At 37.1% G+C, this 57,671-nt stretch carries 40 protein-coding genes, 2 tRNA genes and 1 pseudogene (1 of these 43 cut by a window edge); 18 read left to right on the forward strand and 25 right to left on the reverse strand.

Features of this window, described 5'->3' with window-relative positions:
• Positions 1-151: 151 nt before the first annotated feature.
• From AC00Y6_RS01255 to AC00Y6_RS01270, 4 genes are all read left to right on the forward strand, one after another.
• Complete coding sequence (locus AC00Y6_RS01255; RefSeq protein WP_474488803.1) at positions 152-976, forward strand: SDR family oxidoreductase; 825 nt, start codon at positions 152-154, stop codon at positions 974-976.
• Between the two features lie 110 nt (positions 977-1,086).
• A complete protein-coding gene (locus AC00Y6_RS01260) occupies positions 1,087-2,058 on the forward strand; it encodes a Gfo/Idh/MocA family protein (protein WP_474488804.1) in 972 nt (323 codons plus the stop codon).
• Positions 2,059-2,096: 38 nt separating this feature from the next.
• Positions 2,097-2,990: a 3-hydroxyacyl-CoA dehydrogenase family protein gene (locus tag AC00Y6_RS01265; RefSeq protein WP_474488805.1), complete on the forward strand. Its 894-nt coding sequence runs from the start codon at positions 2,097-2,099 to the stop codon at positions 2,988-2,990.
• Positions 2,991-3,113: 123 nt separating this feature from the next.
• A complete protein-coding gene (locus AC00Y6_RS01270) occupies positions 3,114-3,356 on the forward strand; it encodes a hypothetical protein (protein ID WP_074236598.1) in 243 nt (80 codons plus the stop codon).
• Positions 3,357-3,515: 159 nt separating this feature from the next.
• Here AC00Y6_RS01270 and AC00Y6_RS01275 read toward each other — a convergent pair whose 3' ends face one another.
• Positions 3,516-5,075 (reverse strand): SusD/RagB family nutrient-binding outer membrane lipoprotein, encoded by a 1,560-nt coding sequence (locus tag AC00Y6_RS01275; protein ID WP_474488806.1) that lies wholly within the window; start codon positions 5,073-5,075, stop codon positions 3,516-3,518.
• 5 nt (positions 5,076-5,080) lie between these two features.
• Positions 5,081-8,008, reverse strand: a complete 2,928-nt coding sequence (locus AC00Y6_RS01280) for a SusC/RagA family TonB-linked outer membrane protein (protein WP_474488807.1) — start codon at positions 8,006-8,008, stop codon at positions 5,081-5,083.
• Between the two features lie 600 nt (positions 8,009-8,608).
• Here AC00Y6_RS01280 and AC00Y6_RS01285 point away from each other — a divergent pair.
• Genes AC00Y6_RS01285 through AC00Y6_RS01295 form a run of 3 tightly spaced genes read left to right on the forward strand, consistent with a single transcriptional unit; the run spans position 8,609 to position 13,077 of the window.
• A complete protein-coding gene (locus AC00Y6_RS01285; RefSeq protein ID WP_474488808.1) occupies positions 8,609-9,406 on the forward strand; it encodes a TonB-dependent receptor plug domain-containing protein in 798 nt (265 codons plus the stop codon).
• Between the two features lie 9 nt (positions 9,407-9,415).
• Positions 9,416-11,623 (forward strand): SusC/RagA family TonB-linked outer membrane protein, encoded by a 2,208-nt coding sequence (locus AC00Y6_RS01290; RefSeq protein WP_474488809.1) that lies wholly within the window; start codon positions 9,416-9,418, stop codon positions 11,621-11,623.
• 5 nt (positions 11,624-11,628) lie between these two features.
• On the forward strand, positions 11,629-13,077 hold the full coding sequence (locus AC00Y6_RS01295) for a RagB/SusD family nutrient uptake outer membrane protein (RefSeq protein WP_474488810.1): 1,449 nt from the start codon (positions 11,629-11,631) through the stop codon (positions 13,075-13,077).
• Between the two features lie 111 nt (positions 13,078-13,188).
• On the opposite strand, the gene AC00Y6_RS01300 is transcribed toward AC00Y6_RS01295, so the two are convergent.
• The 3 genes from AC00Y6_RS01300 to AC00Y6_RS01310 form a co-directional block, all read right to left on the reverse strand.
• Complete coding sequence (locus AC00Y6_RS01300; RefSeq protein ID WP_474488811.1) at positions 13,189-13,419, reverse strand: hypothetical protein; 231 nt, start codon at positions 13,417-13,419, stop codon at positions 13,189-13,191.
• Positions 13,420-14,065: 646 nt separating this feature from the next.
• On the reverse strand, positions 14,066-15,580 hold the full coding sequence (locus tag AC00Y6_RS01305; RefSeq protein WP_474488813.1) for a RagB/SusD family nutrient uptake outer membrane protein: 1,515 nt from the start codon (positions 15,578-15,580) through the stop codon (positions 14,066-14,068).
• A 10-nt stretch (positions 15,581-15,590) separates the two neighbouring features.
• Positions 15,591-18,581 carry a SusC/RagA family TonB-linked outer membrane protein gene (locus AC00Y6_RS01310; RefSeq protein WP_474488814.1) on the reverse strand — a complete coding sequence of 997 codons (2,991 nt, stop codon included), beginning with the start codon at positions 18,579-18,581 and terminating at the stop codon, positions 15,591-15,593.
• A 191-nt stretch (positions 18,582-18,772) separates the two neighbouring features.
• Between AC00Y6_RS01310 and AC00Y6_RS01315 the strand changes: the two genes are divergently transcribed.
• Positions 18,773-19,381 carry a ribonuclease HII gene (locus tag AC00Y6_RS01315; RefSeq protein WP_474488815.1) on the forward strand — a complete coding sequence of 203 codons (609 nt, stop codon included), beginning with the start codon at positions 18,773-18,775 and terminating at the stop codon, positions 19,379-19,381.
• Between the two features lie 92 nt (positions 19,382-19,473).
• Positions 19,474-19,875 (forward strand): annotated as a pseudogene (locus AC00Y6_RS01320) (UvrD-helicase domain-containing protein); the annotation flags it as partial.
• 1,219 nt (positions 19,876-21,094) lie between these two features.
• Here the strand turns inward: AC00Y6_RS01320 and AC00Y6_RS01325 are convergent.
• Both AC00Y6_RS01325 and AC00Y6_RS01330 read right to left on the reverse strand, forming a co-directional pair.
• A complete protein-coding gene (locus AC00Y6_RS01325; RefSeq protein ID WP_474488816.1) occupies positions 21,095-22,537 on the reverse strand; it encodes a SusD/RagB family nutrient-binding outer membrane lipoprotein in 1,443 nt (480 codons plus the stop codon).
• Between the two features lie 10 nt (positions 22,538-22,547).
• Positions 22,548-25,592, reverse strand: a complete 3,045-nt coding sequence (locus AC00Y6_RS01330) for a SusC/RagA family TonB-linked outer membrane protein (RefSeq protein WP_474488817.1) — start codon at positions 25,590-25,592, stop codon at positions 22,548-22,550.
• Positions 25,593-25,829: 237 nt separating this feature from the next.
• Between AC00Y6_RS01330 and AC00Y6_RS01335 the strand changes: the two genes are divergently transcribed.
• Positions 25,830-26,423, forward strand: a complete 594-nt coding sequence (locus AC00Y6_RS01335) for a ribonuclease HII (protein ID WP_474488818.1) — start codon at positions 25,830-25,832, stop codon at positions 26,421-26,423.
• 104 nt (positions 26,424-26,527) lie between these two features.
• Positions 26,528-29,677, forward strand: a complete 3,150-nt coding sequence (locus tag AC00Y6_RS01340) for a UvrD-helicase domain-containing protein (RefSeq protein WP_474488819.1) — start codon at positions 26,528-26,530, stop codon at positions 29,675-29,677.
• 64 nt (positions 29,678-29,741) lie between these two features.
• Here the strand turns inward: AC00Y6_RS01340 and AC00Y6_RS01345 are convergent, their stop codons facing one another.
• Together AC00Y6_RS01345 and AC00Y6_RS01350 are read right to left on the reverse strand one after the other, a co-directional pair.
• Complete coding sequence (locus tag AC00Y6_RS01345) at positions 29,742-30,251, reverse strand: ferritin (protein ID WP_474488820.1); 510 nt, start codon at positions 30,249-30,251, stop codon at positions 29,742-29,744.
• Between the two features lie 75 nt (positions 30,252-30,326).
• Positions 30,327-31,298, reverse strand: coding sequence for a deoxyhypusine synthase family protein (locus AC00Y6_RS01350; protein WP_474488821.1), 972 nt, complete (start codon positions 31,296-31,298; stop codon positions 30,327-30,329).
• A gap of 167 nt (positions 31,299-31,465) precedes the next feature.
• On the opposite strand from AC00Y6_RS01350, the gene AC00Y6_RS01355 reads away from it, so the two are divergent.
• Positions 31,466-33,403: an ABC-F family ATP-binding cassette domain-containing protein gene (locus tag AC00Y6_RS01355; RefSeq protein ID WP_474488822.1), complete on the forward strand. Its 1,938-nt coding sequence runs from the start codon at positions 31,466-31,468 to the stop codon at positions 33,401-33,403.
• A gap of 455 nt (positions 33,404-33,858) precedes the next feature.
• On the opposite strand, the gene dnaE is transcribed toward AC00Y6_RS01355, so the two are convergent.
• From dnaE to AC00Y6_RS01385, 6 genes are all read right to left on the reverse strand, one after another.
• On the reverse strand, positions 33,859-38,511 hold the full coding sequence (gene dnaE / locus AC00Y6_RS01360; RefSeq protein WP_474488823.1) for a DNA polymerase III subunit alpha: 4,653 nt from the start codon (positions 38,509-38,511) through the stop codon (positions 33,859-33,861).
• A 163-nt stretch (positions 38,512-38,674) separates the two neighbouring features.
• On the reverse strand, positions 38,675-40,120 hold the full coding sequence (pyk, locus tag AC00Y6_RS01365) for a pyruvate kinase (protein WP_474488824.1): 1,446 nt from the start codon (positions 40,118-40,120) through the stop codon (positions 38,675-38,677).
• Positions 40,113-40,586: an IPExxxVDY family protein gene (locus AC00Y6_RS01370; RefSeq protein WP_474488825.1), complete on the reverse strand. Its 474-nt coding sequence runs from the start codon at positions 40,584-40,586 to the stop codon at positions 40,113-40,115. The genes pyk and AC00Y6_RS01370 overlap by 8 nt, the downstream gene beginning before the upstream one ends.
• The gene (rnc, locus tag AC00Y6_RS01375; protein ID WP_474488826.1) at positions 40,561-41,331 is read right to left on the reverse strand and encodes a ribonuclease III; all 771 of its coding nucleotides are present in this window, start codon (positions 41,329-41,331) and stop codon (positions 40,561-40,563) included. Before rnc ends, AC00Y6_RS01370 begins: the two co-directional genes overlap by 26 nt.
• Positions 41,332-41,343: 12 nt before the next feature.
• Positions 41,344-42,591: a beta-ketoacyl-ACP synthase II gene (gene fabF / locus AC00Y6_RS01380; RefSeq protein ID WP_474488827.1), complete on the reverse strand. Its 1,248-nt coding sequence runs from the start codon at positions 42,589-42,591 to the stop codon at positions 41,344-41,346.
• Positions 42,592-42,615: 24 nt separating this feature from the next.
• The gene (locus tag AC00Y6_RS01385) at positions 42,616-42,855 is read right to left on the reverse strand and encodes an acyl carrier protein (protein ID WP_002976354.1); all 240 of its coding nucleotides are present in this window, start codon (positions 42,853-42,855) and stop codon (positions 42,616-42,618) included.
• 179 nt (positions 42,856-43,034) lie between these two features.
• Between AC00Y6_RS01385 and folE the strand changes: the two genes are divergently transcribed.
• The 6 genes from folE (at position 43,035) to AC00Y6_RS01415 (ending at position 50,407) form a co-directional block, all read left to right on the forward strand.
• A complete protein-coding gene (folE, locus tag AC00Y6_RS01390; RefSeq protein WP_474488828.1) occupies positions 43,035-43,700 on the forward strand; it encodes a GTP cyclohydrolase I FolE in 666 nt (221 codons plus the stop codon).
• 118 nt (positions 43,701-43,818) lie between these two features.
• Positions 43,819-45,288: a cysteine--tRNA ligase gene (gene cysS, locus AC00Y6_RS01395; protein WP_474488829.1), complete on the forward strand. Its 1,470-nt coding sequence runs from the start codon at positions 43,819-43,821 to the stop codon at positions 45,286-45,288.
• 99 nt (positions 45,289-45,387) lie between these two features.
• On the forward strand, positions 45,388-46,116 hold the full coding sequence (locus AC00Y6_RS01400) for a hypothetical protein (protein ID WP_474488830.1): 729 nt from the start codon (positions 45,388-45,390) through the stop codon (positions 46,114-46,116).
• Between the two features lie 97 nt (positions 46,117-46,213).
• A complete protein-coding gene (locus AC00Y6_RS01405; RefSeq protein WP_474488831.1) occupies positions 46,214-48,868 on the forward strand; it encodes a 4-alpha-glucanotransferase in 2,655 nt (884 codons plus the stop codon).
• A 204-nt stretch (positions 48,869-49,072) separates the two neighbouring features.
• Positions 49,073-49,951 carry a hypothetical protein gene (locus AC00Y6_RS01410; RefSeq protein ID WP_474488832.1) on the forward strand — a complete coding sequence of 293 codons (879 nt, stop codon included), beginning with the start codon at positions 49,073-49,075 and terminating at the stop codon, positions 49,949-49,951.
• 87 nt (positions 49,952-50,038) lie between these two features.
• The gene (locus AC00Y6_RS01415) at positions 50,039-50,407 is read left to right on the forward strand and encodes a hypothetical protein (RefSeq protein WP_474488833.1); all 369 of its coding nucleotides are present in this window, start codon (positions 50,039-50,041) and stop codon (positions 50,405-50,407) included.
• A gap of 769 nt (positions 50,408-51,176) precedes the next feature.
• Here AC00Y6_RS01415 and AC00Y6_RS01420 read toward each other — a convergent pair.
• The 10 genes from AC00Y6_RS01420 to AC00Y6_RS01465 all read right to left on the reverse strand — a co-directional run.
• Positions 51,177-51,250 (reverse strand) — tRNA-Asp (locus tag AC00Y6_RS01420).
• Between the two features lie 33 nt (positions 51,251-51,283).
• Positions 51,284-51,357: transfer RNA gene (locus tag AC00Y6_RS01425), tRNA-Asp, on the reverse strand.
• 138 nt (positions 51,358-51,495) lie between these two features.
• Positions 51,496-51,813, reverse strand: coding sequence for a thioredoxin (gene trxA, locus AC00Y6_RS01430; RefSeq protein WP_123281215.1), 318 nt, complete (start codon positions 51,811-51,813; stop codon positions 51,496-51,498).
• A 69-nt stretch (positions 51,814-51,882) separates the two neighbouring features.
• Positions 51,883-53,055 carry a cysteine desulfurase family protein gene (locus AC00Y6_RS01435; protein WP_474488834.1) on the reverse strand — a complete coding sequence of 391 codons (1,173 nt, stop codon included), beginning with the start codon at positions 53,053-53,055 and terminating at the stop codon, positions 51,883-51,885.
• Positions 53,056-53,110: 55 nt separating this feature from the next.
• Complete coding sequence (locus AC00Y6_RS01440; RefSeq protein ID WP_474488835.1) at positions 53,111-53,698, reverse strand: HAD family hydrolase; 588 nt, start codon at positions 53,696-53,698, stop codon at positions 53,111-53,113.
• A 32-nt stretch (positions 53,699-53,730) separates the two neighbouring features.
• Positions 53,731-54,456, reverse strand: a complete 726-nt coding sequence (locus AC00Y6_RS01445) for an SDR family NAD(P)-dependent oxidoreductase (RefSeq protein WP_474488836.1) — start codon at positions 54,454-54,456, stop codon at positions 53,731-53,733.
• 71 nt (positions 54,457-54,527) lie between these two features.
• Positions 54,528-55,844, reverse strand: a complete 1,317-nt coding sequence (locus tag AC00Y6_RS01450) for an FAD-binding oxidoreductase (RefSeq protein WP_474488837.1) — start codon at positions 55,842-55,844, stop codon at positions 54,528-54,530.
• Positions 55,845-55,924: 80 nt separating this feature from the next.
• Positions 55,925-56,809, reverse strand: a complete 885-nt coding sequence (locus AC00Y6_RS01455; protein ID WP_474488838.1) for a decaprenyl-phosphate phosphoribosyltransferase — start codon at positions 56,807-56,809, stop codon at positions 55,925-55,927.
• A gap of 83 nt (positions 56,810-56,892) precedes the next feature.
• Positions 56,893-57,579, reverse strand: a complete 687-nt coding sequence (locus AC00Y6_RS01460; RefSeq protein ID WP_474488839.1) for a YiaD family glycine zipper/OmpA-like lipoprotein — start codon at positions 57,577-57,579, stop codon at positions 56,893-56,895.
• A 14-nt stretch (positions 57,580-57,593) separates the two neighbouring features.
• On the reverse strand, positions 57,594-57,671 hold the end of the coding sequence (locus tag AC00Y6_RS01465; protein ID WP_474488840.1) for a hypothetical protein. The gene runs 432 nt beyond the window's last position; the window shows 78 of its 510 coding nt (coding positions 433-510); its start codon lies beyond the right edge, outside the window; the stop codon is at positions 57,594-57,596.

Raw genomic sequence — 57,671 nt, forward strand, 5'->3', positions numbered from 1 at the left:
ATTGATAATTGATAATTGATAATTGATAATTGATAATTGATAATTGATAATTGATAATTGATTAATAAAAAACTAATTAAAAACAATTGGATTACAATCATTTAGGACAATAAGTTGTTAGCTATTGGTCCATAATTTAAAGTCAAAAACTATGTTAGACAACCAAACTTTCCTGATTACCGGTATTGCAGATGAAAACTCTCTGGCGATGAAAACAGCCGAAAAAATCCTCGAACACAACGGAAAAGTTGTTTGTACGGGATTGGGTGTTACGCCGTTTCATAAAAACCTTTCCGAAAAAGCAGCGTCTTTTCTCCATAAAAATTATGATGATTTTGAAAATGCCTGCAAAAAAGTATTAGGCAAAGATGTTTACACCGCACCGCTAGACGTGACTTTACCCGAAAGCCTCAATTATTTTGCCGATGACCTGAAATCAAAAAATATTGCGTTGAATGGCTTTTTACACGCTATCGCAATGGATAAAACCATCAGAAACAAAGCGGTAAAACCAATGTTGGAAGTAACGGCGGAAGAGTTTAATGACACGATGAATGTTTCCGCATTTTCTTTGGTTACCCTTTGCCACGCTTTGCTTGCCAATGGCGTTTTGCAAAACGGCGCATCGATTGTCTCATTAAGTTATATTGCGGCAGAAAAAGTGTCATTTTTCCCTTATATCAATATGAGTATTGCCAAAGCCGCACTGGAAAGGCTAACCATCGAAATGGCTTATGAACTCGGAAAAAAATATGGCATCCGCGCCAATGCCATCCGCTTCTCGCCTTATATGGGAAGCAAAGCCGGAAATGCCACTTTGAAAACTGAAGATGTGGAAAGAGCCGATAGAATCAGTCCCTTGGGGAATGCTTTGCCAGAAGATCTGGCACACGAAATTGTACACCTTTTCCGTCCTGAGACTAGGATTACCGGTGAAATCCGCCATGTAGACGGAGGTTTCCATATTATGGGATAACGATTGATCAATTCAAAAAATGACAAGACTCAGAAAGCTAAAAAAATTCTGAGTCTTTTTTTATGTTGATTTTGGATTATTCTTAAATTTACCCCTTTAAGAAAAAACCTATGATAAAAGCAGGACTTGTGGGAGCAGGCCACTTGGGAAAGATCCACCTTCGGCTATTGAATCAATCCGAAAAATACGAACTGGTAGGATTTCATGATAAAGACGCAGAAAACGGGAGAAAGCTGGAAGCGGAATTGGGCTACAAATATTTTGAGAGTTTTGAGGATTTGCTCGGCGAAATTGAAATGCTGGATATAGTTACGCCCACCATCTACCATTACGACTATGCAATGAAGGCGATTGAAAAAGGCATTCATTTTTTTATAGAAAAACCCGTTACCCAAACCCTGGAACAAGCCGAGGAATTACTGTCTAAGTGTAATCAATTTGGCATCAAGGCGCAGGTTGGCCATGTAGAACGTTACAATCCCGCCTTTATCGGAGCCAAAGATTACATCAAAAACCCGATGTTTATTGAGATTCACAGGCTTGCCGAATTTAATCCGCGCGGTACAGACGTTTCTGTGGTTCTGGATTTGATGATCCATGACTTGGACATATTGTTGAGCATTGTCAAATCAAAAGTTAAAGAAATCCATGCCAGCGGCGTATCTGTAGTGAGCAAAACGCCAGACATCTGCAACGCGCGGATCGAGTTTGAAAACGGCTGCGTCGCCAACCTTACCACTTCTAGAATATCAATGAAAGCAATGCGAAAATCACGGTTTTTCCAGCAGGACGCTTATGTTTCTGTAGATTTTCTAGAGAAAAAAGCGGAAGTTATTCGCATGAAACCGGCACCTGAACATCCGTCTGACTTTGATATGATTATAGAAAATGCAGAAGGTGAAAAAAATCAGATCTTATTTGAATATCCAAGCATCCATCCCAACAACGCGATACTGGATGAGCTGGAAAGTTTTGCCAACGCCATAGAAAATAATCTGCCTGTTCAGGTTTCTCTTCAGGACGGAACCGAAGCTTTGAAAGTGGCACTTGAGATTATGAGGCTGATCACAAAAATGAATTAAAATAAAATCACCCATCCCAAAATATTTAAAATAGCAATATGAAAAATATCGTCGTAATAGGTGCCGGAACCATGGGCAACGGCATTGCACATACTTTTGCACAGAGCGGATTCACTGTAAATCTGGTTGATGTAAAACCGGAAAACCTAGAAAAAGCACTGCAAACCATTGCTACCAATCTGGACAGGATTATCGCAAAAGGCAACTTGACAGAAGAAGAAAAAGCCGCCACGTTGGGAAATATTATTACCCATCAGGATCTTAAAAATGCTGTTCCTAATGCAGACCTGATTGTAGAAGCGGCCACAGAAAACCTGGAGCTTAAACTTAAAATATTCTCACAGATTGATGAACTTGCACCAGACAACTGTATCTTGGCAACCAACACCTCATCGATATCCATCACCCAGATTGCGGCAGCCACCAAACGGCCGGAGAAAGTGATTGGTATGCATTTTATGAATCCCGTGCCTATTATGAAACTTGTAGAAATCATCAAAGGCTACTCTACGTCTAAGGAAACATTTAATACTGTTTTTGAAATGTCCAAAAAACTAGGAAAAACGCCTGTAGAAGTCAATGATTATCCCGGATTTGTAGCCAACAGGATTCTGATGCCGATGATTAACGAAGCTATCGAAACACTGTACAATGGCGTAGCCGGCGTAGAAGAGATCGATACCGTGATGAAACTGGGAATGGCACACCCAATGGGACCACTGCAATTGGCTGATTTTATAGGATTAGATGTTTGCCTAGCCATCCTTAATGTAATGTATGATGGTTTTAAAAATCCTAAATATGCGCCCAACCCACTACTGGTAAACATGGTGATGGCTGGTAAAAAAGGCGTAAAATCGGGGGAAGGATTCTATGATTACAGCGCCGGTAAAAAAGCCGAAAAAGTCTCTGATATGTTTCAAAAAAAATAAAAAGAAGGCTTTATAAAAATCTGCCCTAAAAAAATAATTATCATCCTGGTTTATCAGGAAATTTTCTATCTTTGAACCATCAGAGTAACAAACAGCACTCTATTTATTTTAAATTTTTTTGTTATGAAATTACCTAAGTTTTTATTAGCCGACAATTCTGATTTTCCGGAAGATCTTTTTGTAGTACACACAGAGTATCCACGTTTTATCCTTAACGTAGAAGAAGAGGATGTAGAATGGTTGGATGACTTGGAAGGTGACGATGAAGAAACTGTAGCCACAGAAGCTACAAAAGTTGTGGAAGAAGCCTTTAAATGGTGTGATGAAGAACTTGCAAAATACGACGACGAGGAAGACGAAGAATAAAACAAAAAAAAGGGACTCAAAATTGAGTTCCTTTTTTTATTGATTAAATTATATGCTCAATATACAAAATTCAAAAAGCCTCGTCATTAGAAAATGACGAGGCTTTTTACTTTTTAGGAAAAAAACCGCATTACTGCGGTTTTTTAAACTAAGCTGATTTTAGTTTTTATCCCAAATAAGTTTGGAACTCATCTTATCACCGCCAATATTAGCAGATGCAGCTTCATAATTTACTCTATTTAGAGATTGAACTGAAGTTGGATAAAATAATCTTGTTGGTAAATCTGTCAAACCTGCTATCAAAGATGTGAAAGTGTAAGTACTAGAGCCTTCGTAAGGAACATTATATGTACCAGTTTGACCAGGTAACAATAATGTTTTTGGATAACCAGTTCTTCTATATTCAGCCCAAGCTTCATAAGGTTGCATATATAAAGCAATGTACTTTTGTGTTAAAACATTTTCTTTTGAAGCTGGAGGCAGTGCAGCAATATAGGCATTTGCGGCATCGTCATCAACTCCCCATCTACTAAGTGAAGCTTTAACACCATTGATATATTCGTTTTGTGACCAACCGTTATTTTCACTTAACAAAAATTCTACTTCAGAGAATTCCATTAGAATTTCAGTGTAATTCTTTTTATAAACATTTTTACTAAAGAAATTCCCAGACGATGCTTGACTAGGTGCCGCAGAACTGGAAACACCATATGGCATTCCGTTGAAATCATCAGGATTTGTTGACTCAGGAGATACTCCATCGAGAATTTGTTTCTTTACAATACCCTTAGGTGTAGCGTACTTAAATAATCTTGGATCTAAACCAAAATTGCCTTTCTTACCTTTTAATAAATCAACAAATGTTTTAGATATCGCCAAATCAGATCTAGTCCTAAAATCATTATACATTGGTGATGGATTAGTTAAATTATCTTCAAATGCAAGTCCAACAGTATCGTCTTCAGAAGTCATTACTCCTGAGGAGATGGCATCTGCGATATGACCTTCTGCCCCAGGGACTACTCCCTTAACCCTTGTAGCAATACGCAATCGTAAGGAGTTAGCAAATTTTTTCAATTTATCTGAAGATCCAAACAAATTATCGCCTGACGTAAATACATCTCCCGGCACAATCATAGCAGAAGCTTCTTTCAATTCTTTTAGAATATCTGCATAAACTTTTACTTGACTTGCAAACTTAGGCTGTAAGCTAGTATTTACAGATAATGCTTGAAAGTCAGCATCTTTATTTCCATAAGAATAGTATGGTATATCACCAAATGTATCAGCAAGATTTGAGAAAATGTACGATAACATAATTCTGGAAGCAGCAATTTGATTATTGTTTGGACCATACATACTCATTTTACTCTTAGTTGCTGGATCCGTATTTAAATCTATAATTTGCTTATAGTCCTGAGCTACTCGATAAGTAACAGACCATATTGCAACACCACTTGTCAAACGATATTGATATCTATCCTCCTCTGTATAAGTACGCTGTGCCGAATATTGGACCCAAGGTAAAGCAACCCTACCCGAAGAGAAAGAACCTCTCATTTCAGTCAAGTACTCCTTCATTGTATTATTAAAAATCCCATAGGTCAAAGGATTACTTGTTTGATTGGGATTTACATCAATCTCATCAAAATTGTCGGCACAATTAGTTATACTAAAAAGCATTGCTACTACCGAAACTATATATAATATCTTTTTCATTATTTTTAAAATTTAAAATTAACATTAAATCCGTAGATTCTAGTTGATGGTAGTGAACCACCTTCTAAACCTTGAATGTTTCCAGATCCATAAGATGTATTTTCTGGATCAATCCCTTTATTACTTAAATTCCAAGCAAAAAGATTACGCGCAAAAGCTGAAAGCCTAATGCCTTGGAATACATTACCAACAATAGTTTTTGGCAAATCGTAAGAAATGGTAACATCCCTCAGTTTAACATAGCTGGCATCAAAAACATTCAACGCATCAACTCCGCCATAATAAGATAGTCCCCAATCAACAGCTTTTATATTTATATCATTCTTAGCGCCATTCTCTTTAACACCATCTAGAACAACTCCAGCCTCACGATTCCCACCCAAACCGGTATCTTCTAACATACCAGAATAGTGTCCCCACATGTTTGTTGTTGAAAAATATTTTCCACCTTGCTGAATATCTAGTAAAGCCGAAAGAGTTATGCTCTTAAACTTCCAAGTTGATCTAATACCCAAATTATAATCTGGTAAAATAGAACCTAAATTTTTAAGCGCAGAAGCTTTATAGAATCCATTTTCGTCAACCACTTTATTTCCATTAGCATCATATACAAAATCAGTTCCCATAATTGCACCATATGCAGAACCAACATCGGCTGCCAATTGAGCTCTAAAAGGTGCATTAGTAATAACAAATCTCTCTAGATCTTGATATAAGGACACCAACTTGTTAACATTTTTAGCAAAGTTAGCATTAACAGTCCATGAGAAATTTTCAGACTTTAATGGTGTTACACTCAAAGATGCTTCAATACCTTTATTAGTCATTTCCCCTGCATTAATTCTTGTAAATAGGAATCCGGTAGATGGATCAACCGGTACAGGAAGTATAAGATCTTTTGAGCTAACATCATAATATGTAAAATCTAAGCCTACCCTACTTTTAAATAAGCTCAATTCTAACCCAATCTCTTTTGTATATTTTAACTCTGGTCTAATGTTCGGATCATTGTTAGTGTTAGGATTACTATATTGTGGTGCTCCGTTAAATGGTGCTGAACCCACATCTGTATAATTTTCTCTGATATACGCATCAGGTGAAGATTGTGCAATTTTAGACCATCCAGCTCTAATTTTACCAAAACTCAACCAGTCTGCATTAACTAGCCTTGTGAAAACAAAGCTACCCGTAACAGAAGGATAAAATTGGCTATTATTAAGGTTGGAGAACCAATCATTTCTACCAGTAGTTTCAACGAAGAAATAATCTTTATATCCTAAGGAAGCATAATAAAATAAACTTTTTACGGCCAAGTGGCTTGCATAGTTTGAAGTTTGTGCCGCACCTAAACTGTTGCTCAAATTATATAGCCCAGGTATAACAAGTCCTCCATTAGTTTGACCAGTTAAACGCTCACTCTTGTTATCTCTATAATTGAAACCAGCAGATCCTGTTAGGCTAAAATCTCCAAAAGTATTATCGTACTGAAGTCTACCTTCATAATTGTACTCGGAGATATTTCTTTTACTCAAGGCATAACCAGGAATAGCAGCTGATCCTACAGCAACTCTCGTAGAGCTTGTTAGGGAATAGGTGTCTGAATAAACTTTACCTGTTGCGGACAAATGTTTGTTAAATGAGTAAGTCAGGCCGGCAGAACCGAATGTTCTAACTCTCTTATCTAATGAAATATTCTCATTAATTGTCCAATATGGGTTATCAGAGAAGTTAGGAGTTGGATCATCCCAGGCTGTTCTATTCCAAGTTCTTTGGCTACCATCTGATAATTTATAATCTTTTAACTTTTGAAAATCCAAGTTTCTCTGTCCAAATTGATAAAATTTTTGAGCTACAGAATTATCACCATAACCGGTTTCAGGCCTATTAAATCCCCTTGTTACAATGTAATTAATATTAGCTTCTGCTTTTAATTTGTCAGATAATTTAGTATTTAGATTGATTGAAACATTATCTTTATTAACTTTAGAATTTGGAACTATACCATTTAGTTGAGTATTGGTATAGGATAAGCGGACACTTGTATCATTAAATGATTGAGAAACAGAGAAATTATTGGTATAATTTACTCCTGTATTCCAAAAACTATCAACATCCTTTCTAGGAGCCACAAAAGGAACAGGCTTCATATAGTCATTTGCAAATTCTTTGTCAAATGCATACCAAGGTAAATACATTAAATTAGGATTATATTTTGGACCCCAAGAAGCGTCAGTACCATAATCCATGACATTATAAACTTGTCCATTAATTGTCTCTGTAGGTAAGGTAGTACTAGAACCTCCACCGTAAAATTTTTGCAGTTTAGGTTTAATATATGCATTTTCAAAACTTACGCCAGTATTCAACTCTACTGAGGCACGCCCCTTTTTAGCTGATTTGGTAGTATAGAGAATCGCACCATTACCAGCTCTAGCACCGTACAAAGCAGCAGCCGGCCCTCCTTTCAGAACAGTTACAGTTTCAATATCATCAGGACTAATATCAAAAGAGGCATCACCATAATCTCTACCACCAGCACCTCTTTGTGTATCTGTGTTATTGATATTTGTATTATCGAGGGGAACACCATCTACAACAATGAGAGGTCTGTTTTCACCTGTAATAGAACTGATACCTCGCATTGTAATCCTTGTAGAACCACCAATTGATGATGTAGCAGTTACCTGAACACCTGCCACATTTCCAGACAAAGCACTTACCGCATTACTCTGCCCAGCATCAGAAATATTATCCCCTGAAATTTGTTGGGTTGCGTAACCCAAGGCTTTCTTCTCTCTTTTGATACCAAGAGCTGTTACTACAACACCCTCAATATCCTGTGTCTTGGCAGAATCTTTAACCTTTTGCGCAGAAACCATTGCAAAAGACGAAGAAAGCACAACTGCTAAAACACCTGCTGTTAATTTTTTCATATCAAATCAAATTTTTCTATGAACAAATATGCAAAACATTATTAACATATCCAATATCAATATCCAAAAATATGTTAAAAAAATACTTTTACGTGAATATAATAATAAACTAACATTTACATTTTTGTTAGTTAAAATTCTTAAATATCAATCATCTATACAGAATGTAGTAAGAGAAGTAATGAAAAATGAAATGTGTTTTGAAATATAAAAGAAAAAAAACTGCAAAGTTTTAACTTAAAATTGTTATTAATGTTTTGCATCATACAGGTTAAAAAAGTACTTTTTTCTGCACAAGAAAAAAGTGTCTGCATTTAAGATTTCTATACCAAATCAAAAAATTATATGAAGTAAATTTAATATTAATGAAAAATAATTAAACTGCTAGATAGTTATTATTGGAAATCAGACGTAATTAACCACAAACCACATAATAAATATTTAATAAAAAATTAACTAAAAAAACCACAAAAATCAAATCTCCCAAAGCTGAAAAAATGAAGAAATTCTAACGTATATCATACACCACCAATGTTTTAACTTTTTTTTTTAGATATTTTTTAACACCTTTGCATTCTTAAAATATTAAAAATTGTTAATATGAATGTTAAACTACGTGTATTATCAGCAGGAGTTTTGTTCTTTATTGGAGGGCAAGCATTGCAAGCACAAAAAAAAACTAACGATACAATTCCTCAAACAAGAGAAATTGATGAAGTTGTAATGGTGGCTTTTGGATCACAAAAAAAACAAGCAATAGCTGGATCTGTTGCAAAGGTTGATGCTAAAGATTTAGCAAATGCACAATCTAGTAATGTCATTACTTCTCTATCTGGAAAAGTTGGAGGTGTCCAGATTACTACCAACTCAGGACAGCCTGGTGATCCTCCCCAAGTTAGGTTTAGAGGGTTAGGATCATTATCATCATCTAATAATCCTTTGTATGTTGTGGATGGAATGCCTTTCGGAGGTAGTATAAATTCATTAAACAATAATGACATCGAAAGCATTACTTTCTTAAAAGATGCATCAGCTAATGCTTTGTACGGGAGTAGAGGAGCAAATGGTGTTGTCTTGATTACAACTAAAAAAGGTAAGAAAGGTAAGATGAATATTACTTTCGATACTAAATTTGGAGTTAACACCAGAGCGGTCAAAGAGTATGACTTAATTACAGATCCAGGAGAATTCTATCAAGCATATTTTGAGAGACTTAGAATAAGCAACGTTTTCTCTGGTATGAGCTATGCTGATGCATCTGCTGATGCCGCAGCTAACTTAATTAGTGGATCAGACGGATTGGCTTACAATAATTATAATGTAGCGGGCGATAAACTAATTGATCCATTAACAGGAAAGCTAAATCCAAATGCTAAGCTTCTTTATCATGATGATTGACAAAAAGAAATGTTTAAACCTAGTGTTAGACAAGAGTACAATATTGGCATTCAAGCTGGCTCAGAAAAATTAAATACTTATTTTTCTTTGGGATATCTTAATGATCAAGGGTTTTTGATGAACTCTGGATTTAAAAGATTTTCAGGGCGATCAAAAGTAGATTACCAAATATCAAATAATTTAAAGTTAAGTACAAGTTTAAACTACGCAAGAACAGACCAAGGAGCGCCAAACTCATTAACCGGAAATAATACATACTCTAACCTGATAGGATGGGGAAGAAATATAGCTCCTATTTATCCAATATGGGCAAGAAATGACGATGGAAGTATAAAATCTGCTAGTTATGGTAAAATGTATGACTTTGGAAGTTTAGGAAATCCTAGTGGAATGGGATTAGCTAGGCCATATGGTGGTGGATTAAATACTTACGCTAAAGCTCAATTGGATCAGATTAGAAACATTGAAGATAACGTAAGTGGCAGAGCTAGCTTGTCTTGGGATTTTTATGATGGCTTTAATTTTAGCTATAACTTTGGTTTGGATATAGTAAGTGGTAACTACAATTCTTATGGAAACAATATAGGTGGTGATTATTACGGTCAAACGAATGGTCAAGTTAGAACTTCAACTTCTACTGATCAAACATTTAATAACCAACAATTATTATCTTGGAAAAAAGTTATTGGAAATCATAATATTGACATAATGATTGGTCATGAAAATAATGATTTCACCTCTAGAATGCTTTCTGGAACAAGAACTAACATAGTAATTCCAGGGAAAACAAATGTTAGTAATGGATCTAGATATGTAGATTTAAATGGCTATAATGATAACTATACTACTGAAGGATATCTTTCTAGAATTAATTATGGATACGATAATAGATACTTTTTAAATGCTAGTTTCAGAAGAGATGCTTCTTCTGTTTTTAGCCCAGATAATAGATGGGGTAACTTCTTCGGTATTGGAGCTGCATGGATGGTATCAAATGAATCCTTCCTTAAAGGAAATAATGCAATTACAAGCTTAAAACTTAAAGGCAGTTATGGTGAGCAAGGAAATGACGCTCTCTTCTACCCGAGTTCAGTGAGCATGAACCACAGAAGTTATTTTGGTTGGGCTAGAAATTATAAAGCTTACCAATCCCAGTGGGAAAATATTCCCGACGCAAATGGTAACGTTTCTATTGTTCAAGTATATGAAGGAAATCCCGATATTAAATGGGAGACATCCAAAAACTTAAATACAGGTTTCGAATTGGAATTATTTAATAGAATTAATATTGATGCTGAATATTTCCAGAGAAAGGTTGATGATCTATTATTTAACTTTCCACTCGCTTCATCTACAGGAACATCATTTATTACCAGAAATATTGGTAATATGCAAAATACTGGATTAGAACTAAATATCTCTGCAGATATCATAAAGGGACAAAATTTCAATTGGACGGTTTATGGAAATGGTACTTATTATAAAAATAAAGTCACTTATTTACCAAACTCTTTTACTTCAGAAATTTTTAAGTTTGAAGAGGGTAAACAAGCATACACATATTTCATGAGGAAATTTGCTGGTGTAGATGCTACCAATGGGAATGGCAAATGGTATAAAGATGTAACTGATGCTAATGGGAATGTTACAGGACAAACAACAACTGAAGTTTATACGGATGCAACTTTATATTCTCTAGATAAAAGTGCTAACCCTAAATATTACGGAGGTTTCGGTACAAGATTAGGATATAAAGGCATTAACCTAACGATGAACTTTGCGTACCAGTTTGGAGGTTATATGTATGATGGAAGTTATGCTGACATGCTGCGCTCTAGAGATTCTGGAGATATAACAAACTTCCACAAGGATATCTACAAGACTTGGACTCCAACTAACACAACAGCAGAATTGCCTGCAGTAGACAGAGTTAGACCAAACAATATGGGAACTTCAGATTTATTTCTAATAAAGTCTGACTACATCAGTCTTGAAGATGTATCTCTAACGTATGATTTCAACAAAGGGTTATTACCAGAGGGAATTTCAGGGTTAAATTTCGGAGTATACGCAACAAATCTGGCTCTTTGGTCTAAAAGACAAGGTTTAGACCCTAGATTGAATTCCGTAGGTAATTCTCTAGGAACAAATGGTCAGTCATTAAATAGATATGGAGCGCAAAGATCAATATCTTTAGGTTTAACAGTTAAATTTTAATTACAATGAAAAAAATACTAGGAATATTATTTTGTTCCACTTTACTACTTACAGGATGTAATCAAGATTATCTAGATACAGACTTGAAATCGACTATTAATGAAGACCAATTATCAACATCTCCCTCAGCCCTACAAGGTTTACTAGATGGTGTTTATACTAGTCTTCATACTTATGGACTAGCTTATGATGGCAATCATGAAGATTTTGGACACAAGGCTGTTCTATCAGGAATGGATATGATGTCAAATGATCTAGTGCAAACCAAAGGAAGTTGGTTTGGCGGCTTTTACAATTATCAGGGAAGAATACAAACAGGTTATAGACCAATTACGATATGGAAAACTTATTATCAGCAAATAAAAGCAGTTAATAATGTTATTGCAGCTATTGATAAAGCTGGTGTAAATGCAGAGAATAAAGCTATGTATGGTCAGGCTTTGGCTCTAAGGGGCTATATGCATTTTATGTTAGCTCGTATTTTTGGACCCACATATGTAGGTCATACTTCTGAACTTTCAATTCCTGTATACACAACTGTTTCACTTGATGGAAAAAGCCGTTCTACAGTTGCTGACACTTACACTCAGATTGACAAGGATTTGACAGTAGGTATTACTAATCTAGAAGGATATACTAGAACTAATAAAGAAAAAGTTGATAAGAGCGTTGCTCAAGGTTTCCTAGCTGAAGTAGCCTTAGAGATGGGTAATTATGCTAAAGCAGCAGAGATGGCTCACAATGCCAGACAATCTTTTGCACAACCAACAAAAAAACAGTGGCTTGATGGTTTTTATGATTTGGATGGAGTGCCAGACGTTATGTGGGGTGGTATTATATCCGAGGCAACTACTTCTTTTGTAGCTAGTTTTTTTGCACATTTTGATAACACAGATGGTAACGGTTATGCAGGCGGACTATCTTTTATTAAGTCTATAGATAAGAGATTATATGATGCAATTCCTGATACTGATTACAGAAAAGAAGCATATTTGGCTTCTGATAGTATCGTAAATAATGTAAGCTTGCCAAAATATGCCAATCTTAAATTTAGAGATAAATCTGTGGGGAATGGAGGAGATTACATATACATGAGAGCCTCTGAAATGTATTATATCGAAGCTGAAGCTTTAGCAAAAACTGGTAATGAAGCTGGTGCGAAAGCTGTTTTAGCTGAAATTACTAAACTAAGAAACCCATCTTATACTGTAACAGCATCTGGTTCAGCACTAATTAATGAAATTATACTACAAAAAAGAATTGAATTGTGGGGTGAAGGATGTGCTTGGACTGATATGAAGAGATTAAATGTATCCTTAGTAAGAAATTATCCAGGATCCAACCATGTCCTATTATCAGGGAAAATCGACATACCTGCCGGAGATCCTAGATTCAAGTTTCAGATTCCGCAAGCAGAAATGTTGGCTAATCCAAACATGACGCAAAATCCATAGTTTAGTTGTTTGAAAATACCAGTTATTTTTAATTACATTGAGTAGCCTAAAATAGGTTCACAAGTTTTCAATTAATATAGTAATCCGGAAGATTTCATTTTTCCGGATTTTTTATGCTTTGCTTCCAGTGTTTTTAAACTCAATCTTTCTTCCTTTAGTTGCCTGAATCAGGATAAACTTTTTTCGAATCTGTGTGGCGTAATGCTTGTCGGAGATATCAATCATCATATTGAGAACTTTGGTTTTCAGTTTTTCATCAGCCAATTCTTTCTCTAATTTTTTTTTGTCTCGGCGGTTGTTACTTTGGATTTTGGCATCGTATGAATAATAGGTTTGATCCAATCAAAGTTACCACATTTCCGAAGCCAAATCAAAACGGAGCTTCTTGCTTGGATGCCATAATGCTTTTATGACTGCCTGTAAGTAAATTCGCCCTTTTCCTACCCGAGTGACAATGCCTAATTTAAAAGACATCATGTAATCCAATTGTGTCCGTTTTTCTCTTACATTTTCTCGATTTCCCATAATTAAGTCTTTTTGTGTCAATTTATTTTAGGAAGAGACACATTACATAAAAAAGGCAGTCTATTCAGACAACCTTTTTTATATGCGTAATATAAGGATTCCTTAGATTAATACTAGTAATCAATAATTTTTTCATTTTGCAATAGAGACATGCAATTATACTCTTGATAATGAATGAGATAGAACCTTCAAATCTGGCTACATATTAAATATTCTCATAACTGATACGAGCTTTATAACGACGACACAAAGAAATATAATCAGTTAAAAATAATTTTATAACACATTATTAAAGCGCTTAAAAAAACTCTTTTTGATGTCAGCTGATTAGACTATTTAGAAATAGATTTAAAAACTATATCTATAATAAAGTAATATACTAAGAATCCATTTACAATTCAAAATAAAAAAACAGTCGGCTCTATTTTGAGCCGACTGTTTTAAATTTTTAATTTTAAAAATTTTAAAGTGGGTTTTGTTCTATTAATGGATTTGCATTAATTTCGCTTCTAGGAATTAAATATTGCCACCTATTATCAGTACTTGGCACGCTCATCACATTATTAACTACTGTAGAACTATGATTAGCTCCGGTTCTATCAAGGTTCACGCCCAATCTTTTAAGATCTAAAAATCTAAAGCCTTCGCCCCATAATTCTAACCTTCTGCTTAATAAAATCTCGTTAACATATGCATCTCCAGTTGTTGTAGCTCCTGCATATGATGGATTTCTATTTTTAGCAAACTCATTGAAAACAGTTTTAGAATCAGCTTCTTTACCAGATTTTGCCAAAGCTTCTGCCTCAATTAAATACATTTCTGCAGATCTCATAAGAGGAACGTCACATCTACTATCAGATTGGCTAACTGCTAAAAACTTCTGGCTTGTATAAGGATATTTAGAATACGTTGATGGTAATCCTAGCGAAGTGTGTGCACCTGTTGGATCAAAATTCTTTAATCTTATATCAGTAGATGGAAATTTTGCATAAAGGGAACTATTAATAGCCTTTGGTGCTTGTCTAATGTTGGTAGAATTATAATTTCTGGACATATAAGCTCCAAAATTTCCAAAATATTCAGTTTGCTCAGAAATAATTGAGCTGCCCCACATCCATTCAGCATTACCCTCCAATGTATTAAATCCTGAGGTATAAGCTGTGTTAGACATAAGAGTAAAGCCTGCCCTTGCAGCCTTTGCCTGTGTTGCTGCTAAAGAGTAATTACCTTGTGTTAATGCAACCCTAGCAATCATACCTCTTACAACATTTTCATTAAAATGTGACTTAAAGGCTCTCGCATTTCCTGTAAGATAAGTTAGTGACGCATTTAAATCTTGATTGATTTGCTTATAAACTTCTTCAACTGTGTTTCTCTTCATCGGTATTTCATCTGCCGTCAATTTTAATGGCACCCCATTCTGAGAATTGGTAGTGCCTGCTACATATCTTTTCCCATATAATTGTACAAGCATAAAGTAAGAGAATGCACGAAATGCATAGGCTTCCCCTGTAGCTTTTTTAATTTTAAGAGCATCAGCTTCGGTTGGTGCAGGTACAGATGGAGCATTAGCTATAATTAAATTAGCATTTCTTATTAAAGCGTAATAAAACTGGTAAGGAAAAAAATCATTAGCTCCATTTTCATTAATTTGATCTTGCCATCTTACAGTACTTATGTACCATCCATTACCAGTAGATGGAAACACAAGATCTTCACCCAAAGCATCCATCATAACCATGATTCCACTTTGTCCAGACTGGCCTTGATTGCTATTTTGATTACGATACATATTTCTTATCATACCGTTTACTACAGCTGCCAAATTATCTGATGTTGAAAACGCATCTTTATCTGAGACTGCATCTGTAGGATTAGCATCAAAATAATCATTTGAGCAAGAGTTGATGGATGCTATAGTGACTATCGATAAAGCCCCAAGAAAGATATTTTTTAATTTATTTTTAGTTATTTTCATTTTTTAATTTTTAGAATGATACATTAAGTCCCATAGTAATAATTCTCGCAGGTGTATACCTGTTAGTTGTAGTTCCGTTGAAAGACTGAGTTGGCTCTAAACCTTTACGGGCTGTTTTACTCCACAAGTTTTCACCAGATACAAAAAGTTTAAATGCCGTAAAACCTAAATCATTTACAAAATCTTTGTTTAAATTGTAAGATACGGTAGCCTGTCTCCAACTAATAAAATCAGATTTAACCAACCATCTCGTACTTGCTACATCAGAACTTGTATAAGTAGAAGAGTTAAGTGCAGGAACATCTGTAATTTGACCAGGTGTTGTCCATCTGTTAAGTATATCCGTACTCAAAGCACCACCTTGAGTATAAGATGACATCAGAGAGGCATAGTTACTATCATAAGTCTTACCACCTATCTGATAAGTAAACAAAGTACTAAAACTTAGATTTTTAAAGCGTATTGTTGTTCCAAAAGAACCAAACAAATCAGGAATAGCAGTTCCAGAATAATCGTATTTTGCTTTTGAATAATTAGTTGTCACTAAAGTTCCATTAACGGTACGAATATCTGAAGCCGTTGTATTAGCATAAGCATCAGCAACAAGAAACAAAGGTGATCCATCAGCCGCATCCACACCATACCATTGTCTTAACCAATAATCATAGATAGAATGATCAACCATTATTTTCTTTGTACCATTGATGATTTCTGTTTGACCTTCAGGTAACTTTGTAAATCTATTCTTTAGTGTTGAAGCATTTGCATTTAGGCTCCATCCAAAATTAGCATTTCTCAAAACATCTACAGATAAAGAGAACTCGTAACCCTGATTATACATATTCCCTAAATTTTGAAGAATTGTATTATTAGGAACACCTGCTGATACTGGTAATGGTTTAGCAAATAATAATCCATCAGTATTTCGTTTGTAATATTCTGCTGTACCAGTTATTCTGTTATTCCAAAAACTAAAATCAACAGCAGCATCGTATTGTCTATTAGACTCCCATGTTACAAGTGGGTCAGACAATTTATTAAATAAGATACCCGCTTCTGTAGCATTATTATATCCTAATGCAAAGTTACTTTGATAAAGGTAGTAATTATTAGCTTGATCATTACCAACTTCACCATATGAACCTCGAAGTTTCAAATCGTTTATAAAGTTACTATCTTTCAAGAAATTTTCACCTTTGATTCTCCACCCTGCGCCGACAGACCAGAAAGAATGCCATCTTGTATCTGGTGCAAAACGTGAAGATGCATCCCACCTAATCGATGCAGAAAGCAAATACTTTTGATCAAAATCATAATTGAATCTACCAAACGCTCCTTCTTTTCTATAATTATCTGTTTGTGATGTTAATGATGTTGTTGTTACAAAGTTGGTTAAATCATAATTATTATCAGCAACTTGTCCCTGCTTATAACCATCCATGTATTCATAGATATACTTATAATTCTCATGTCCAACTAGAACATCAAAATTGTGACTTCCAAAACTTCTCTTATAATTTAACAATTGATTCCATGTAAGTGTTTGCTCCGTAAATGAGCTCAACTCAGCAGCACCTGCAGGTGCTGCATCTCCAATCAATTTGTTGGTATATTGACTTCTTCTGTTATTTCTGATATCATATCCAACATTAGTTGTTAATGTCAGATATTTATCGAATTTGATCTCAGCATATGCTCTTGAAATTACGTAGTAATTTTTAGAAATATCTCTATTCAGCAAGGTTTCCCAGATAACATTACGCCCAGCAGCAGCACTAGCTCCTCTATTACTTCCAGCATCATAAATAACATTTCCATTAGCATCATACAATGTTGCGTTAGTAATTGGATCGTGGGCATATGGAGAATAAATTGGCCCCATAGTTCTAGTCCAAGAATATGGATTAATATATGCAGAGTTATTATTAGCACCATCTACAGAGTTGTTTCCATTAGAGGAAGTTCCTGTTAGATTAACACCAACTTTTAACCAGTTTTTAACCTGCGAGTCAACTGCTAGTTTTGCATTAAACCTCTCAAAATCGGACTTTAAAATATATCCTGTTTCCTTTGTATAACCTACCGAAGCGTAATAAGTAGTCTTATCACTACCCCCACTATAATTCAAATCGTAGTTCTGTCTAAAACCACTTTTAATCAATGCTTTTTGCCAATCAAGATCTGTATACTTCAAGGAAGCATTTGGATTCAAAATGCCATTAGTTACTAGAAGATTGTTTGCAACATTAAAAATATTATTTTTAAGAACCCCTGATATCAGGTTGTTGCTTGCAAAAGTATTTGCATCAGCTACATTATTATTTGCTCCTGAAGTTAATCTTCCATTTCTAATAGCCTCCCATACCAAAGGATAATATTGATACGCATTCACACGATCATATTCAGGAATTGACCTTGAAACATACCCAGTTGACATCCCAAAATTTAAAGTATTAGAATTCCTTCTACCCTTTTTTGTTGTAATCAAAACAACACCATTAGCAGCACTAGAACCATATAAAGAAGTTGATGACGCATCTTTCAAAATATTCATCGTTGCAATATCATCTGGGTTGATAGCGTTTAGAGATCCTGTATAAATAACACCATCAACAATATACAACGGACCTGTTGAGATGTTATATGATCCAATACCTCTTATTTGAATAGATGGGGAGCTACCTGGCTGCCCTGTACTGCTACTAATTTTAACACCTGGACTTGCACCATCAATAGCTTGTAACACGTTTGAGATTGGTCTATCAGATATCTGACTAGCAGATATCTGGGTATTAGATCCTACCAACGTTTCCTTCTTCTGCGTTCCGTAAGCTACCACAACAACCTCCTCAATATTAGAAACCTTTGTGGTATCTGTTTTTTGAGCGAGAAGTGCTTGGCCTGTAAAAAAAAGCACGCCAGCACTTAAAACTTTTAAATTAACATTCATATCAAATTTTTTATTAATCAATGTCGCAAAAATGTTAAAATAATTTAACATTCACAAGTAATTTTTTTTAAAAAGTTATAAATTTTACTAAATATGTTAAATCTTTAAAATTTAAAATGCACTCTTGTGTTAAGTATGGACAAATTTCAGCCTAATAATATGAATATTACAATTCATAAAATATTTACCCAAAATATTTTAAACTTTATAAAATATATTTAATATGCTTCTGCACATATTTTATGACGCCCTTAAAAAAATCTTTTTCAAAACTCTACATAGAAGCCGGATGCGACGAGGTGGGCAGGGGATGTCTGGCGGGTCCCGTTGTGGTGGCGGCAGTAATTATCGATAAAAAATTTAAGCAAAATTTGGTTAACGATTCCAAAACGTTAAATTTTAAAACGCGCCAAAGCCTGGATCTCTACATTCGAGAAAATGCCGTTGATTTTGCCATTGCAGAGCTTTCGCCTGCTTTTATTGATGAGCATAATATTCTCAATGCGAGTATCCACGCCATGCATTTGGCATTGGATCAACTAAAAATTCAACCGGAACTGATTTTGGTAGACGGCAACCGGTTCCATCCCTACAATTTTATCCCGCACCAATGCATCATAAAAGGCGACAGCAAATTCCTTTCTATTGCCGCCGCATCCATTTTGGCAAAAAATTACCGGGACAACCTGATGATAAAACTCCACGCCGAGTTTCCGGATTATGGCTGGGATACCAATTTTGGCTATTGTACCAAAACACATCAGCGTGCGCTTAAAAAATTCGGTCCAAATATACATCACAGGAAATCCTTCCGACTGGATTATGATGTAGAAGATGAGATTATAGATTGATATATAATAAACTGGTATATAATATAGTCTCATTGTTTTTTGAAGTGCACTAAGCCCATCGCTATTCATTCTTTTCCGTTATATTTGTTATTATGCAAAATACCTATTCCGTCATCAATGCATCGGCCGGTTCTGGCAAGACTTACATGCTTGTACAGAGGCTGCTAATGATCTGCCTCAGGTTTCCCAATCAGCCAGATGACATCCGCAATATCTTGGCACTCACTTTTACCAACAAGGCTGCCAACGAGATGAAGGAAAGAATCCTCTTTTACCTTGGTGAGTTTGTGAAAGACAATTTTGCTAACAACATCGATCTCAAAAACATCCTCGAGGCACTGCAAGAAAAGTGCTACCGCGTCACATTGGAAGACCTCCACCTGCGCTTCCAAAAAGTTTTGAATTACATCCTGCACCACTACTCTAGGCTTAACATCGGAACCATAGACAAGTTCAACGCCCGGCTGGTGAATAGTTTCTCTTACGAACTGGGATGGTTCACAATGCTAGATAATCTTTTGCACAACCAACAGAAAAATAGTGGCTTAATGGTTTTTATAATTTGGATGGAATTCATATGTGAGGCAACCACTTCTTTTGTAGCTAGTTTTTTTGTACATTTTGATAACACATATGGTAAAGGTTATGCAGGCGGACTATCTTTTATTAAGTCTATAGATAAAAGATTATATGATGCAATTCCAGATACTGATTACAGAAAAGAAGCATATTTGGCTTCTGATAGCATCGTAAATAATGTAAGCTTACCAAAATATGCCAATTTTAAATTTAGAGATAAATCCGTGGGTAATGGAGGAGATTATATGTCTATGAGAGCTTTTGAAATATATTATATCGAAGCTGGTACAAAAGCTGTTTTAGCTGAAATTACTAAACTACGAAACCCTTCTCATACTGTAACAGCAGCATCTGGTTCAACACTAATTAATGAAATTATACTACAAAAAAGAATTGAGTTATGGGGTGAAGGATGTGCTTGGACTGATTTGAAGTGATTAAATTTCTCCTTAGTAAGAAATTATCCAGCATCCAACCAAGTCCAATTATCAGAGAAAATCGATATACCTGCCAAAGTCCCTAGATTCAAGTTTCAGATTCCGCTAGCAGAAATGTTGGCCAATCCAAACATGACGCAAAATCCATAATTTAGTCGTTTGAAAATACCAGTCATTTTCTATGCATTATATATATTCACTAGATTAAAAATAGTCATTAAAAATTTACACTTTTTTAAATGAACATATGTAAGTTGTGCTCTTGATAATAAATGAGGTAAAACTTTCAAATCTAGCCACATATTACACATTCTCATAACTAATACGAGCTTTATAACGACGACACAAAGAAATATAATCAATTAAAAAATAATTGTATAACCGATTATTAAAGCGTTTAAAAAACACTTTGTAATATATACATAGACCATCTCAAATAAGAGCAGCTGTTAAAAATTATCATTGAACGGAAACTTTTTACGTTAGTTTAAGGGACTTTGCACAGATGTAAATATCGTTTTAGAGTACTTGAGGTCTGGTCAAGTAAATCTATAATCTGAATAACAGATTAAACCAAAAACAGTTACTAAAATGTTGTACACTAATTTTAATAAAAAAAGCAGTACAAATTCTGACATTTGTACTGCTTAACATTTATAATTTTTCAAACCATTTAATAGATTTGAAAAAAAATCGGTTATTTCTTATCCCAAAATATTTTGGTATAAAGGTAATCACCACCAATTGCCGCTGAAGCCGCAGCATAATTTGTTGGATTAGTTGTTTGTTCAGTAACAGGATATTGTAATCTAACTGGAACTTTACCATTTGATTCAGGAACCGCCTGCACAGCAGGAGTTAAAACCGGATAATCTAATCTTCTCCAAAAATTCCAAGATTGCATAGGTTGATTATACATTGCTATCCAAGCCTGTGTGCCCAGAGATTTTTGCCAATTCGTGGCATCATAAGCATTAGATGTAAGATAACCGTTTGCATCTGCCGCAGTTTTTCCCCACTGCAAGAAAGAAGCCGTAACAGCGTTATTATATAATGTTTCTGCGCTTCCTCCAATGCCCCACCTTGCGGATGCTTCAGCCAGATAAAATGCCACTTCTGTATAATTGAGTAAAATACCCGGGGTTGTAGTTGTATAAGCAAAATCACCAGGAGAAGAAAAATTATCAAAAGAAGTCATTACTCCAATAGTTCCACCTACATAACTACCGTTTTTCAATCTAAAATAAGCGCTTCTTCTAGGGTCATTTGTAGCGTTCATTTGGTCTACGATTGGTTTACCGGCAACAAAGTCATTTCTACCACTATTAACTAGATTCGCATACATCTGGTTAAAATTGGGTGATGCTGACAAATATGCTAAATTACAATCGTCTGCGCTAGATGCAAAAACTCCACCAGAAATAGCCGCTTGACAAGTTGCTTTAGATAAATCAGGATCCGAGTCTGCAAGAGCTATTCCCAATTTGAGTAGCAGTGAATTACCAAATTTCTTCCATTTGGTCATATCACCATTGTAGAATTTTTCACCAGAAGAAAAACTTTTTCCAGTAGTGTCAATAGACGCCAAATCATTTTTAAGATTAGTGATCAATTGAGAATATATATCTTTTGCATTATCATACTTCGGCAATGGGTTTACATCTACATCGCCTGCCTGCGAAAAAGGTACATCACCGAATGTATCAACTGCAGTTTGATATGTATAGATCTGCAACATATCAAGGATAGCAAGCTGATTCTTTTTTACGGTCTCCCACGTTGGAACCTCAGCAGCTGTTGGGCTATAGGCTTGCACAAGTTGTTTTGCTTGAATCAAACTTTTATTTGATCTTACATATAGATATAAAAATACATTATCTGCAACATTTCTGGTTACAAAATTATAATTACTTTCATCAGAATAAGAAGTCTCATTCCAATATTGCATAGTCAATCTCAAATTGTTTGTATTGACACTTGGCGTGGTTAAATAATCTACCAATTGCTTTTCAGCATATGTTAATACTGTTGAAGGAACTGTTGTATAGTAACTGTTGGGATCTTTATTTAGATCCGTAAAATCCCCATTGCAAGCCTGCAGTAAGAAAACAGCTGTTAGTGATGCTAATATTTTTTTCATTTCGATTAAATTAGAAGTTAAGTTTTGCATTAAAGGATACTGTTCTTGTCGTAGGAAGTGGGCTGGTTTGATATCCTTGAACATTTCCAGCACTTAAACCAGATTCAGGATCTGCATAAGGTAGATTCTTTTTTATAATCCAAAGATTATTTCCTACCACACTTAGGGCTATACCTTTAACAAAAGTGGAAGCAAAAAGTTTTTTAGGCAAAACATAAGTTAACGCAACTTCTCTCAATTTAATATAAGTAGCATCATATACAAATTGTTTAGCTGGGTAAGCATCATAACCCATAGCACCTTTATTTGATGCATCAATTCTCACATTATTAGCTGTATATACTGGAGAAGCAGAAGTGCCAGTATTAACCACACCTGGAAGAATTAATCCACCACCATTTGCTAAGGTATTACGAACTGGATTACCTAAATCATTAAGATACACAGTTTCGGGATAGAGACCTGTAGCTTGTCCATAATATTGATCTAAAGAGAATATATCTCCACCTTGCTTCCAATCAATTTGGAAAGAAAGTTCAACACCTTTATATGAAAATCTATTTGTTAAACTACCAAACCAATCTGCCTGCATATTACCAAGAACAGAATTGGTATTTGTTTTAACATATTTACCAGTTTTTGCATCAACAATCTTATTACCATTTCCATCGTAAACAAAATTAGTACCTTTTATAGTTCCAAAATCGTCATTTAATGAAGCATTAATTGTTACCCCCCCTTGAAATGAACCTAATGTAATATTTTCCACACCTGAACTTAAAGCGGTTACCTTGGATTTAGGATTAGACCAATTGGCATTTAATTCCCAAGTAAAATCTTGTGATTTGATTGGTACCAAATTTAATGCAATTTCATATCCCTCAGACCTCATATTACCAACATTTTGAACTTTAAAAGCTACTCCCGTAGCATAACTTACTGGCAAAGCTAAAATCTGGTCAAATGTATCATTCCTGAACCAGCCTAAATCCAAGCCAATTCTATTTTTGAAAAATTTTAATTCAGCACCAGCTTCATATGATTTAGTTTGCTCCGATTTCAAATTTGGATTTTTAGCTGTAGTATTGTAAGCATAAACAGGTGTTCCAAAGGCTGTGGAAACAGTGTATTGATTGATCAATTGATCAGGCCCTGTATCGTTTCCTACCACAGCATAAGAAGCTCTTAATTTCCCAAAAGATAAAACATTAGAATCCTTAAGGAAATTCCAGTTAGAAATAACTGCACTTAGAGATGTTGAATAATACCAATAGGCATTATTATTGGTTGGAAGTGCTGACGAAACATCCCTTCTAACGGTTCCATCAATATAGTAGGTCTTTAAAATACCAAAATTGGCTTGTGCAAAAGTACCAAACAATTTTTTTGTCGTATCGGTAATCAATGGAGCTTGTGCTGCAGCAGCTGTATTAGTTACACTGTAAACACCAGGAACGAATAGTCCTCCTTGAGTTCCTTGCGAATTTGAATAAAATTTTTGAATATTGACAGTAGATCCTAACACTCCAAAGAAATCTACAGTATTATTCCAAAAATTATCTTTATATGTTCCTATAACGTCAAAATTATCTTCACTTCTCCTATCGTTTCTCACCGCATAACCAGAGGGTTGGCTACCGGAAGCGGGACCTATAGCCATTGCATCTGCTAAAGAACCAACAGCTTTTCTCTCATCTACCATATAAGTATAGCCGTCATGAGAAGCCCTTGCTAATACATTAATTTTTTTTGTTACATCCCAACTTAAACTGGCATTACCTGCAAATCTCTGACGGGAATCAGTAATATAATTTTCATAAAGTTTAAAATAAGGATTGTCCCAATATTGAGGGCCTGTATTAGTTGGAGATAATATATTCCAAGAATAATTTTTCCTATAATTCATATACATATCCCTCTGATCTTTCATATCAACATTGGTAGCCCACCACTGGCGAAAGTTTCCGGTTATACCGTGATAACCTGTTGGGTTTTTCCCAACCGTATTTTGAGTAACAAAAGTTGTATAAATGTTCGCAGTAAGATTATCTGCTAGTTTATATGAAGCTGTTCCTGTTAATGCATTTTTATTTAGATTAGTGTTTGGCAAAATATCGTTACCGTTAACATTCTGATAAGATAATCTTAAACTTGACACATCATTTCCTTTAGCTATTGAAAACGAGTTATTATATATCGCTCCCGTTTGAAACAAAAAGGAAGGATCATTTTTTGCAGCTACCCAAGGAGAAGCTTTTCCAAAATTAGAAGTTCCTGGAACAAATGATGTATATTGCCAAACCATCAAATTTGGATCAAAAGCTGCACCGTATGAAGCATCAACAGACATTGGGGCAAGTGGTTGCCCATTATAGACACTAAACTGCTGATTGCTGGCTGGACCATACAAATAACCTTCACCCTGTCCATAAGAAGTTTGGTATTTTGCAAATGTTTCTTTGTTAATAGAAGAAATAGAGATTGCAGAATTAACATCTAAGGAAAAACTAGAATTTGCTTTTCCCTTTTTGGTGGTAATAATTATAGCTCCATTCGCAGCTCTAGCTCCATACAATGCTGTTGCAGCAGCCCCCTTCAAAACATTCATTTCTGCAATATCATCAGGATTAATATCGGAAATAGTATTACCGGTATCAACTCTTAATGAAGAGGTATTGGTAGTAGGTGAGTTGTTGAGCATTGGTGTGCCATCAATCACAAAAAGAGGCTGATTATTACCAGTCATAGATCTATATCCTCTTAAAGTGATATCAATAGACCCTCCAACATTACCACTCTGCTTAATATTAAGACCAGCAACCTTACCTGATAAATTAGATGTAAAATTGGCTGTAGGAGATTTGGTAAGATCCTCAGCACTTATACTTTGTGTAGAATACCCTAGCGCTTTTTTTTCTCTTTTGATACCTAAAGCAGTGACAACTACTCCTTCGATATCACGTGTTTTGGAAGAGTCTTGTACCTTCTGCGCAGATAACATTGCAAAAGAAGAGGAAAGAACCACAACCAATACACTTGCTGTTAATTTTTTCATATCAAATCAAATTTTTAATAAAACAAAAATGTTAAATAAAATTAACACTCGCAAGTTATATTTTACAAAAAATAATAAAATATCATAAATGATTAAAAATTTTAAAGCAAAATTAATTATAAAATAGGGGATCTTAATGGACTATGATTTAACCTTAATAATATCATATTTTCAAAAAAAATGTTATCCCATTTTTAAATAGAAGATTTATCGGTATACCTTTGCAAAAAACTCCCTATGCCATTAAAAAAATCTTTTTCAAAACTCTACATAGAAGCCGGATGCGACGAGGTGGGCAGGGGATGTCTGGCGGGTCCCGTTGTGGTGGCGGCAGTAATTATCGATAAAAAATTTAAGCAAAATTTGGTTAACGATTCCAAAACGTTAAATTTTAAAACGCGCCAAAGCCTGGATCTCTACATTCGAGAAAATGCCGTTGATTTTGCCATTGCAGAGCTTTCGCCTGCTTTTATTGATGAGCATAATATTCTCAATGCGAGTATCCACGCCATGCATTTGGCATTGGATCAACTAAAAATTCAACCGGAACTGATTTTGGTAGACGGCAACCGGTTCCATCCCTACAATTTTATCCCGCACCAATGCATCATAAAAGGCGACAGCAAATTCCTTTCTATTGCCGCCGCATCCATTTTGGCAAAAAATTACCGGGACAACCTGATGATAAAACTCCACGCCGAGTTTCCGGATTATGGCTGGGATACCAATTTTGGCTATTGTACCAAAACACATCAGCGTGCGCTTAAAAAATTCGGTCCAAATATACATCACAGGAAATCCTTCCGACTGGATTATGATGTAGAAGATTAGATTATAGATTGATATATAATAAACTGGTATATAATATAGTATCATTGTTTTTTGAAGTGCTCTAAGCCTAGCAACATTCATTCTTTTCCGTTATATTTGTTATTATGCAAAACACATATTCCGTCATCAATGCATCAGCCGGTTCCGGCAAGACCTACACGCTGGTACAGAGGCTGCTAATGATCTGCCTCAGGTTTCCCAATCAGCCAGATGCCATCCGCAATATCCTGGCACTCACTTTTACCAACAAGGCTGCCAACGAGATGAAGGAAAGAATCCTCTTTTACCTTGGTGAGTTTGTGAAAGACAATTTTGCTAACAACAGCGATCTCAAAAACATCTGCGAAGCACTGCAAGAAAAGGGCTACTGCGTTACGTTGGAAGACCTCCACCTGCGCTCCCAAAAAGTTTTGGATTACATCCTGCACCACTACTCTACGCTTAACATCGGAACCATAGACAAGTTCAACGCCAGGCTGGTGAAGAGTTTCTCTTACGAACTGGGACTTGCTCAGAACTTCAACCTGGAAATTCAGGCCGAGCCTTACCTGATAGAAGCTGTAGACAAAATGTTGGATGAGATTGGTGACCAAAAAGCCGTTTCTGATGCCTTTATGGATTTTGTGAATTATAATTTAGACAATAACGAGCGCGTTAACCTCAACCAAACCCTTTATAACACGGCAAAAAAATTCGTTAATGACATCCATTACAAACCTTTGCAGGATAATAAAGATTTTGAATGGACCGCTTATGACCATAAAAAGAACGAACTTCGAAATCGTATTAATGACAACAAAAAACAATCCGACCAAATAGCAAGACAAGCTTTGGAGCTAATAAATTCCAGAGGCATCGAGATTGAGGATTTTGCACAGGGCAAAAACGGGTTGGGAGGATTTTTCGTTAAAGTCACAGATTTTCTGCAAAAGAAACGGGATGGCTTTCCTTTTCCCACTAATGAAGACTCTGCCTTAACAACTTTTCTGAAAGGTGCAGCTGCCAAAGCCAAACACAAACAAAACGACATCGAGGACATATTGCAACAATTGCTGGATTGGAGAAATCAACTGATCCAAATCCATATTGATTCCCGAAAAAAAGAAAAAATACTGGAAGCCATTCTCCCTTTGAAAGTGAATGCCGACATCCAGAAAAAATTACTGGAAATTGAGGAAGAAAATGATCTGGTTCTACTCTCCAAATTCAATATTATCATTAATGAAAATCTTAAAAATGAACCTTCGGCCTTTATCTATGAGAAGGTAGGAACACAGTTTCAGCATTATTTTTTTGATGAATTCCAGGATACATCGGCAATGCAGTGGCAGAACTTTTTACCGCTGCGCGACAACAGCATCACATCAGAAAATACCAGTTTCACTATTGTGGGCGACCCCAAACAGAGCATCTACAGGTTCCGAGGTGGCGAGAGCGAGCTAATGCTGGACATTATCAACAAAAAAGAAATCACACCCAAATTTGCAACCGCAGAAAACCTGAAATACAACTGGCGAAGTGCAAAAAACATCGTGAACTTTAACAATAAACTCTACGACTATATGTCAAAAGACCTCAGCGATGAACACCAGAAGATTTTTGGAGAAAATGCCATCCAGATGGCGCAGTCTTCTTTGGACGGTCGCGTGAAAATACATCTGCTGGAAAATACCGTAAAATCGGTTTTTTATGAAGAGTCGGCGAAGAAAATGCGGCAGGATATTCAGGAATGTGTGGACAACGGGTTTTCTTTTTCGGACATCACCATCCTTTGCCGTGGCAACACGGATATTTTCAATTATTCCCAACTGTTGGGCAGCCTGAAAGTGAATTATAAAAATAAAGAAACCCACATCAAAACCATATCTGAGAAAGGGCTGACTTTGGATTTATCATATACCATTAAAGCGCTGATTGAGTTCCTAAAATGGAATATCACACCAAAAAACCGCCAGTTTCTGGTCAAAATGATGTATTACCTGCAGGTTTCTGGACGGATCACAATGCCAGATTTTACATCGGAAATCAGGGTCATTTTGGATTTAAAGTCGGTAAAGGAAATTGAAGAACATATCGATGTTCATTATCAGGTTAAATTAATTCAGAATGATATTCCGCAGCTTAATCTCTATAATTTCATCGAATATTATGTCCAGCAATTTTCGGTAGACCATAAGGAAACGGATTTCCTGCTCAACTTTTTGGAAATGCTGTTTAACTACACCCAAAATGCCGGCGCAACGCTGAAAGAATTCCTGAAATACTGGGATGACGAGGCGTCAAAAATCAGTATTCAGGCGAGTGACAATATTGATGCGGTGCAGATTATGACCATTCATAAAGCGAAAGGGTTGGAATTTCCGGTGGTTTTTATCCCGATGGAAAACAAAAATAATGACAACAAATTCTCGGAATGGTACAACCTGGAAAGTAACGACGAACTGAAAACCGTTATCCTGACTCAGTTCTCCCCAGAGCTGGAAAATTATGATGAAGACTTGGCCCAATTCAATTCCAGCAATTCTTACCGCAATAGGATTGACCGGTTTTGTATCCAGTATGTAGCGACAACACGGCCTGTGGAGCAACTTTTCCTTTATCTGGAAAAACCGAGCAAATCTGCCAACCATCTGGAGTTATTTGATTTTGTGACCCAGTTTCAGCCTAGTGACAATGGCGAACAACAGGATTCTTTCGATATATTCCCTGTGATGGATCTTCGCAAACAAAAAACCAAAGATCAACCAGCTTATTTGTCCGAGAGTATCGAAACAATAGCGCAGAAGGCAGAGAAAGCCTCCAAAATAGAAATTGCCACCACATCAAAAAGTTACCAAAACCGGGTGGAGCACGTACGGATCGGGATTTTCACCCACGAGATCCTGTCAAAAATCAAAACGGAAAAAGATCTGGGTAAAGTACTCAACGCTTATTTTTTGGAAGGCATCATTACTGCAGATGAAAAAAAAGCGATCCTGCAAAGAATAGAAGCTGTACTCCATCAGGAAGAATACGCAGCTTATTTTGAAGACAATCTGAAAATCATCAATGAGCGGGAAATGCTGGTAACAGAAAGTGGAAATTCAAAAACTTACCGCCCGGACAGGCTGATAGAAACACCCGAAGGTTTTATCATTGTCGATTTCAAAACCGGTGAGCATAACGAAAAAGACCAGAAGCAGGTTGAACTTTACAAGGTCAAATTGGAACAATTTGGTAAACGAGTAGTGAAAACCGATGTGATTTATATTTAAAAATTAAAAAAGCCTCCTAAAAGTTATTGACTTGCAGAAGACTTTTTAATTTTCAGTAATCATTCTAATTTTCTGCAGCAGGGGTAAAAACACGCTGCGCCAACTCCTGGTCAAAAAGATAAAGTGCAGATGGATTATCCTTCACCATTTTGATTTTGGTAACCAATAATGATGCGCTAGACTCTTCTTCTACCTGCTCATTGATAAACCATTGTAGAAAACTGGTGGTTGCAAAATCGCCTTCGTCATTGGCTGCCTTCACAATATTGAAAATACTTTTGGTCACAAGTCTCTCATGCTCCAAGGCTTTTTCAAAAATATCTTGCGCTCCGGAAAATTCATGTGGCGGTTTTGCTACTTCATCCAGCATTACTTGTCCGCCAACATTATTGATATAATCAAACATTTTATCAGCATGCATCAGTTCTTCTTTAGACTGTACGCGGAAATAGTTTGCCACACCCTCCAGGTCCTGAGAATAGAACCACGCACTCATGGAAAGATAAAGCTGAGAGGCGTATTGCTCTTTTGTTATTTGTTCATTCATTAACCTGATAATTGTATCGCTTACCATAACTTTAATTTTTTTTCAAATATAAAAAAAGAGCCGTTAAAAAAACGGCTCTTCCTAAAAATATGTATAGAATTATTAATTCTCTAAAACATAGGTAAACATCAATGGTGCACAGATAGTTGCATCACTTTCTACCACAAATTTTGGTGTGTCAATATCCAATTTTCCCCAAGTGATTTTCTCATTAGGGACAGCACCGGAATAAGATCCGTAAGACGTTGTAGAGTCAGAAATCTGACAAAAGTATGACCAGAACGGCACATCTTCCCATTCCAGATCCTGATACATCATTGGAACTACACAAATAGGGAAATCCCCAGAGATCCCACCACCAATCTGGAAGAAACCAACACCTTTCCCATGAGAGTTAGCACGATACCATTCTGTAAGGAAGATCATATATTCGGTTCCGTTTTTCACGGTGTGTACATTCAAATTACCTTTAATAACATTGGATGCAAAAATATTACCCGTTGTAGAATCTTCCCAGCCGGGGCAGATGATAGGCAGGTTTTTTTCTGCCGCAGCTACCATCCAAGAATCTTTGGGATCAATTTCATAATACTGCTCCAAAACTCCGGAATTGATCACCTGATACAAAAATTCGTGTGGGAAATATCGCTCACCCTTATCTTCGGCAGCGTGCCAAACATCTTCAAGATGTTTTTGCAATCTTCGGAAAGCTTCCTCCTCGGGGATACAGGTATCTGTTACTCTGTTATAGTGATTATCCAACAACTCCCTCTCCTGCTCTGGTGTAAGATCTCTGTAATTAGGTACTCTTTTGTAATGCGAATGCGCTACAAGGTTCATCACATCTTCTTCCAAATTGGCTCCGGTACAAGAAATAATCTGAACTTTGTCCTTGCGGATCATTTCTGCAAGGATTTTACCAAGCTCTGCGGTAGACATAGCACCACCAAGAGAAATAAGCATGTTACCACCATCTTTTAGGTGTGCCACATAACCCTTGGAAGCATCTACCAAAGCCGCTGCATTGAAATGCAAATAATACTTTTCTATAAATTCCGAAATAGGCTTATTCATTATTATAAAAATTTTTGCAAAGTTAAGCTTTTTTGTTCGAGCAGATATTACTGCTCATCCACAAAATAAAGCCCATTTATCTAAAATCAATTAAACGGTGGAAACATCCAAAAAAACATCAATAATAATTCTGTACTTTTGCAAATTGAAATTTTAAACATATAATAATGATTTCGGCACAGGGATTAGGATTGCACCACGCGGGTAACTATCTTTTTAGAGATGTTAATTTTACGATAAAAAAGGACGACAAAATTGGTTTGGTTGGTAAAAACGGAGCCGGCAAATCAACACTTCTTAAAATCCTATCCGGAGAAATTAACTTCTATGAAGGCAATGTGATTCCAGAAGGTAATATCACTATTGGTTTTCTTAAGCAGGATCTTGATTTTGTAAAAGGCAGAACGGTTTGGGACGAAACGATGCAGGCTTATGAGCAGATCAATGCTTTCAAAAATGAGTTGGAAGATGTCAACCATCAACTAGCGACCCGGACCGATTACGAAAGTGATGCTTACTCAGATCTTATTGTAAGAATGACGGAACTGAATGATCTTTTGATGCATTATGACGCTTACAATCTAGAAGGTGATGTTGAAAAAGTACTATTCGGCTTAGGTTTCAAAGCGGATGATTTTCAAAAGATAACGGACGAATTTTCCGGAGGATGGCGAATGAGGATCGAACTGGCAAAATTGCTTTTACAGAAAAATGACCTGATGCTGTTGGATGAGCCTACCAACCACCTCGATATGGAATCCATCATTTGGCTGGAGAATTTCCTCAAAGATTATCCCGGCTCCATTGTATTGGTAAGCCACGATAAACAGTTTATGACCTCAATCTGCAATAGGACTTTTGATGTCAACAACAGGAAAATCGAAGATTATAAAGCCAACTATTCCAAATATCTGGAGCTGAGAAAAGAGCGTCGCGAAAAACTGGCTCAAGCCAAGAAAAATCAGGATGCGGAGATCAAACAGATGGAGGACAACATCAACAAGTTCCGGGCGAGTGCTACCAAAGCTTCTTTTGCGCAATCACTTATCAAAAAACTGGACAAGATCGAAAGAATCGAAATTGATAATGAAGATGTGTCCAAGTTCAATATCCGTTTCCAACCGTCTGTTACACCCGGAAAGGTGATTTTCGAAGCCAAAAACCTGGGTAAAGCTTATGGCAATAAACAAATTTTTGACAATGTAGACTTCTTTGTGGAGCGTGGCGACAGGATTTCCCTTTTGGGTCAAAACGGACAAGGAAAAACAACCTTGGCAAAAATCCTTGCCGGCGATATCAAAGACTATTCTGGCGAATGGAATCTCGGTCACAACGTGAGCATCGGATATTTTGCCCAAAATCAGGAAGAGGTTTTGACGCCTGACAAAACCGTTTTGCAGGAAGCAGAAGATTCGGCAACCGAAGAGACTAGGCCTAGAGTTCGTGATCTTCTAGGATCTTTTCTTTTCCAAGGGGAAGATGTCAATAAAAAAACCAAAGTTCTTTCCGGAGGCGAAAGAAACCGTCTGGCACTTTGTAAGTTATTGTTGCGCCCGTTCAATACGTTGATTATGGATGAGCCTACCAACCACTTGGATATTCAGTCAAAAGAAATTATCAAGTTGGCTCTTCAGAAGTATGAGGGCACTTTGATCGTCATTTCTCACGACCGTGAATTTTTGCAGGGCTTATCAGACAAAATCTTCGAATTCCGTGATGGGAAAATGAAAGAATTTCTTGGTAACATTGATGAATACTTAGAATACCGACAAAAGGAAAGCATCCGTGAAATCTCTGCCGAGAGATCAAAACTTCATAAGGAAGACGCTGAAGCACCTAAAAATAAAGAAGAAAAAATCCGAGAGCCACAGGCCGACAAGCAAGCAACATCGATTATAAGCAAAGAACAAAAAAACATCCAAAATAAACTTAAAAAGGTCGAAGAAAAAATCTCCGAATTGGAATCAAAAATAGCGGATTTTGAGTCATCTTTTACTAAGGAAAACCCATCAGAAGCGGTTTTGGAAAGCTATAATAAAACCAAAGAAGAATTGGATCTCACTTTGCAGGAATGGGAATACCTGGGCAGCCAACTGGAAAATTAAAATCTGGCAATTAACCTACTTAATTAAGTATTATTTGTTACCAACTTATAAAAATAATTTACTATAATTTATTACTTATAATAAAATAGAATTAAATGAGCTAATTTTTCATTCATTTTAAGACAGCTTCAGCATCATTTTTTTAATTTTTTTATAAGATAAGTAGTTCCCGATCCTTTTGTGCTATTAAAATTACACAATGTAAAAGAAGTTGCTACCCAGCTTGTGGCCCATGTAAAAAATTCCGATCCTCCTCCTTCTGCCCATTTAGATGCTCAGCAGTTATACCAGCAAAATTGTCAAATCCTTCTGATAAAAAAGTGAATTTGAACCTTTAGTAGAAATGATACTCAGAAGATAGTATTTTTTTAATAATTAATAAAATTTAAATAGTACTTAAATATAAATAATTCAAAAAAATATTTAAAACGAGTTTTAATTTGTATTTATTATGTTTAATTCAAAAAAACTTCATAATTATTAATCTGATGAATCACTTCCAGCAGGTTTTCATTGATATTGATATGATGCTGCATAGAAACCACTTCCAAGATGGAATCGTCTTCTGGGTTTTTGATGAAAAACTGCAGCTTTTGCTCGCCTTGGTTGGCAATGATATTCTCTTTGAAAAAACTAATGTCGCTTTCTCTCAACGTATCCAGCGGAACTACAATGGATAGACTTTTGGCAAACAGATCAAAGGCTTCTTTCAGTTCGAGAACGTCGTTAACGTTTACGAAAACACGGCCATCTTTCCCCTGAGAATATTTGATTTTCATAATCACAAAACGTTGCACTTCCAGTTTTTCCTTTAGTTTCATATAATCTCGGTCGCCCAGTCGGAAAGAGTAGGATCCCGTATAATCTTCCAGCATCACAAAAGCAACTTTTTCCCCACTGCGGAAGCCGTCTGCCACCCGGTATTCTGTTATCAGACCGGCCACTGTATATTCTTTGGTGTTGTCTTTATCGTGCTGGCGGTCTTTCCAACTCTTTTTCTCCTCAAACAATTCTGCAGGTTTATTGGGAAATGCCACATCTTTGTAAGCTTCCACTTCATCCAGATTCAGGAAGTTAAAATTCCCCTTGGCCTCAGCTTTTACAGTCACTTCTTCTATAATCTCATCTTCTAGTCCACCTTCATCGGAAATCACAATATCCGGTGTCTCTTCATCCGCCGGGCTGTCGTCTGCTTCTATGACGGGGACAATTTCATCCAAAACAGGAAGGTCTTCTTTTTTCTCTTCCAGCACTGCTTTTTTGGACAAAACACCTTGCATAAATTGGAATTGGTATTTGAATTCATCCAACGGATGCGCAGAAAGATAGAAGCCGATAATTTCTTTTTCTTTGTTAAGGGTATGCATATTCGGCCATTCTGCACAAGGGAGAAGTTTAGGCTGTTCAATCTGAACTTCTTCTGCAAAGTCTGCAAAAAGCGAATTATCCATCTCATTTTTACTATCCTGGAAACTTTGTCCATAGCGTAAAAGCCTTTCCAGATTGGTTCTTCCAGCTGCATCGATGTCAAAATACTGCCCTCTGTGGTAAGAATCAATTTCGTCAAATGCCCCGGCAATCACTAAACTTTCTGCCACTCTTTTATTCACCTGAGAAGATGGGACGCGCTCAAAAAAGTCATATATATTTTTGAATCTCCCATCTTTTCTAATAGCTGTGATGGCTTCACTCGGTCCTTCGCCAATCCCTTTGATAGCACCTAGCCCAAAACGGATCTGCCCCTTATCGTTTACTGAAAATTTATATTGAGATTCATTAACATCAGGACCCAAAACATCTACACCAATGGCTTTGCAATCTTCCATAAACATAGTGATAGAAGCCGTGTTGTTAATGTTATTACTCATCACACTCGCCATATATTCTGCCGGGTAATTGGCTTTGAGATAAGCGGTCTGGTAAGCAATCCAGGCATAACAGGTGGAGTGCGATTTGTTAAATGCGTACTCAGCAAAAGCCTTCCAGTCATTCCATATTTTTTCTAATTTCTCCTCATTCAGGTTGTTCTTCCTTCCGCCTTCAATGAATTTTGGATACATTTTGTTAAGAACATCAATCTGCTTTTTACCCATTGCTTTTCTCAGTGTATCAGCTTCACCTTTGGTAAAGTTGGCGAGTTTCTGAGACAGCAGCATTACCTGTTCCTGATATACGGTGATGCCATAAGTCTCTTCCAGATACTCCTGAGTCTCGGGTAAATCGTAGATGATCTCTTCGGTGCCGTGTTTTCTGTTGATGAAATTCGGGATGTATTTGATTGGCCCCGGGCGATATAATGCGTTCATCGCAATCAGGTCGGCAAAAACTGTTGGCTTCAGTTCGCGCATATATTTTTGCATCCCCGGACTTTCGTACTGGAAAATCCCAATCGTGCGGCCTTCCTTAAATAACTGATAGGTTTTTGCATCATCCAACGGAATATCATCGGGATTAATGTCTATACCGTGGCGCTCTTTCACAAGGTTGACGGCATCTTTGATAATTGTTAACGTCCTAAGGCCAAGAAAGTCCATTTTCAAAAGCCCGGCACTTTCTGCCACCGAGTTATCAAACTGAGAAACCAAAATATCCGCATCTTTGGCTGCGATGGTGATTGGTACCAAGTTGCTCACCGGCTCCGGCGTGATGATGACTCCACAAGCATGGATCCCAGTATTCCTGATGCAGCCTTCCATTTTCTTGGCGCTTTCTAGCACCGAGAACCGGGAATCATTGGGATTATCCAGGATATTCTTCATCTCATCTACCAATTGCTGCTCTTCCGGTTTCAGTTTATCATATTTGGAGAACGCTTTTGCAATGTTCATTCCGGGTGTAGAAGGGATGAGCTTGGCAATCATGTTGGTTTCGGGGATGGATACATCCAAAACGCGGCCTGCGTCTTTGATGGCAGATTTTCCACCGAGAACAGAGTAGGTGATGATCTGCGCTACCTGATCTTGCCCGTATTTTTCCACCACCCATTTGATGATTTTATCACGGCCTTCATCATCGAAATCAATATCGATATCGGGCATCGAAACCCTTTCTGGATTCAGGAAACGCTCAAACAGGAGATCGTATTTTATCGGGTCCACATTGGTGATTCCAATAGCATAAGCTACCGCCGAACCTGCCGCCGAACCACGGCCAGGGCCAACCCAAACGCCCATTTTTCTTGCCTCATTACAGAAATCCTGAACAATCAAAAAATAACCCGGATATCCTGTATTGGCAATGACGTCCAACTCAAAATCAAGGCGTTCCTTGATATCATCAGTGATTTCTAAGTATCGTTTTTTGGCACCTTCAAAAGTCAGATGCGTCAGGTAAGCCATCTCGCCACGTTTTCCACCGTCTATATCGTCTTCGGAATTGACAAAATCCTCAGGAATGTCGAATTTTGGCAGAAGCACGTCACGCTTCAATGTATAAGGTTTGAATTTGGCCAAAAATTCTTCATAAGCTTCAAAAGCATCCGGGTAAGCCAGAAATGTCTCTTTCAGCTCGTCTGTATTTTTGATATAATATTCGTCCGTTGTTAGACCTTTTCTTTTTCCAAATCCTTTTCCAATAGGCGTTGATAGTTTTTCGCCATCTTTTATACAGCCTAAAATATCCTGAATATTGGCATCACTTTTATTGGTGTAATACGTTTCGTTTTGTGCTAGGATTTTAACATTGTATTTGTCGGCCAACTGAAGAAGAACTTCGTTAAGGTGCTCTTCTTCCGGCAATTGATGATTCTGAATCTGAACATAAAAGTCATCCCCAAATTCTTTTTGCCACCATTGGAACAACTCTTCACCTTTTTGCTCCCCAATATTGAGGATCGTGCTTGGTATATCACCATTAATGCCGGATGTTAGGGCAATAACACCTTCTTTATATTGAGAAATCAATTCTCGGGAAATCCGTGGAACACCAAAATAAAAACCTTTTTGGAAACCTATACTCGAGAGTTTGACCAAGTTTTTGTAACCATCAAAATCTTTGGCCAGCAAAACCACCTGCGTCCTCCTATCGGGATCATCTTTGGTAAATTGTTTTTGCTCGTAACGTTCAGATATGTAGAACTCGCAGCCTACGATGGGAATCAGCGGCTCTTGGCTTGGTTCTGGATCACTAAATTCCTCACCTTTTTCTTCAGCTTCCTGCTTTTTTTCAAGATAAGCCTTGTGTTTTTTATTGATATCAGAATTCACACCTTCCACAGCTGTAACAAATTTGAAAGCACCCATCATGTTGCCGATGTCAACGATGCCCAATGCTTTAAAATGATCTTGCTTGGCCTTGTTGATAAGATCGCCAATGCTGGATGTAGCCGTAAGTGTAGAGAACACCGTGTGGTTGTTAAAATGAAAATATTTACCCAAATCAATCTCATCAATACTGCCAAAATCGCTTTGTTTTTTCTTTTTGTTAAAACTTGCAACCTGTCTTCTGATGACGATCCCAAATGGTTGTATTGGATTCGGATTTGCTGCTTGATATTCCTTTAGCTGCGCTTCTGTAGTTTTCAAAACTTCAGCTGGAATAACACCGATTCTCATCATTTCGAAAAAGACCTGAGCGGTGGCATTAACGTCTGCTGCGGCATTGTGCGCCTCGTCAAACTTGTGGCCGTAGAGTTTTTCAAAAAGCTCCTCCAGTTTTGGGGATTTGTACTTGCCGCCTCTTCCTCCTGGCAACTGGCAATAGTCCGTTCCCAGAATCATCGTGTCGGCACGCGGTTTCTCCTGAAGGTTGTCCTTGATGTTTTTTCGGTAAAATTCTGCCCCTACAATGTTGTAATCAAACTCCACATTATGACCGGAAACGACACGGATATTTTCCAATGCTTTAGAAAATTCTTCCAAAACTTCCTGTAGATCACGGCCTTCTTCCTGCGCAATTTTAGTAGTTATTCCGTGGATCCTGGCAGCATTAAAGGGAATATCATAACCTTCCGGCTTGATGATATAATCTTGGTTTTCTACCAGATTTCCATTGTCATCGTGGATTTGCCAAGCAATCTGAACCATTCTTGGCCAGTTGTCTGAATCGGAAAGCGGCGCGTTGAAATTTTTGGGTAAACCGGTGGTTTCTGTATCGAAAACTAAATACATCTACGTTAGAAATTTGCGTAAAGTTATGATTTTAATAAGAGAAAAAAAATACAGATTGACTTGGTTTAACATAGAAATAGTTTAATTAAACTAAACCAAAAATCAATAAAAAAGCCATTAGAAATGATTTCCAATGGCTTTGTAATTATAAAAACGATATTGATTAGATCGTAGAAAGTCTTAGTGTATTGGTTTTACCACCATTATGAACCGGCATAGCGTTGAGGTTTACAACATAATCACCTTGCTCAACAAATCCATAGTTATGCGTTAACATATTTACTTGGATTACTGTCTCGTCTGTTGATTTTTGCATATCATAATAGTAAGCCCTTACGCCCCAAAGCAGGTTTAGCATGGTAATAACTCGCTTGTTAGAACTGAAAACGATAATATGCGAAGACGGTCTGTGTGCAGAAATCTGGAAAGCCGTGTAGCCTGAAGTGGTTAACGTAATAATAGCTTCAGCACCAGTTGATTTCGCAATGTCAACTGCAGAACGACAAACTTTATCTGTAATGAATCGTTCATCCACACAATTGATTTTTTCCTCAATCACATGGTTCAGTTTGGAGTAAAGAGGTGTCTTCTCTATATTCTGAACAATTTTGGACATGTTTCTTACCACATCTACAGGATATTTTCCCACAGATGTTTCGCCAGAAAGCATTACAGCATCAGCGCCATCCAAAACCGAATTGGCTACGTCATTAACCTCCGCTCTTGTTGGAGTTAGACTGTTGATCATCGTTTCCATCATCTGTGTTGCAATAATCACTGGTTTCGCATATAGCCTTGCTTTATTTACTAGGTTTTTCTGGATCACAGGAACCTGCTCCATAGGAACTTCTACACCCAAGTCACCTCTGGCTACCATCAGGCAGTCACATTCCATCAGGATTTCGTCAATATTTTTAACACCTTCTGGTTTTTCTATTTTGGCGACAATTGGTGTTTTAACTTTGTTGGAAGGATGCTTTGCCATCAACTCTTTCAAGTCTATGATGTCCTGAGCATGACGAACGAATGATAATGCGATCCAGTCAAATTCATTATCTAGCATAAAGTTGGCATCTTGGATGTCTTTTTCTGTCAAAGCAGGCAGAGAAACCTCAGTATTAGGTAGGTTAACCCCCTTTTTAGAACTTAGTGGACCTCCTTGTATTGTTTTAGCACGTACAGTGTCCACATTGTTAGTTTCCATTACTTCCAAAACCAACTTACCATCATCGATAAGAATTCTTTCTCCAACTTTTACATCTTGCGGAAATTTTTCATAAGTCATGTACACTTTTGTAGCATCACCTTCTATTTTCTCGTTTGTAAAAGTCAATATATCGCCAGGATTAAGGAATGAACCTTCCTTTACAACGCCTACTCTTAATTTTGGACCCTGAAGGTCACCAAGGATAGAAACAGAGTAACCGTATTCTTTGTTGATTTCACGGATGGTATTTACGTTTCTCATAACCAGCTCGTAATCCGCGTGGGAAAAGTTGATTCTGAATACATCTACACCAGCCTGAATCATCTGGATCATCGTTTCCTTGTTGGAAGATGCCGGACCCAGCGTGGCAATTATTTTTGTCTTTTTTAGGTTTTTATTCATAATATTGGATTAATTGATAAAGTTCCTCATCAGAACTTAGAGAATATTCCTGAATTTGAAATATAAAATTTTCCGGGAGCAAAATTAACGAAAAATCTGCAAACATATCGGAATTTGTTAAGATGTAATCCGCGTCCTGATGCACATTTAGTAAAAATTTAATATTTGCTTCATCCAGAAAGAGTTCTTTTTGTGCTTTTTTTTCTACAGATGAGATTGATTTATTGGAAATAAAGCTGAAACAATTTTTGGAAAACTTATCGTAGGCCTGATATCTTGAGAAATAATAGTCAAAATACTCTCCCTCAACCTTGATATCGGCCGTTCTTTTGAATTGAAAATTATTAAGTTGGTTAATCATAAAAAACAATTCGTACTCCGGGATTGGTTTGATAAGGCGAACCAACCCGATGCTGATCTCTGTCAGATCTTCCTCTAGCTTAAGAAACTGTTTTTTGATTTTCAATAATATTTTCTTTTTTGCTTAATACGTAGAAAGCTCTCTGGGCTGCTTTTTCCTCAGCTTTTTTCTTACTGGCTTCTACGGCATTGGATATTTTCTCGTTATGTAACCAAACATAGCATCGGAAAACGGCTATTTTGTTCGGTTGCAATTCCTCGCAGGTTTCGTACTTGATAGGGATTTTCTTTTTCTGGCTCCACTCCAGCAAAAGCCCCTTGTAACTGATAATTTTATTTTCGAGCTTGTTAATGGTGGTTGGCGTCAAGATACGCTCCAATACAATTTTTTTACAAAACTCATAATCGATGTCCAGGTAAACTGCTCCTATCAGGGCTTCCAAAAGGTTTCCTGATATATTTTCACTCAAAACCGTATGGCTGATATCCACCTGCAAAAGGCTGCAAAGTTTGAGGTCATCACCCAGTTTGTTCAGGTTTTTCCTGTTGACAATTTTGGATTTCATCTGCGTGAGAAATCCTTCATTTTCATTAGGATAGATATGAAAAAGATGGCAGGAAATTATGGTTCCTAGAACAGAATCCCCTAAAAACTCAAGGCGCTCGTAATTTTTTTTATTCGTATTTTTAGAAGAAGTCTTCAGTGAGAAAGCCTCTTTATAAATTTCCAAATTGTGAACATTATATCCAACCAGTTCAGAAATTTTTTTGCGAAATAGATTATCTTTTTCCGAAAGTTTTTGTGTTCTGTTTTTAGGAAGGAATCTAGAAAAATAATTCTTCAACTCCATAAGAACATCATTTTATATTTTTTTGAAAAGTACGCAGGCATTGTGTCCTCCAAATCCAAAGGTGTTGCTCATCGCAATATCAACATTTTTCTCAACAGCCTTGTTAAAGGTAAAGTTAAGTCTGCTGTCAATCTTTTCGTCATCTGTAAAATGATTGATGGTTGGTGGAACAATACTGTTTACAATCGTGTTTAGCGCAGCAATTGCCTCAATGACTCCGGCAGCACCTAACAGGTGACCAGTCATGGACTTGGTTGAGTTGATCTGCAAGTCGAATGCATGTTCTCCAAACAATTTGGCAATGGCATTAGACTCGGCAATGTCACCCAATGGTGTAGATGTACCGTGCATATTGATGTGGTCTACTTCGTCTGCAGTTACATCGGCGTCCTGAAGACAGTTTTGCATCACCAGGTAAGCGCCAAGGCCTTCTGGGTGTGGTGCTGTCATGTGGTACGCATCTGCACTCATCCCTCCACCAGATAATTCTGCGTAGATTGTAGCACCTCTTTTTTTGGCATGTTCATACTCTTCTAAGATGATACATCCGGCACCTTCGCCCAAGACAAAACCGTCGCGGTCTTTATCAAATGGCCTTGATGCTGTTTTGGGATCATCATTCCTTGTAGAAAGGGCGTGCATTGCGTTGAAGCCACCCATTCCGCTGGCTGTTACCGCCGCTTCTGAGCCGCCACAAACAATTACATCTGCTTTGCCAAGTTGAAGGAGCATTTTTGCATCTATCAACGCATTGGCCGAGGATGCACATGCAGAAACTGTAGTGTAATTTGGCCCGTGAAAACCGTATTCTATAGAGATGTTGCCTGGCGTAATGTCGGCAATCATTTTAGGAATAAAAAATGGGTTAAACCTTGGGATGTTATTGGAAGCAGCCCAACCGAGAACTTCTGTTTCAAAAGTCTCGAGACCGCCAATACCGGATCCCCAGATGACACCCACGCGGTTTTTGTCCACGTTGTCTTCTATAAGTCTGCTGTGTGCAATGGCTTCTCTGGCCGCAATCTGTCCAAATTGAGAGTTGCGATCCATCTTTTTAGCCTCCTTTTTATCAAAATAATTAAGAGGGTTAAAGTCTTTGACCTCGCAAGCAAACTTAGTTTTGAAATTTGTGGAATCAAAAAGAGTAATAGGAGCAGCACCGCTCTCGCCCTTTATAAGGTTTTCCCAGTATTCTTTAGCATTATTTCCAATTGGTGTAATAGCGCCGAAGCCGGTTACAACTACTCTCTTCAATTCCATAAATTTTATTCTATCTTGATAATATTATTTGTTTACAACTTCCTCGATGTAAGCGATAGCGTGACCAACAGTTGTAATTTTTTCTGCTTGATCATCAGGGATCTGGATGTTGAATTCTTTTTCAAACTCCATGATAAGTTCTACAGTATCCAAAGAATCAGCTCCCAAATCGTTAGTGAAGCTTGCTTCTGGAGTTACTTCTGTTTCTTCAACGTCAAGCTTATCAGCGATGATAGCTTTCACTCTTGATGCAATGTCTGACATAGTATTTTATTTTAATTATGTTAATTTGGTGCAAATATATAAAATTTCAAATCATTACAATTTTTTTTTACTTTTTTAAAGCGCTTGGTTTTCTATCCTTTTTATAATCAAATCATTAAAATACTCCCGTAAGAGTCCGCAAATTTGTTTATTTTTGCCATGACTTATTAATGCAAATTATGGAAGATTTTCCGGATAATGATGACGATCTTTTTACGGGCAAAGATCATACCCCGATTAGAAAAGACGCTTTTGAGCTAACACCTGCTGAGAAAGTAGAGAAGATAGAAGCGCTGTTTGGCGAGATTATGCAGACCTTGGGATTGGATATGACGGATGATTCCCTTCGGGATTCTCCAAAGCGTGTGGCCAAGATGTACGTGAACGAAATTTTTGGAGGCTTATTGCCGGAAAATAAACCGGGGATTTCTACCTTCAAAAACCAGTATAAATACCGCCAGATGCTGGTGGAAAAAGATATTACGGTGTATTCTTTCTGTGAGCACCATTTTCTGCCCATCATTGGGAAAGCGCATGTGGCTTATATCTCGAATGGGGAGGTGATTGGCCTTTCAAAAATAAACAGGATTGTTGATTATTATGCGAAACGTCCACAGGTTCAGGAAAGATTGACGATGCAGATTGTAGAAGCTTTGAAGGAAGCTTTGGGAACCAAAAATGTAGCTTGCATCATTGATGCTAAGCACCTTTGTGTTAACTGCCGTGGGATCAAGGATACTGCCAGTTCTACCATCACCGCAGAACTCAGCGGAATTTTCAGAACCAATCCTATAACAAGACAAGAATTTCTGCATTATGTAGGAAGCCATGCGAAGTTTGATTGAAAATGATACAATACAGAAATAGTTCATACAAGATTTTCATCACAACAATTATCTGTTGTTGATTATTCTTTATGTCTAATTTTTTTAAATCATTTAATCTTTCAATTTTAAGTTAACAATGCAACTAAAAATATACAACTCACTATCCGGTGAAAAGGAAATATTCAAACCTATATTAGAAGGTAATATCGGGATGTATGTCTGCGGACCAACAGTTTACAGTAACGTGCATCTGGGAAATGTGCGGACTTTTTTATCGTTTGATTTCATTTACAGGACGCTTCAGTTCTTGGGTTACAAAGTCCGTTATGTACGTAATATTACCGATGCCGGGCATTTAACAGACGACGGCGATATTAATAATGACCGATTCATAAAGCAATCCAGATTGGAAAAGCTGGAGCCAATGGAGATTGTACAAAAATATACGGTTGATTTCCATGATGTTTTGAAAAGATTTAACCTCCTTCCGCCAACCATAGAACCAACCGCTACAGGACATATTATCGAGCAGTTGGAGCTTACCAAACTTCTTGTGGATAAAGGTTTTGCTTACGAAAGCAACGGTTCTGTCTATTTCGATGTTTTGGAATATAACAAGAGAGGCCTCAATTATGGGGAACTTTCCCGAAGGAATATTGAAGAGCTATTTGCCAACACACGGGACTTGGATGGGCAATTTGAGAAGAAAAACCCACAGGATTTTGCCCTTTGGAAAAAAGCGTCGCCAGAACATATTATGAAGTGGCCATCGCCTTGGGGAGAAGGTTTCCCCGGCTGGCACTTGGAATGTACCGCGATGAGTACCAAATATCTCGGCGACCAGTTCGATATCCACGGCGGAGGGATGGACTTGAAATTCCCGCATCACGAATGTGAAATCGCTCAGGGAAAAGCCTGCAACGGCGTAGAGCCTGTAAAATATTGGATGCACGCTAATATGCTAACGATGAATGGCCAGAGGATGAGCAAATCCACTGGAAACTATATCCTGCCGATGCAGTTGATTACGGGAAACAATGATTTTTTTGAAAAACCATTCCACCCGAGCGTTCTCCGGTTTTGCTTTTTGCAGGCCCATTACAGAAGTGTTTTGGATATTTCTAATGATGCGATGCTGGCCAGTGAAAAAGGATTTAACCGACTGATGGAAGCTGTGAAAATTCTCAATACGCAGGCGGCGGTGGAAGGCGTTGCTTTCTCAACTTTTGATTTCAAAACATGGAAAGAAAAATGTTACGAGGCATTGTTGGATGATTTTAATTCCCCGATTTTAATTTCGCATCTTTTTGAAGTGGTGAAGGTGATTATTGCCTCCAAACAAGGTAAGGAGAGCATCTCTACAGAAGATTTTGAAGATCTTAAGCAATTCTTGAATGCTTTGGTTTTCGATGTTTTGGGGCTTACAACCATTGATGAATCCAATAATGATAAGTTGGATCAAACGTTACAGGTTTTGATTGAACTTCGAAATCAGGCCAGGAAAGCCAAAAACTGGGAATTGTCAGACCAGATCCGTGACCAGCTTCTTGAAAAGGGAATAGAGCTGAAAGATGGCCGGGACGGAACCACATATCAACTAATGTAATAGATAAAAAATCATAAATATTGAGAAATACGGTTAACGAAAGTTAAACCGTATTTCTGTTTTAAGAAAGAGACTTATTTTTGAAAAAACTATCGCTGCTTGAAATCATTTTTACTACTTGTTTCCCTTATTTTATCAGGATTTGTACTCTCGCAAAACATTTCGGGGAAAGTGACATCCGAAGACGATGTTTTAATTCCCAGAGTTTTGATCGTTAATATGACGAGCAATGAGAGGGCTTATAGCGACCCGCAGGGAAATTTTACTATCAATGCCAAAATTGGTGACGAAATCCGTTTTGCCAAAGAACGTTACAAGTTGGCGAAGATTGTCATTAATAATTTTGAGAATAAAACGGTAAAACTGGAAAAGATCCCGCAGGAGATAGAAGAAGTAAAACTGGTAAACAAAAGTGTTTCCCATTCTCAAGAAGAGCAGTTGCGGCAATCCATCGGGTTGCCCAAATCTCCGGAAAAGCCGCGCGAGAAACCAGTTGGTGCAAGAGAAGTCCTAATGCCTTTATTGGGTGCTTCATTAAACATTGATAATCTATACAAATGGCTTTCAGGGAAATCCAGAAGATTGAAAAGGCTTTATAAATATGAAGACATGCAGGAAGGTCTGGCTTGGATGAGAAATAATATAGATTACCAATACTTTGCAGATGCGGGCATCAACAAAGAGAAGATTAATGATTTTTTGACCTATTGCCTGCGTGATGAAAAAGTGCTGATGTATATGAAAGCCAAAAATTTAGGAGGAATCACCGTAGAACTGGATAACCACATCGATTCTTATCTTCGGGTTTTGTCTAATAATCAGAAGTAGATTTTGCTCAATTCAAGAGCGTTAGTCGGAAATTTCAGATTTTTATCCAAATATCCAATAAATCATTAAATTGCGTCTATATTAACAGACCTTAATAATGAAACTATACTTTAGTGTTAATTTTGGAACCAAAGTTGGCCAAAGGCTTGTTTTGCGCCTGTATGACGGGAAAAATGAGCATCGGGACTACAATATGGATTATTCCGAAAATAATAACTGGATCACAGAACTGGATTATTTTTCTAAATCAATTCTATACAAATACCTTTTGGTGAATGATTTGGGCGAAATTCTAGAAGAGGAGATCCCGTTCCATAAGCTTGATTTCCCCAACAGTTTCAAAGAGTTTATGATCTTTGACCAATGGAATCTCAAAAATTTCCCCGAAAATTACCTTAATAACAAAGTGCTTAACAACCGTTTGCAGGGTTTTGTGCCTGCCAAATCTTCTGTTGTTAAAAAGCACAGCCACCTTTTCCGGATAGAAGCGCCGCTTTACCACCCCAACTGGCAACTGGTTTTGATAGGGAACGTTGATGCCTTGGGAAATTGGGACTATAACAGAGCCTTGCGTCTGAATGAAACTGATTATGGCATTTGGGAAGTTGGCGTTGACATAGACTCTCATCAGACCATTCTTTATAAGTATGCCATCAAAGACAAAAATACAGGGCAAATTATTTATATAGAACCGGGCGACAACCGCTGGGTTTTTGCTAATCCTAACAAAGATTTGTTGTATGTAAAAGCAGATCATTATTTCAAATTCAATAATGAAACACTTTGGCATGCTGCGGGCGTTGCAGTTCCTGTTTTTTCTTTAAGAACGGAAGGTGGGTTTGGTGTAGGCGAATTTTCTGATATTAAAAAACTGGGCGATTGGGCCAGCGAAACCAAACTTTCCGTTATTCAGATTTTGCCCATTAATGATACCACGGCCAATTATTCCTGGACAGATTCTTATCCTTATGCGGCCATTTCGGTTTATGCGCTTCATCCGCAATACCTTTCGGTTGAGAAATTAGAATATGTGCTGCCAGAAGATTTGGTTAAAGATTATCAGGCAAAAAAGGCCGAACTTAATTCTTTGTCTTTAATTGACTACGAGCAGATGATTGCCGGTAAATGGAAATTTGCCACCGCCGTTTTTGAAGAGAATAAAGAAAGCATTCTAAAAGATAAAAAATTCAAAAAATTCATCAAAGAAAATGAAGAATGGCTAATGCCTTACGCTGCTTTTTGTGTTTTGAGGGATAAGTATAAAACGCCCAATTTCAACGATTGGAAAACGCATAAAAAGTATGTCGCCGGAAAAGTGGCCACCTTGTATTCTCCAAAACATAAAGAATATTACAAAATAATGCTGCATGCTTGGATCCAGTACCAGTTACATCTCCAGCTGAAAAATGCGGTAGAATATCTGCATCATTTGGGCATCTCGGTGAAGGGTGATCTACCGATTGGTATTTACCGTTATTCTGTGGAAGCATGGACGGAACCGGAATTGTTCGGGATGGATTTTCAGGCCGGTGCACCGCCGGATCAGTTCTCAGATTTGGGCCAAAATTGGGAGTTCCCGACGTATAATTGGGAAGTGATGAAAGCGGATGGTTACCAATGGTGGAAGAAACGCTTCAAAGTCCTGGAGCAGTATTTTGATGCCATGAGGATTGATCATATCCTTGGCTTTTTCAGGATATGGAGAATGCCGATTTCTGCAACGCAAGGTTTGTTGGGTTATTTTTATCCTGCCGTCCCGGTGACTGAGCAAGAATTTGCGGAACGTCAGATTCCGTTTAGTTACGAACGCTATGTGAAGCCATTTGTGAATGATCCCATTCTTTGGGAAAACTTTGGCGAGTTCAAGGATAAGATCCAGAATCATTTCTTTGATAATCATCACAATGGCGTTTATACTTTTAAGCCAGAGTTTGATACACAAAGGAAATTAACCAATTATTTCAAAAAAGAAACCTGGGATTGGGCAGAAGAAAAATTAATTTCTTTAGCAGCCAATGTATTGTTTCTGACAGAAGAGACAGATTATGGAACTGTGTTTCATCCAAGGTTTAACATCGCTAAAACCACGTCTTACAAATACCTTCCCGACTGGGAAAAGGCCAAACTGCTGGATCTCTACAATGATTATTTCTTCAAGCGCCAGGATGGGCTTTGGTATCAGAAAGCGATGGAGAAACTGCCTGCTTTGCTCAACTCTACAAGTATGTTGATTTGTGGCGAAGATTTGGGATTGGTTCCCGATTCGGTGCCTGTGGTAATGGATAAACTGGCTATTACAGCGCTCAAAGTTCAACGGATGCCGTCTGATAATATCCCGTATTACGATCCCCGCAATGCCGGGTATCTTAACGTGGTAACAGCTTCTTCCCACGACAGTTCCACATTACGGCAATGGTGGCACGAGGATCGTAATTTGACTCAGGATTATTTTAATCATCAGTTAAACCAATATGGTACGGCTCCATGGGATCTATCCCCAGAATTGTCCGAAATTATAATGCAGCAGCACCTGTATACCAATGCGATGCTTGCTATTTTCCCAATTCAAGAGTTTTTGGCAACAGATCATCGCTTGATGAATGATAATATGGATGAAGAACGAATCAATAATCCGGCTGTTTTCCCGCACTATTGGCGTTATAGGATGCACCTGAAGTTGGAAGACCTCACAAACGAAAATGAGTTTAACCAAAAAATTGCCGGTTGGATAGAAAACAGTGATAGATACTAGATTATTAAAACGCTTCTCAGAAATGGGAAGTGTTTTTTTTGTTCATCCTATTTTGTAGTTATCATTTAACTTTTCTCCTTATTGAAAATCAAAGAATAGGAATGTGCCAAGATAATCTTTAACTATCCAATTATTAAAAAAATAAAAGTGATTAAACCATTAATTTATCAAAAGAAAAATATTATTTCAAAATTATTTTTGAGTATGTCCTTATTTTTTGGGACGATGACTTTTGCTCAAGATTATTATGATACTTATCCTCAGGATTATTATGGAGATGAGTATTATGATGATTCTTACAGTTACCCGGATAATTATTATTACAACTATCCAGCAGATTATTATCCAGATCAATATTATCAGGGTTACTATAACGATTACAGAAGAGCTATTTTCTCTGTCAACTGGGATCAGTTTTTTATCCAGTTTCGTTTGTCACCTTACCAGATCAATCAGATTATGATGCTTAACAATCGTTTTGCGTCTTATGCAGCGTGGAATAATTATTACCGTTGGAATCCCGATAGGTGGTATTATGACCGCTTCTTTGCCTTGCAAAACATCCTTGGCCCACGGGTTTTTGTAGTTTATCAAAATACTTATTTCCACGGTAGAAGCCCCATTGTTTTTTACCAAAACAGATTTAGTAATTTCTATGCGAGACGCTATCCTGTTCAGCCCATGTATAGGAATGTAAACATCGTTACTTACAGAGTTGACAGAAATAATTTTAGGAGCAGTTTTAGACAAGATGTGAGAGCTAATAATTATCCCAATAACAATACTTATAGAAATAATTCGGCAGGCACTTCACCAAGGAGTGGCAGCAGCGGCAATTTTGGTACTGGTAGGTCTGTAGATGTTAGCGGTACACGTTCTGGCAATGATGGTAGTTTTAGAAATTATTCAGGGAATTCTGATCGCCGGACGCCTTATGTTGCACCAGATAACACTGGTTTCAGAAATGCTGGTGGAATGAGGCAGAATACCGGTTTCGATCGCCCTGTATCTGACAGATCTCGTAATGATGCTGCTTCCTCTACATCTAGATCCGGTGGTTACAGAAATTCTGGAAGTAGATAAAAACATTAACAAAAAATTGGCAGTCGTATCTTTTAACATTAGTTTCCACTAAGAATCATAGAAGTATTAATTGTAAATGATCAAAAAATGAAAAAGTTAATATTAAGTATGGCATTTTTGGGACTTGGTGTCCTTGGATTTGCCCAACAGGTAGAACAGCCAAAACATCACAAAGGCGAGCATCTTGAAAAAATGAAGCAAGAACTCAATCTAACGGACAGTCAGGTAAGTCAAATTAAAGCGTTGCATGATAAAAAGGCAGAAGAAAGAAAGCAGGAAATGAATAACAAAAGCCAAGAAAGGATGAAAAAAATGAAAGAGAATGATGCAGAAATGCAAAAAATTCTTTCTCCTGAGCAATACAAACAATTTCAGGATATGAAGGCGCGAAAAATGGCAGAAAGGCAATCAAAGTTTAAAGACAGAAAAGCAGTAATGCCCAATGTAACCAAATAATCAAAACTAAAAAAAAGCGTTCTAAGATGAACGCTTTTTTATTGGGTTATTCTGACGATAATTCTGAAATAAAGATTTTGTTCTGGTATAATAATGATAGTGGTTTTTAACTTAATTTTTTTTAATTATTTGAATATTTTAGCAATGTTCTTTATCCAATTATCGGCTATGTCATGAAGATAATAGGAAAACCGCCGATAATTTATATCTCGTAAGTTAAATCAGTTTAAATGGTAAACACGTGTTTCTTTGAAATCATTAGTTAATAAAAGCCAAAATCGTAATTTTCTTCTTTTAGAACATAGGCTAACAAATACTTTAACTTAATAGTTAATATTTTTAAACGGATTGGGCTTGGTTCATCGGTTATAAATTTTTTGCACTACTCTATTTGGCGTTTATCGTCTTGCCAGTATAAACTTTACGCTGTTTTCTCTGTTTGTAGAAAAAAGACAGAAATTTGAGAGTTTCGGTTTTTAGTATAACCAAAAATGAACAGTTACGAGGATAGAAAATTTTGAATATATGATAGTCTCTTTTTCTCCACCGTTTTTTAGCAATTAAAATTCAGGAAAAACATCCATTTTGATCTTATTTATAATGTTTAAGTCCATTTTGACTAATTGTAAATATCAAATTTTGCCGATTATTCCCTTACAAACTCCCAAAACTCACTACTCAAAAAGATCAGAAACTATTTATCAATGGCTAAACACAAACAACAATTCCTAAAAGCAAAAAAGTCCTTAACTATCGTTAAAAACTTTTGCGATCCGGACGGGACTCGAACCCGCGACCTCCGCCGTGACAGGGCGGCATTCTAACCAGCTGAACTACCGGATCAATTTTTTCTAAGTTAAAATTGTAAAACTTTTGCGATCCGGACGGGACTCGAACCCGCGACCTCCGCCGTGACAGGGCGGCATTCTAACCAGCTGAACTACCGGATCTCTTGCCCAACAAACTAGAAAAACATTCCTTGTTTATTGTGGTTGCAAAAATACAACAATAATTTACATCTCCAAATTTTTTATAAAAAAAAACGCTTCTCAGAAGGAAAAGCGTTCATTATCAATATTGTTATTTTCTTAGAGGTAAGAATTTAATTTTTCTGCGATAACTTCTTTTGGTGCTACACCAACAATTTTATCAACAACTTCCCCATTTTTGAAAATTAAAACCGTAGGAATATTTCTGATACCGTAGTCAACAGACACCTGCTGATTATTATCTACATCTACTTTTCCCACCAAAGCTTTACCTTCAAAATCTGCGGCCACTTCTTCGATGATTGGGCCAAGCATTCTGCAAGGTCCACACCAAGTTGCCCAAAAATCTACCAAAACAGGCTTATCCGAATTTAAAACTGTTTCCTGAAACGATTGATCTGTAATTTCTACTGCCATGATTTCTTATTTCTTAATTATTTTTTATAAAACAAAATTACAACATTTAAAATTGCTTTTATCTGTTGATTATCTATGTACGCTATCAGCATTTTCTATGACAAAGGGCTCTCCAATTTCTTCCAGCGCTTTTATAAGAGCATCAATATCAGATCGTTTTGTAAGATGACTAAATGATACCCTAAGTGGTGTGCAGTGATCCAATTCTTCTTCGGACAACACTGACATCAATACCATGGATGGTTTAGAAGCGCCCGAACTGCATGCGCTGCCCTGAGACACAGCAATTCCTTTCATATCAAGTTGCAGTCCAATCAATGGGTTTTTATATGGTAACAATAGGTTAAGAACCGTAAAAAGACTGTCGTCTCCTGCACTTCTCCCATTAAATTTGACTCCAGCAATTTTCTCCTGAAGCTGATTGATACAATAGTGCTTGATATCCAGAATATGCTCAGTATATGCCTTCATATTTGTTTGGCAAAGTTCCCAGGCTTTTCCCAGACCAGCGATACCTGTAACATTTTCCGTACCAGCCCTCAATGAACGTTCTTGTGGACCTCCGGTGATAATTCCTTTCAGCCCGGACGATTTTCTTACAAAGGCAAAACCACTACCTTTAGGCCCATGGAATTTGTGAGCACTGCAAGAGGCAAAGTCTAAAGGGATTTTTGAAAAATCCAAATCCAAGTGTGCCATGGTCTGCACAGTATCTGAATGAAACAATGCATCACTATCTTTACAAAGGTGGGCTACTTTTTCTATATCTAGCAAATTCCCGATCTCGTTGTTGGCATGCATAAGAGTGACCAATGTTTTCTTATCAGAACTTTTCAATAATTCTTCTAACTTGCTCAAATCCAAGTCACCTTTGGAATCGGGTCTAAGATAAACAAGTTCTACACCTCTTAGTTTTTTCATTTCCAGACAGGTTTCTGCTACACACTTGTGTTCCAGTGGCGATGTGATAATCCGTTGAACACCGAGGTAATTGACACAAGATTTGATAATCATGTTATTGGACTCGGTTCCGCAAGAAGTGAAAATGATTTCTGCCGGCGTCACTTTCAAAGAATCTGCAATCTTTCGCCTTGTTTCTTCCAAAATGGTTTTGGCTTCCTGCCCAAGGCTGTGTGTGGACGAGGGATTGCCATAGTTGAATTTTAAAACATTTACCATACAGTCTATCACCTCTGTGTCAAGAGGTGTTGTTGCAGCATTATCCAGATAAATTCTTTCCATTTTCTATAAAGATTTGTGGCCTTTTGAAGCAAGGTCGAAAAATTAAACCACTAAATTAGTGAAAAAATCGGTAATGGGATTCATTGGCAAACCGAAACATTGCCTTGTCTCCCGAAGTATCACCAAACGCAATGATCTTATCATATTTCTTACCGTTTAATTCTGCTTTGATCCTGTTGACTTTTTCCTGTTTGTTGCAGTTTTTGCCTACAAAATTCCCTGTGAAAATATCATCTTTAAATTCGGCCTGTGTGCAAAGCAGCGTCATCTCAAATTCCTCCGCAAAAGGCTTTACCCAGATATCCAATGAGGCAGAAACAATGTAGGAATCTGTTGTTTCGCGGTCAATATTTTTAATAAAATCCAAAGCATTTTCCCTGAAAAGCGATGGGTAATTTTCCTGAAAAAATTGTTGCGCTTTTTTCTCCAGCTGGTATCTGGATTCGCCTTTCAACATCGATGATACAAAACTTTTTTTGACCGCTTCAGCATCTGCAAGCTTCAATTTGAGCAGGATGAAAAGCGGAATATGTTTTAAAAATTGAGCAGAAAATTTGGCCGGATCATAAAATTTAAGAAACAAAAACATGGTGTCTTTATAAGTCAAAGTCCCATCAAAATCGAACAGATATAATTTTTTCATAACCAAATCATTTGGAATTGATGACTGTTGTGCTACAGTTTTAATTTTTTGAAGATAAACTCAGGAATGTTTCTGATAATCATCATAATAACAGACCAAATAGGTAAAACGTAAACTACATCCTTTTTATTTTTGTAAGCTTTAAAAATAACTTCGGCAGCTTTTGCAGGCGTTGCTGTAAGTGCCGGATTAAGTGGCAAACCTTCTGTCATTTTGGTATCCATAAAACCTGGTTTCACCGTCATGACATTCACTTTTTTATCGAAGAGGTAATTTCTCAATCCGCTGAGATAAGCGGTTAACCCGGCTTTTGCAGATCCATAAATAAAATTACTTTGTCTCCCTCTTTCCCCTGCCACAGAAGACAAAACGATCATCGCGCCGCTTCTTTTGGACTCCATCTTTTTAGCAAAAAAATTAAGAACCGGAATTAATTTGGCGTAATTAATATCGATAATCCGTTCCGTATTTTGGTCATCATACAAGCCCTCGTCCGTTCCCAAGCCAAGGTATCCCGAAGCGCAAAACAACACATTAGAATTGATATTTTCCAAGGGTTTATAATCAATGTCGTTCATCAAATCCATCGGGATAATCTCGGAATGCTGAAGGAATTTGACATTGATATGACCCGCAAATTTCTCCGTAGTCTCCGGGTTGGAGCTGATTAGGTAAATAGTGGAAAACTTCTCCCCTTTTTTAAGACATTCTTCTACAAAGGCCTGCGCAACCTCAGAATTGGAACCAAGAACTATCATGATATTTGGTGTTAGGTGTGGTTTTTAGTATTTCGTTAATCCTTATTATAATTTTGAATAATGCTATTCAATTATAAACCATTTAGGATTCTTTTATGTTGTAGGGAGACAAATTTAGACGAATCCACATTCCTAAGATAGCTGGTTAAGGATGATCTGCTCATGCTGTCTTTGGTAAGGTAAATTCTGCCACCATATTGTTCAACAATATCGTCTAGCCTGTCAACCAATTTCCTCAGTTTTTTATTAACTTTAAAATCCAAAGCCAGGGAATACCCCTCGAAAGGAAAAGAGTTGTAGGCCAGAGGATTTTCTTTGCCATACAGTTTCAAAACAGCTAGAAAAGAACCATTGCCGCTGTTTGCGATGGTTTCCAAAATCTTCCTCATCCCCTCTTTACCATGGTTTTTTGGGATCATCATCTGGTATTGGATAAAACCACTTTTACCATAAATTTTGTTCCAGTCATTCACAAAATCAAGCGGGTAGAAAAAACTGTCGTAATCGATAAAATTATTGACTTGTTTGTTACGCTGCTTGTTATAATATAGATAATTAAAGATCTTAATTGTAAAAGTATTCAGCACAAACCCTGGAAAATAAAAAGGAACTGTGGGACTAAATTTTGGCTTTAGCCTAAGTGATTTTTTCTGCATCCTACTTGGAAGCTCAGCTTTTAAAGCATGTTCACCACGCATCAAAATTGATCTCCCCAGGTTTTTTCCCTTTTGGAAACAGTCAATCCAGGCTACATTGTAAGTCCAGTCTTCGCTCTCCTCAAATAGGCGGAATATCTCGTCCAGATTATCTGCCTTGATACTCTCTTGGCGGATATATACCGATTCTATATTTTTAAGCTTAAATTTGGCAGAAAGGATAATCCCTGTCAATCCCATACCACCTATGGTTGCCCAGAATTTGTCGGAGTTTTCTTCCCTCGAACATGTAATAACTTCGGCATTTTCATCCATCAGTTTGAACTCGGTTACGTACTCTGAGAAGCAGCCTTCTGCATGATGGTTTTTCCCGTGAACATCTGATGCAATCGCGCCACCCACGGTAATAAACTTAGTCCCCGGTGTTACATAAAGAAAATAACCCTGGGGCACTGCCACTTCCAAAACTTCTGATAGAAGCACGCCGGCTTCGCATTCTATAATCCCGTTGATGCGATCAAAAGAGATAAACTTATTAAGCCTTTTTGTTGAAAAAATATGTTCGCCCAGAGAAGCATCGCCATAGCAACGACCGTTTCCGCGTGCAATGACTTCGTTATTTTCGCGGACAAATTTTTTGATTTGAGAAACAGAATCATCCGATTTCATTTCTTTTTCCACAATCGGGAAATTGCCCCAATTGGTTACTTTTTGAATAAAATTCGGTTTCATCTGTTGTTGTTTTTTGAGATGGCTTCTAAAAGCCTATTAGTAGTCATCATGTGTTGTGTTTTTTTGAGCTACATCGATTTTTACTTGAAATAAATCTGAAGCAGAAAAACGATTACCCAAAGCACTATTGTAATCTGTATATAACGGTCTTTATAAACGATCTTGGTTGGCGATTCGGTTTTATTATAAACCAGAGTCTGCTGAAGATAGCGCAAAAATGCAAATACCACAAATATGACCGTATAAAAAACCCTGGAATGGAATTTGGCCTGAACTTCTGGAGACAGCGTAAACATCAGGTAACAGACAATGGCCAGCGTACAACTGATGGATAAAGCAATATCTGCAAATTGAACATTATAGCCATCCAAAGCTTTCCTTGTTTTGCCGGAAATCTGAGCATTAATCAGTTCCCCACGCCTTTTGCCAATTGCCAGGACTAATGCCAAGACAAAAGTGAGCAGAACCGCCCAATTGGTAATAGGAATGCCCGTGACATATCCACCGGCCAAAACACGAAGCACAAAGCCAATTGCAATAATGCAAATATCCACAATGGCAACCTGTTTTAGTTTAAATGTATATAAAATATTGATACAAAAGTAGAATGCGATAATCACCCCAAACTTCCACAAATTCTCTTGAAACACATAACTGCCAATAAAAACCGATGAAATTGATAACAATACCAAAAAGGCAAAAAGTAACCTTGCCGCAGCCTTTGACACAGCACCGCTGGCTAACGGACGGTGTTTTTTCTCGGGATGTTTCCTGTCTGACTCAATATCAAAATAATCATTGATAATATAAATAGAACTCGCAGTGAATGAAAACACAAAGAAGGCAAAGATGCTCTCGTAAAAGAGATGCGTATTAGTAATATTACCGGAAAAAAATAGAGGTGCAAAAACAAAAAAGTTCTTAACCCATTGTTCTACACGTATTAATTTTAAATAGGTCTTCATCCAATGTTTAATTAATGCAAAAGTAGCACTAAAATAAAAAAACCGCAAACTGCGGTTTATATTATATCTGATTAAATAATAGATTAATTAGACTTGGCGTCATTAATCATTTTTTCGTTAGCTGTAATTGCAAACTCAACACGTCTGTTTTGAGCTCTTCCTGCATCAGTATCATTAGATGCAATAGGACTAGATTTGCCCAAACCTTCTGTAAATAATCTGCTTCCAGAGACACCGTTCGCTACAAAATAGTTTTTAACAGCTGCTGCCCTTTGAGATGATATTCTCAAATTAACTGCATCTGATCCTACACTATCAGTATGTCCATAGATGTTGATATTAGTGTCTGGATTATTTTTAAGTACAGTTACCAATTTGTCCAAATTATTTTTTGCAAGCGATGTAAGATTTGATGAGTTGAAATCAAAATTAACTGTATTCTCGTGCAATGTAACTTTGATACCTTCACCCACTCTTTCTACCTCAGCTCCTGGCAAAACTTCTTTGATTTCTTTAGCCTGTTTATCCATTTTGTTACCGATAACGCCACCAGCAACACCACCAACAACACCGCCCAAAACAGCACCTAGAGGCGCATTGCCACCTCTCCCGATATTATTACCAAGAATACCGCCTAACACGGCACCTGCAGCAGTACCAATCGCGGCACCTTTTTGAGTATTATTGGCGTTCTGAACAGCCTCACAACTTGTAAGCAACAAAGATCCTGAGATAAAAAATGCTGCAATTTTTGTTTTATTGATTTTCATTTTAAGTGTTTTATTTATTTAGAAGTTCTTACAAAGTTATATCTTACGTCCATTGGTGCACCGTCTGCATTAAGAGACTGTACCAAGGTAAA

It is taken from the genome of Epilithonimonas sp. (genome assembly GCF_056329745.1).

What these genes read in the sequence shown, in the direction of transcription:
- AC00Y6_RS01255 (WP_474488803.1), top strand. Translation starts at nt 152, where the DNA reads ATGTTAGACAACCAAACTTTCCTGATTACCGGTATTGCAGATGAAAAC.
- AC00Y6_RS01260 (WP_474488804.1), top strand. Translation starts at nt 1,087, where the DNA reads ATGATAAAAGCAGGACTTGTGGGAGCAGGCCACTTGGGAAAGATCCAC.
- AC00Y6_RS01265 (WP_474488805.1), top strand. Translation starts at nt 2,097, where the DNA reads ATGAAAAATATCGTCGTAATAGGTGCCGGAACCATGGGCAACGGCATT.
- AC00Y6_RS01270 (WP_074236598.1), top strand. Translation starts at nt 3,114, where the DNA reads ATGAAATTACCTAAGTTTTTATTAGCCGACAATTCTGATTTTCCGGAA.
- AC00Y6_RS01275 (WP_474488806.1), bottom strand. Translation starts at nt 5,075, where the DNA reads ATGAAAAAGATATTATATATAGTTTCGGTAGTAGCAATGCTTTTTAGT.
- AC00Y6_RS01280 (WP_474488807.1), bottom strand. Translation starts at nt 8,008, where the DNA reads ATGAAAAAATTAACAGCAGGTGTTTTAGCAGTTGTGCTTTCTTCGTCT.
- AC00Y6_RS01285 (WP_474488808.1), top strand. Translation starts at nt 8,609, where the DNA reads ATGAATGTTAAACTACGTGTATTATCAGCAGGAGTTTTGTTCTTTATT.
- AC00Y6_RS01290 (WP_474488809.1), top strand. Translation starts at nt 9,416, where the DNA reads ATGTTTAAACCTAGTGTTAGACAAGAGTACAATATTGGCATTCAAGCT.
- AC00Y6_RS01295 (WP_474488810.1), top strand. Translation starts at nt 11,629, where the DNA reads ATGAAAAAAATACTAGGAATATTATTTTGTTCCACTTTACTACTTACA.
- AC00Y6_RS01305 (WP_474488813.1), bottom strand. Translation starts at nt 15,580, where the DNA reads ATGAAAATAACTAAAAATAAATTAAAAAATATCTTTCTTGGGGCTTTA.
- AC00Y6_RS01310 (WP_474488814.1), bottom strand. Translation starts at nt 18,581, where the DNA reads ATGTTAAATTATTTTAACATTTTTGCGACATTGATTAATAAAAAATTT.
- AC00Y6_RS01315 (WP_474488815.1), top strand. Translation starts at nt 18,773, where the DNA reads ATGACGCCCTTAAAAAAATCTTTTTCAAAACTCTACATAGAAGCCGGA.
- AC00Y6_RS01325 (WP_474488816.1), bottom strand. Translation starts at nt 22,537, where the DNA reads ATGAAAAAAATATTAGCATCACTAACAGCTGTTTTCTTACTGCAGGCT.
- AC00Y6_RS01330 (WP_474488817.1), bottom strand. Translation starts at nt 25,592, where the DNA reads ATGAAAAAATTAACAGCAAGTGTATTGGTTGTGGTTCTTTCCTCTTCT.
- AC00Y6_RS01335 (WP_474488818.1), top strand. Translation starts at nt 25,830, where the DNA reads ATGCCATTAAAAAAATCTTTTTCAAAACTCTACATAGAAGCCGGATGC.
- AC00Y6_RS01340 (WP_474488819.1), top strand. Translation starts at nt 26,528, where the DNA reads ATGCAAAACACATATTCCGTCATCAATGCATCAGCCGGTTCCGGCAAG.
- AC00Y6_RS01345 (WP_474488820.1), bottom strand. Translation starts at nt 30,251, where the DNA reads ATGGTAAGCGATACAATTATCAGGTTAATGAATGAACAAATAACAAAA.
- AC00Y6_RS01350 (WP_474488821.1), bottom strand. Translation starts at nt 31,298, where the DNA reads ATGAATAAGCCTATTTCGGAATTTATAGAAAAGTATTATTTGCATTTC.
- AC00Y6_RS01355 (WP_474488822.1), top strand. Translation starts at nt 31,466, where the DNA reads ATGATTTCGGCACAGGGATTAGGATTGCACCACGCGGGTAACTATCTT.
- dnaE (WP_474488823.1), bottom strand. Translation starts at nt 38,511, where the DNA reads ATGTATTTAGTTTTCGATACAGAAACCACCGGTTTACCCAAAAATTTC.
- pyk (WP_474488824.1), bottom strand. Translation starts at nt 40,120, where the DNA reads ATGAATAAAAACCTAAAAAAGACAAAAATAATTGCCACGCTGGGTCCG.
- rnc (WP_474488826.1), bottom strand. Translation starts at nt 41,331, where the DNA reads ATGGAGTTGAAGAATTATTTTTCTAGATTCCTTCCTAAAAACAGAACA.
- fabF (WP_474488827.1), bottom strand. Translation starts at nt 42,591, where the DNA reads ATGGAATTGAAGAGAGTAGTTGTAACCGGCTTCGGCGCTATTACACCA.
- AC00Y6_RS01385 (WP_002976354.1), bottom strand. Translation starts at nt 42,855, where the DNA reads ATGTCAGACATTGCATCAAGAGTGAAAGCTATCATCGCTGATAAGCTT.
- folE (WP_474488828.1), top strand. Translation starts at nt 43,035, where the DNA reads ATGGAAGATTTTCCGGATAATGATGACGATCTTTTTACGGGCAAAGAT.
- cysS (WP_474488829.1), top strand. Translation starts at nt 43,819, where the DNA reads ATGCAACTAAAAATATACAACTCACTATCCGGTGAAAAGGAAATATTC.
- AC00Y6_RS01405 (WP_474488831.1), top strand. Translation starts at nt 46,214, where the DNA reads ATGAAACTATACTTTAGTGTTAATTTTGGAACCAAAGTTGGCCAAAGG.
- AC00Y6_RS01410 (WP_474488832.1), top strand. Translation starts at nt 49,073, where the DNA reads ATGTCCTTATTTTTTGGGACGATGACTTTTGCTCAAGATTATTATGAT.
- AC00Y6_RS01415 (WP_474488833.1), top strand. Translation starts at nt 50,039, where the DNA reads ATGAAAAAGTTAATATTAAGTATGGCATTTTTGGGACTTGGTGTCCTT.
- trxA (WP_123281215.1), bottom strand. Translation starts at nt 51,813, where the DNA reads ATGGCAGTAGAAATTACAGATCAATCGTTTCAGGAAACAGTTTTAAAT.
- AC00Y6_RS01435 (WP_474488834.1), bottom strand. Translation starts at nt 53,055, where the DNA reads ATGGAAAGAATTTATCTGGATAATGCTGCAACAACACCTCTTGACACA.
- AC00Y6_RS01440 (WP_474488835.1), bottom strand. Translation starts at nt 53,698, where the DNA reads ATGAAAAAATTATATCTGTTCGATTTTGATGGGACTTTGACTTATAAA.
- AC00Y6_RS01445 (WP_474488836.1), bottom strand. Translation starts at nt 54,456, where the DNA reads ATGATAGTTCTTGGTTCCAATTCTGAGGTTGCGCAGGCCTTTGTAGAA.
- AC00Y6_RS01450 (WP_474488837.1), bottom strand. Translation starts at nt 55,844, where the DNA reads ATGAAACCGAATTTTATTCAAAAAGTAACCAATTGGGGCAATTTCCCG.
- AC00Y6_RS01455 (WP_474488838.1), bottom strand. Translation starts at nt 56,809, where the DNA reads ATGAAGACCTATTTAAAATTAATACGTGTAGAACAATGGGTTAAGAAC.
- AC00Y6_RS01460 (WP_474488839.1), bottom strand. Translation starts at nt 57,579, where the DNA reads ATGAAAATCAATAAAACAAAAATTGCAGCATTTTTTATCTCAGGATCT.